47 protein-coding genes and 1 pseudogene (1 of these 48 only partly in view) are annotated in these 57,671 nt (G+C 67.8%); 16 read left to right on the top strand and 32 right to left on the bottom strand.

From position 1 onward, the window contains the following. A protein-coding gene (locus ACFXN1_RS16925; RefSeq protein ID WP_379437628.1) for an MFS transporter crosses the window boundary here: on the bottom strand, positions 1–764 show its 5' portion. 742 nt of this gene lie to the left of the window's left edge; the window shows 764 of its 1,506 coding nt (coding positions 1–764); the start codon lies at positions 762–764; its stop codon lies beyond the left edge, outside the window. 182 nt (positions 765–946) lie between these two features. Here ACFXN1_RS16925 and ACFXN1_RS16920 point away from each other — a divergent pair, with 182 nt between their 5' ends. After that, on the top strand, positions 947–4,654 hold the full coding sequence (locus ACFXN1_RS16920) for an arabinosyltransferase domain-containing protein (RefSeq protein WP_379463625.1): 3,708 nt from the start codon (positions 947–949) through the stop codon (positions 4,652–4,654). 258 nt (positions 4,655–4,912) lie between these two features. On the opposite strand, the gene ACFXN1_RS16915 is transcribed toward ACFXN1_RS16920, so the two are convergent. After that, positions 4,913–6,043 carry an alpha/beta hydrolase gene (locus ACFXN1_RS16915; protein ID WP_379399372.1) on the bottom strand — a complete coding sequence of 377 codons (1,131 nt, stop codon included), beginning with the start codon at positions 6,041–6,043 and terminating at the stop codon, positions 4,913–4,915. A 342-nt stretch (positions 6,044–6,385) separates the two neighbouring features. On the opposite strand from ACFXN1_RS16915, the gene ACFXN1_RS16910 reads away from it, so the two are divergent. Continuing rightward, positions 6,386–7,324 carry a hypothetical protein gene (locus ACFXN1_RS16910; protein WP_379437630.1) on the top strand — a complete coding sequence of 313 codons (939 nt, stop codon included), beginning with the start codon at positions 6,386–6,388 and terminating at the stop codon, positions 7,322–7,324. Between the two features lie 244 nt (positions 7,325–7,568). Here ACFXN1_RS16910 and ACFXN1_RS16905 read toward each other — a convergent pair whose 3' ends face one another. The 4 genes from ACFXN1_RS16905 to ACFXN1_RS16890 form a co-directional block, all read right to left on the bottom strand. After that, the gene (locus ACFXN1_RS16905) at positions 7,569–8,108 is read right to left on the bottom strand and encodes a TIGR00730 family Rossman fold protein (protein ID WP_379437631.1); all 540 of its coding nucleotides are present in this window, start codon (positions 8,106–8,108) and stop codon (positions 7,569–7,571) included. A 48-nt stretch (positions 8,109–8,156) separates the two neighbouring features. After that, a complete protein-coding gene (locus ACFXN1_RS16900) occupies positions 8,157–8,507 on the bottom strand; it encodes a nitroreductase/quinone reductase family protein (protein WP_379437633.1) in 351 nt (116 codons plus the stop codon). A 475-nt stretch (positions 8,508–8,982) separates the two neighbouring features. Then, positions 8,983–10,179 carry a glycosyltransferase 87 family protein gene (locus ACFXN1_RS16895; protein WP_379437635.1) on the bottom strand — a complete coding sequence of 399 codons (1,197 nt, stop codon included), beginning with the start codon at positions 10,177–10,179 and terminating at the stop codon, positions 8,983–8,985. A gap of 83 nt (positions 10,180–10,262) precedes the next feature. Continuing rightward, positions 10,263–10,898 (bottom strand): TetR/AcrR family transcriptional regulator, encoded by a 636-nt coding sequence (locus ACFXN1_RS16890; protein WP_379437636.1) that lies wholly within the window; start codon positions 10,896–10,898, stop codon positions 10,263–10,265. Between the two features lie 174 nt (positions 10,899–11,072). Here ACFXN1_RS16890 and ACFXN1_RS16885 point away from each other — a divergent pair, with 174 nt between their 5' ends. Further along, positions 11,073–12,008, top strand: a complete 936-nt coding sequence (locus tag ACFXN1_RS16885) for a metal-dependent hydrolase (RefSeq protein WP_379437638.1) — start codon at positions 11,073–11,075, stop codon at positions 12,006–12,008. After that, positions 12,008–13,147 carry a hypothetical protein gene (locus tag ACFXN1_RS16880; protein WP_379437639.1) on the top strand — a complete coding sequence of 380 codons (1,140 nt, stop codon included), beginning with the start codon at positions 12,008–12,010 and terminating at the stop codon, positions 13,145–13,147. Before ACFXN1_RS16885 ends, ACFXN1_RS16880 begins: the two co-directional genes overlap by 1 nt. 34 nt (positions 13,148–13,181) lie before the next feature. Here the strand turns inward: ACFXN1_RS16880 and ACFXN1_RS16875 are convergent, their stop codons facing one another. The 3 genes from ACFXN1_RS16875 to ACFXN1_RS16865 form a co-directional block, all read right to left on the bottom strand. Continuing rightward, a complete protein-coding gene (locus ACFXN1_RS16875; protein ID WP_379437641.1) occupies positions 13,182–14,897 on the bottom strand; it encodes a BTAD domain-containing putative transcriptional regulator in 1,716 nt (571 codons plus the stop codon). Between the two features lie 161 nt (positions 14,898–15,058). After that, entirely contained in the window at positions 15,059–16,081 is a 1,023-nt protein-coding gene (locus ACFXN1_RS16870; protein WP_379437643.1) for an AraC family transcriptional regulator ligand-binding domain-containing protein, read from the bottom strand. A 49-nt stretch (positions 16,082–16,130) separates the two neighbouring features. Then, positions 16,131–16,280: a hypothetical protein gene (locus ACFXN1_RS16865; RefSeq protein WP_379437644.1), complete on the bottom strand. Its 150-nt coding sequence runs from the start codon at positions 16,278–16,280 to the stop codon at positions 16,131–16,133. 197 nt (positions 16,281–16,477) lie between these two features. On the opposite strand from ACFXN1_RS16865, the gene ACFXN1_RS16860 reads away from it, so the two are divergent. From ACFXN1_RS16860 to ACFXN1_RS16850, 3 genes are all read left to right on the top strand, one after another. Next, positions 16,478–17,329: an SDR family oxidoreductase gene (locus ACFXN1_RS16860; RefSeq protein WP_379437646.1), complete on the top strand. Its 852-nt coding sequence runs from the start codon at positions 16,478–16,480 to the stop codon at positions 17,327–17,329. A gap of 12 nt (positions 17,330–17,341) precedes the next feature. Beyond that, positions 17,342–18,610: an MFS transporter gene (locus ACFXN1_RS16855; protein ID WP_379437647.1), complete on the top strand. Its 1,269-nt coding sequence runs from the start codon at positions 17,342–17,344 to the stop codon at positions 18,608–18,610. Positions 18,611–18,702: 92 nt separating this feature from the next. Next, positions 18,703–20,241, top strand: coding sequence for an MFS transporter (locus tag ACFXN1_RS16850; protein WP_379437649.1), 1,539 nt, complete (start codon positions 18,703–18,705; stop codon positions 20,239–20,241). A 66-nt stretch (positions 20,242–20,307) separates the two neighbouring features. Here the strand turns inward: ACFXN1_RS16850 and ACFXN1_RS16845 are convergent, their stop codons facing one another. Together ACFXN1_RS16845 and ACFXN1_RS16840 are read right to left on the bottom strand one after the other, a co-directional pair. Beyond that, complete coding sequence (locus ACFXN1_RS16845; RefSeq protein ID WP_379437650.1) at positions 20,308–20,595, bottom strand: hypothetical protein; 288 nt, start codon at positions 20,593–20,595, stop codon at positions 20,308–20,310. Further along, the gene (locus ACFXN1_RS16840) at positions 20,589–21,806 is read right to left on the bottom strand and encodes a glycoside hydrolase family 1 protein (protein WP_379437651.1); all 1,218 of its coding nucleotides are present in this window, start codon (positions 21,804–21,806) and stop codon (positions 20,589–20,591) included. The genes ACFXN1_RS16845 and ACFXN1_RS16840 overlap by 7 nt, the downstream gene beginning before the upstream one ends. 149 nt (positions 21,807–21,955) lie before the next feature. Between ACFXN1_RS16840 and ACFXN1_RS16835 the strand changes: the two genes are divergently transcribed. The 3 genes from ACFXN1_RS16835 to ACFXN1_RS16825 all read left to right on the top strand — a co-directional run bounded on the left by ACFXN1_RS16835 (position 21,956) and on the right by ACFXN1_RS16825 (position 24,769). Then, entirely contained in the window at positions 21,956–22,690 is a 735-nt protein-coding gene (locus ACFXN1_RS16835) for a hypothetical protein (protein WP_379437652.1), read from the top strand. A gap of 26 nt (positions 22,691–22,716) precedes the next feature. Next, a complete protein-coding gene (locus tag ACFXN1_RS16830) occupies positions 22,717–23,466 on the top strand; it encodes a hypothetical protein (protein ID WP_379437654.1) in 750 nt (249 codons plus the stop codon). A gap of 85 nt (positions 23,467–23,551) precedes the next feature. After that, positions 23,552–24,769, top strand: a complete 1,218-nt coding sequence (locus ACFXN1_RS16825) for a lipase family protein (protein WP_379437656.1) — start codon at positions 23,552–23,554, stop codon at positions 24,767–24,769. A gap of 5 nt (positions 24,770–24,774) precedes the next feature. Here the strand turns inward: ACFXN1_RS16825 and ACFXN1_RS16820 are convergent, their stop codons facing one another. Beyond that, positions 24,775–25,392 carry a TetR family transcriptional regulator gene (locus tag ACFXN1_RS16820; RefSeq protein WP_379437658.1) on the bottom strand — a complete coding sequence of 206 codons (618 nt, stop codon included), beginning with the start codon at positions 25,390–25,392 and terminating at the stop codon, positions 24,775–24,777. 730 nt (positions 25,393–26,122) lie between these two features. Next, positions 26,123–26,932 carry an SAM-dependent methyltransferase gene (locus ACFXN1_RS16815; RefSeq protein ID WP_379437659.1) on the bottom strand — a complete coding sequence of 270 codons (810 nt, stop codon included), beginning with the start codon at positions 26,930–26,932 and terminating at the stop codon, positions 26,123–26,125. Positions 26,933–27,104: 172 nt separating this feature from the next. Here ACFXN1_RS16815 and ACFXN1_RS16810 point away from each other — a divergent pair, with 172 nt between their 5' ends. Next, positions 27,105–27,671: a hypothetical protein gene (locus tag ACFXN1_RS16810; RefSeq protein WP_379437661.1), complete on the top strand. Its 567-nt coding sequence runs from the start codon at positions 27,105–27,107 to the stop codon at positions 27,669–27,671. A gap of 322 nt (positions 27,672–27,993) precedes the next feature. On the opposite strand, the gene ACFXN1_RS16805 is transcribed toward ACFXN1_RS16810, so the two are convergent. Further along, positions 27,994–28,749 carry a Mut7-C RNAse domain-containing protein gene (locus tag ACFXN1_RS16805; protein ID WP_379437663.1) on the bottom strand — a complete coding sequence of 252 codons (756 nt, stop codon included), beginning with the start codon at positions 28,747–28,749 and terminating at the stop codon, positions 27,994–27,996. A gap of 158 nt (positions 28,750–28,907) precedes the next feature. Between ACFXN1_RS16805 and ACFXN1_RS16800 the strand changes: the two genes are divergently transcribed. Both ACFXN1_RS16800 and bfr read left to right on the top strand, forming a co-directional pair. Next, the gene (locus tag ACFXN1_RS16800) at positions 28,908–29,099 is read left to right on the top strand and encodes a bacterioferritin-associated ferredoxin (RefSeq protein WP_379437664.1); all 192 of its coding nucleotides are present in this window, start codon (positions 28,908–28,910) and stop codon (positions 29,097–29,099) included. 57 nt (positions 29,100–29,156) lie between these two features. Beyond that, a complete protein-coding gene (gene bfr, locus ACFXN1_RS16795) occupies positions 29,157–29,636 on the top strand; it encodes a bacterioferritin (protein WP_379399429.1) in 480 nt (159 codons plus the stop codon). 29 nt (positions 29,637–29,665) lie between these two features. On the opposite strand, the pseudogene ACFXN1_RS16790 reads toward bfr, so the two are convergent. Next, positions 29,666–32,407 (bottom strand): annotated as a pseudogene (locus ACFXN1_RS16790) (aminotransferase class I/II-fold pyridoxal phosphate-dependent enzyme); the annotation flags it as partial. A gap of 291 nt (positions 32,408–32,698) precedes the next feature. Here ACFXN1_RS16790 and ACFXN1_RS16785 point away from each other — a divergent pair. Beyond that, positions 32,699–33,181, top strand: a complete 483-nt coding sequence (locus tag ACFXN1_RS16785) for a hypothetical protein (RefSeq protein WP_379437666.1) — start codon at positions 32,699–32,701, stop codon at positions 33,179–33,181. Positions 33,182–33,231: 50 nt separating this feature from the next. Here ACFXN1_RS16785 and ACFXN1_RS16780 read toward each other — a convergent pair whose 3' ends face one another. The 17 genes from ACFXN1_RS16780 to ACFXN1_RS16700 all read right to left on the bottom strand — a co-directional run bounded on the left by ACFXN1_RS16780 (position 33,232) and on the right by ACFXN1_RS16700 (position 54,658). Further along, entirely contained in the window at positions 33,232–34,083 is an 852-nt protein-coding gene (locus ACFXN1_RS16780; protein ID WP_379437667.1) for a class I SAM-dependent methyltransferase, read from the bottom strand. Positions 34,084–34,093: 10 nt separating this feature from the next. Next, a complete protein-coding gene (locus tag ACFXN1_RS16775; RefSeq protein WP_379437669.1) occupies positions 34,094–39,574 on the bottom strand; it encodes a biotin carboxylase N-terminal domain-containing protein in 5,481 nt (1,826 codons plus the stop codon). A 46-nt stretch (positions 39,575–39,620) separates the two neighbouring features. After that, positions 39,621–39,977, bottom strand: a complete 357-nt coding sequence (locus tag ACFXN1_RS16770) for a hypothetical protein (protein ID WP_379399433.1) — start codon at positions 39,975–39,977, stop codon at positions 39,621–39,623. Positions 39,978–40,334: 357 nt separating this feature from the next. Continuing rightward, positions 40,335–40,826: a TetR/AcrR family transcriptional regulator gene (locus tag ACFXN1_RS16765; protein WP_379437670.1), complete on the bottom strand. Its 492-nt coding sequence runs from the start codon at positions 40,824–40,826 to the stop codon at positions 40,335–40,337. 57 nt (positions 40,827–40,883) lie between these two features. Next, the gene (locus tag ACFXN1_RS16760; protein WP_379437672.1) at positions 40,884–41,627 is read right to left on the bottom strand and encodes a thioesterase II family protein; all 744 of its coding nucleotides are present in this window, start codon (positions 41,625–41,627) and stop codon (positions 40,884–40,886) included. Continuing rightward, entirely contained in the window at positions 41,617–42,135 is a 519-nt protein-coding gene (locus tag ACFXN1_RS16755; protein WP_379399436.1) for a DUF2505 domain-containing protein, read from the bottom strand. The genes ACFXN1_RS16760 and ACFXN1_RS16755 overlap by 11 nt, the downstream gene beginning before the upstream one ends. A 31-nt stretch (positions 42,136–42,166) precedes the next feature. Beyond that, positions 42,167–42,562: a hypothetical protein gene (locus tag ACFXN1_RS16750; protein WP_379399437.1), complete on the bottom strand. Its 396-nt coding sequence runs from the start codon at positions 42,560–42,562 to the stop codon at positions 42,167–42,169. A gap of 34 nt (positions 42,563–42,596) precedes the next feature. After that, entirely contained in the window at positions 42,597–44,789 is a 2,193-nt protein-coding gene (locus tag ACFXN1_RS16745; protein WP_379437674.1) for an MMPL family transporter, read from the bottom strand. 27 nt (positions 44,790–44,816) lie between these two features. Then, entirely contained in the window at positions 44,817–46,283 is a 1,467-nt protein-coding gene (locus ACFXN1_RS16740; protein WP_379437675.1) for a DHA2 family efflux MFS transporter permease subunit, read from the bottom strand. A 73-nt stretch (positions 46,284–46,356) separates the two neighbouring features. Further along, complete coding sequence (locus ACFXN1_RS16735; RefSeq protein ID WP_379463624.1) at positions 46,357–46,893, bottom strand: TetR/AcrR family transcriptional regulator; 537 nt, start codon at positions 46,891–46,893, stop codon at positions 46,357–46,359. 41 nt (positions 46,894–46,934) lie between these two features. Then, positions 46,935–48,821: an anthranilate synthase family protein gene (locus tag ACFXN1_RS16730; protein WP_379437678.1), complete on the bottom strand. Its 1,887-nt coding sequence runs from the start codon at positions 48,819–48,821 to the stop codon at positions 46,935–46,937. Continuing rightward, positions 48,818–49,444 (bottom strand): isochorismatase family protein, encoded by a 627-nt coding sequence (locus ACFXN1_RS16725; protein WP_379437694.1) that lies wholly within the window; start codon positions 49,442–49,444, stop codon positions 48,818–48,820. The genes ACFXN1_RS16730 and ACFXN1_RS16725 overlap by 4 nt, the downstream gene beginning before the upstream one ends. A 48-nt stretch (positions 49,445–49,492) precedes the next feature. Next, positions 49,493–50,257 carry a 2,3-dihydro-2,3-dihydroxybenzoate dehydrogenase gene (locus ACFXN1_RS16720; protein WP_379437680.1) on the bottom strand — a complete coding sequence of 255 codons (765 nt, stop codon included), beginning with the start codon at positions 50,255–50,257 and terminating at the stop codon, positions 49,493–49,495. Beyond that, positions 50,254–51,744, bottom strand: a complete 1,491-nt coding sequence (locus ACFXN1_RS16715) for an amidohydrolase family protein (protein ID WP_379437682.1) — start codon at positions 51,742–51,744, stop codon at positions 50,254–50,256. The genes ACFXN1_RS16720 and ACFXN1_RS16715 overlap by 4 nt, the downstream gene beginning before the upstream one ends. Further along, on the bottom strand, positions 51,741–52,010 hold the full coding sequence (locus ACFXN1_RS16710; RefSeq protein WP_379437683.1) for a phosphopantetheine-binding protein: 270 nt from the start codon (positions 52,008–52,010) through the stop codon (positions 51,741–51,743). Before ACFXN1_RS16710 ends, ACFXN1_RS16715 begins: the two co-directional genes overlap by 4 nt. Next, complete coding sequence (locus ACFXN1_RS16705) at positions 52,007–53,614, bottom strand: (2,3-dihydroxybenzoyl)adenylate synthase (RefSeq protein ID WP_379437685.1); 1,608 nt, start codon at positions 53,612–53,614, stop codon at positions 52,007–52,009. Before ACFXN1_RS16705 ends, ACFXN1_RS16710 begins: the two co-directional genes overlap by 4 nt. Positions 53,615–53,623: 9 nt before the next feature. Beyond that, the gene (locus ACFXN1_RS16700; RefSeq protein ID WP_379437686.1) at positions 53,624–54,658 is read right to left on the bottom strand and encodes a ketoacyl-ACP synthase III family protein; all 1,035 of its coding nucleotides are present in this window, start codon (positions 54,656–54,658) and stop codon (positions 53,624–53,626) included. A 178-nt stretch (positions 54,659–54,836) separates the two neighbouring features. On the opposite strand from ACFXN1_RS16700, the gene ACFXN1_RS16695 reads away from it, so the two are divergent. Both ACFXN1_RS16695 and ACFXN1_RS16690 read left to right on the top strand, forming a co-directional pair. Beyond that, positions 54,837–56,171: a phenylacetate--CoA ligase family protein gene (locus ACFXN1_RS16695; protein ID WP_379437688.1), complete on the top strand. Its 1,335-nt coding sequence runs from the start codon at positions 54,837–54,839 to the stop codon at positions 56,169–56,171. Positions 56,172–56,217: 46 nt separating this feature from the next. After that, positions 56,218–57,543 (top strand): salicylate synthase, encoded by a 1,326-nt coding sequence (locus ACFXN1_RS16690; RefSeq protein ID WP_379437689.1) that lies wholly within the window; start codon positions 56,218–56,220, stop codon positions 57,541–57,543. Positions 57,544–57,671: the final 128 nt, after the last annotated feature.

Raw genomic sequence — 57,671 nt, 5'->3', positions numbered from 1 at the left:
GATTCGTCGACCGGCGGCAGCGACACCCCCGTCGCCTCCACCTCGCGCTCGATCTCCGCGATCGACTGCTCAGCGTCGCGGGCGTGGCCGTGCATGATCTGCCAGCGCGGGCTCTCCGGGAGATGGCGGCGCACGAACAGGATCACCAGGCCCAGCACCGGGCCGATGAGGAAGCCCAGCCGCCAGCCCAGCGACAGGCTCAGGTGATTGAGCAGAATGTAGGTGCCCAGGGTGCCGATAATCGCTCCGGCCCAATAGGTTCCGTTCACCGCGATGTCGACACGGCCGCGATAGCGGGCCGGAATCAGCTCGTCGATGGCGGAATTGATGGCCGCGTACTCGCCGCCGATACCGGTGCCCGCGATGAAACGGGTGACGTACAGGAAGACCACCCAGCCCGCGCGATTGCCGAGAGTCGCTGCGGTGAGCCCGCTTCCGAGCAGATAGATGCCCAGGGTGATCAGGAACAGCTTGCGCCGGCCCAGACGATCGGAGAGGTTGCCGAACACCAGCGCGCCGACCACCTCACCCGCCAGGTACACCGTCGCGATCAGGCCGACCGCGGTCGAGGACCGGTGCAGGGTCTCGGGTTTGGTGAGGGTGTCGGCGACCGCGCTGGCCACCGTGATCTCCAGGCCGTCGAGAATCCACGCCACTCCCAGCGCGACCACCAGCCGGGTGTGGAATCTCGACCACGGCAATCGATCGATCCGGGCGGGCACCAGGGTCCGCACCACGCCGCCGCTGTCGAGCGCCTCCGCCATCACGACTCCTGAGTCCGGTTACCGCGTCCTCTTCCACCATCGAATGCCCCGACAAACGATAGGCCAATCCTCGAAGATCACCGCTCGAACTGCGAAGATGCGGGTCGATCGGCGCCGGAGAACGTGCCGGTCCGAATATTCCGCGATGAGTTTCGCGGAAGCTATGGCTAGCATCGGCGTTCGTGCGTTCAGTTTCCGGGGGAGTTTTTCCAATTCGACTGATCGCCCTCGTAGCGGGGGTGCTCGGTGTTCTGCTGGCGGTGCTCACACCGCTACTGCCGGTCCGGCAGGATCGGGCCGGCCTCGATTGGCCACAGGCACAGGCGGTTCAGATGACTGCGCCGCTGGTGGATTACGTGCCGCTGTCGGTGGATATGAGCGTGCCATGCGCCGTGCTGCGGGACATGCCCAGCGGGACAGTGCTATCCACAGTGCCCACACAGGCCCCCGGCGCAGCCGCCAAAGGTCTGATCGCCCGGGTCGAGGACCGACCGGGCACCGGCCGCACTCTGTCGGTGACACTGCGCAACATCCCGCTGCTCACCGCCTCGATCTTCGAAATGACCGGTGTTGGAACAGCTTCCGACCCGGTCATCACCTCGCCCTCCAGCGTCGCCCCGCAATCCGGCACCACACCGACGCCGACACCCGGAGCCACGCCGCCTGCCAACGCGAACCCCACGCCCGGCGCCACACCGCCGCCCGGTGCGAATCCCGCACCCGGAGTGGCACAACCGTCCGGCGCGAACCCTGCACCCGGCGCTGCACCACCCTCGGGCGCGAATCCGGCCCCGGGAGCGACACCGCCCCCAGGCGCGAATCCGCCTGCCGGAGCGACACCGCCGCCGGGTTCGACACCGCCGCCGGGAGCCACCATGCCGGCGGATGCGCCGCTGCCGCCGGCCGGTAGCACCGATCCCGGTACGGCTGCCGGGCCCGGGGCCGGGAGCGGGTCGAATCCGAATCTCGTGCCGCACGCCGGTTGCGGTGCGCTGGTTGTGCATTCGAGTGCGGAGGTCACCACCGCTGAGTTGACCGGGTTGACCAAGTCGGACGGTTCGCCGTTCCGGACCACGGTCACGCGGGATGTGCGGCCCCAGATCGTCGGGGTGTACACCGATCTGGATCGGACCCGGCTGAGTGATGCCAAGTTGCACGCCGAGGTGGATTCGCGGTTCTCGTCGAGTCCGAGCGTGCTGAAGCTGGCGGCTATGGCGGGCGCGGTGCTGTGTACCCTCGTCGCGCTGGTCTGCCTGTATTTCATGGATGCGGCGGACGGCAGGCGCAGGCGGAGGTTCCTGCCGGCGCGCTGGTGGCGGTTCACGCTCACCGACGCGGTCGTGCTTGCGACGCTGGGTGTCTGGCATGTTATCGGGGCCAATACCTCCGACGACGGCTACATCCTCACCATGGCGCGGGTATCCGAGTACGCGGGATACACCGCCAACTACTACCGGTGGTACGGGGTGGCGGAAGCGCCCTTCGGGTGGCCGTACGAACTGCTGGCGCAGATGACCCGGGTCACCGATGCCGGTGTCTGGATGCGGTTGCCGGCGCTGCTGGCCGCGGTGCTGTGCTGGTGGGTGATCAGCCGGGAGGTGTTGCCGCGCCTGGGTTCCCGGGTGCGCGCCGCATCGGGTCCGCGCTGGGCGGCCGCGCTGGTGTTCCTGGCGCTGTGGCTGCCGTTCGACAACGGTCTGCGGCCGGAACCCCTGATCGCGCTGGGCGCGCTGCTGACCTGGTGCTCCATCGAACGCGCGATCGCCACCAGGCGCTTGCTGCCCGCCGCGGTCGCGGTGCTGCTCGCCGCGTTCTCGTTGGCGGCGGGACCGTCCGGATTGATCTGCCTGGCAGCACTTTTCGCCGGTTCGCGACGGGTGCTGCGGATTCTCCTCACCCAGGTGCGCGCGGAAGCCGGCGGGCTCCCAGGCCTGCTCGCGCGCATCGCTCCGGTGCTGACGGCGGGCACCCTGGTCCTGACGGTGGTCTTCGCGGATCAGACCCTGGCGTCGGTCGCCGAGGCCACCCGGGTGCGAAAGCTGGTGGGCCCCAACCTGTCCTGGTCGGACGAACCCACCCGCTGGATCTCGCTGCTCTCCCTGACCCCGGACGGCTCGCTGTCGCGGCGTTTCGGCGTGCTCGCCATGCTGCTGTGCCTGGCCGTCTGCGTCGCGGTGGCGCTGCGCAAGGGCGGCCGGATTCCGGAGACCGCCCGCGGGCCGGTGGCGCGGGTGCTCGGCATCGCCGTCATGTCACCGCTGCTCATGGCCTTCACGCCGACCAAGTGGACGCATCACTTCGGTGTCTATGCCGGACTGGCGGGCGCGCTGGCCGCGGTGACGGCGGTCGCGGTGGGCGGCAAGGGAATCCGGCTGCCGTACCTGCGCTCGCTGTTCGCGGCGGCGGTGCTGATCCTGGTGGCGTTCTGCTTCACCGGCTCCAACGGCTGGTGGTACGTGTCCGGCTACGGCGTGCGCTGGCCGGATCGCGCACCCGTGGTGGGCGGTACCAGCGTCGCCTCGCTGATCCTCGGGCTGGGCGCGTTGTGCCTGCTGGTGGCGGCCTGGCAGTACTTCCGCGAGCCCTATCGACCGGCCGGAAATGCTGCGGCGGCGCGGGTTTTCGATCGAATCGCCATCCGGCCGCTCACGGTCGCCGCCGCCCTGGTGGTGCTGTTCGAGGTGGCGACCACGGCCTCGGCGGCGTGGACGCAGTACCCCGCGTACTCGGTCGCGCTGTCGAATCTGCGGGCCCTGCAGGGGAAACCGTGCTCCATGGCCGATGACGTGCTCGTGGAGACCAAGCCCGAGGAATCCCTGCTCGCGCCCTACACCGGCACCGCAGCCGACGGACTCGCCGCGGACAACAGCGGATTCACCGCCAATGGTGTCGGAGACCTCGCGCCCGAAGGCGGCGGCCCCGGCGGTGGCAGTGGTCCGGGCGGTGGCAGCGGCGGCGGGAGCGGCGGTCCCGGCGGTGGCGGCCAGCAACAGGGCACTCCCCCGCCCGGCGGAGGCCCCGCGGACAAACCCAAGGCCGACCCCGGCATCAACGGCAGCACCATCGCCCTGCCCTACGGCCTCGACCCCAAGCTCACGCCCATTCTGGGCAGCTACACCACCGGCCAACCGCAGCCCGCGCATCTCACCACCCAGTGGTACCGCATGGATCTTGCTGCGGCACAGCGGGATTCCAGCTACCACATCCTGGCGCTGACCGTGGCCGGCCGCATCGCCGGTGAGGAACAGGGCCGCCGGATCGACGGCGCTCAACTGCACCTCGAGTTCGCCCACCGAGCCGACGACGGCACCATCGAACCCCTCGGCGCCCTGGCGCCGCCGACGGTCGGCGGCGCCCCGGGCTGGCGCAACCTGCCCATTCCCCTGGACCGAATCCCCGCCCGGACCACCGCGATTCGCCTGGTGGCCACCACCGACGACCCGACCGGCAAGCAATGGCTCGCCCTCACCCCACCCCGCCTGCCCCACCTGGCCACCCTCGACACCGTCGTCGGCCACGACACCCCGGTCCTGACCGATTTCCATGTCGGCCTGGCCTTCCCGTGCCAGCACCCCTTCGACCACCGCGACGGCATCGCCCAGCTCCCGTCCTGGCGCATCCTCCCCGACAAGCTGAACGCCCAGGTCTCCGAAACCTGGCAGGGCGACACCGGCGGCGGCCCCCTCGGCTGGTCCAGCCTCCTACTCCGCTCCCAGCCCGTCCCCGCCTACCTCAACCACGACTGGACCCGAGACTGGGGCGAAATCCAGAAACTCACCCCGTACATCGACGCGCCCCCCGCCACCGCCACCGTCCACCTCGAAACCCGCTGGGGCTGGACCGACGACACCCCCATCAAGGCCGCCCCCGACCCCACCCAAACCCACTAGAACTCGACCGAGCCGGGCCTTCGGGCCCGGACTCGGCCGTGTATCAACGAAATTCGTGAACGACTTCGATCGGGCCCACCAGGTGCGCATTGAACTCTTCCAGTTCTTCGGCCGGAACCCACAGTTCGAGAATGGTCGGCCCACCATCGCCGCGCAATTCGCGCGTGGCCGAGCTGACAAGAAGAGACCCGCCGCGGCCCGAATGCTCGGACGGCGGCGGGTCTTTCGGTTCGGCGTTGTCGATTCGGTTGGGCCCGGTCAGTTTTGCGGGGCCGGGGCTCCGGCGGGCGGGGCGCCGTTCGGGGGCTGGCCGCCGCCCGGGGCGTCGGCCGGGGGTTGGGCGGGCTGGGCGCCCGGGGGGAGGGGCTTGCCGATGTGCTGGGCAATGTCGGGGAGCATGCGGTTGGCGACCTGCTCCCAGTTGCCCCAGTTGTGGACGCCGATGCTCGGGAAGTCGTAGCTGACGTTGTCGTAGCCGAGGGACTGCAGGCGGGACTGGAAGGCCTTGGTGTTGGCCAGGGCGATGCCTTCCAGGGGCATGCCCTGGATGACCGCGTCCGCGGAGGACAGGTCCTGCTGAGCGGGGACGGCGCTGCCCGCGGCGATATAGAGGCGGGTGTTGTTGTCGATCAGCTGCTGGACGAAGCCGTACGGGTCCATCCGCTGCCACTTGGCGCTGCCCGCGGCGGCCATGGAATCGATGTTGTAGCCGCCGGCCGCGAGCAGGGCCAGGCGCAGGGCGTCACGCATGCCGGGCGCCGACATGTACAGGTAGCCCGACAGCGAACCGGCGTAGTTGAACTGGCCGGGGTGATAGGCGGCCATCAGCAGGGCCGCGCTGCCGCCACTGGACAGTCCGAAGATGCCATTGCGAGAGTCGCTGAACCCCAGTCGATCTCGCAGCGCATTACGCAGGTTCTGGGAGAGGAAGGTCTCCCACTGGTAGGTGTAGGACTTGCCGGAGGTCTCGTCCCAGCCCGCGACCGCCGAACCGGAATCCCGGCTCGGGAACAGCGACGCGTCGGGATTGGCGCCGCCGAAGCTGCTCGGGGCATCCCAGTCCTGATAGAAGCTGGATTCGCCGCCGACCGGCATCACCACATTGATATTGAATTTGGCCAGTGCCGCCGGGATGCTGGTGTGAATCTCCCAGCCGTTGTAGTCGTTCTGCGCACGCTCGCCATCGAGCAGGTACACCACCCGGTCGGTATTTCCGTCGGCCGCGCGCACGATCCGGGACTTGATCGAACCCATGCTGGAGTCGACATAGAAGTCGAACGCATCCGGATTCGTGTCTGCCGCAGCCGGTCCGGCCGTCAACGCCCCGAACGGCAGCAATACGGCCACCGCGGCTCCCGCCAGGCCCCGCTTGGCCCATCCACCCCGCATATCCTGTTATGCCTTTCACTCCACGGCCGAACCCGGCCGCTCCCCTCGATCTTCCCCCGCTCCTCTGTTCCCGGCGCGGCGGTTCGCCGAGCAGCATAGCCGCTGCCGATGGATCGGGTCCCCCCGAATCATATTGCGGCACTGGGCCGGATCGGAATGCGCGCTAGGCCAGTTCGACGCACACGAGTCATATTCAACAAGATGTTGAAGATTTCTTCAACAAGATGTTGATATCCCTGCGGCGCAATGATCTGTTAAGCGAACCGGAAGGTTGCACACGAAGGCTGGCACCGCGAACAGTTCGAGTCCTACGGGACCGAACACCGGTGGAAGGGGACGGGGATGGAGGCGGCGGTGCTTGTCTCCGGTGTGTTGTTCGGGATCCCGCTGGTGCTGCTGATGGTGTTGCTGCCCATCGCGATTCTGGCCGAACGGGATCGGAAGGCGCGACTGCGGGATTGGGCCGCGGCCAATGGCTGGACCTTCCGGGAACGATCGTTCGCGCCGTGGACCGCGCGGCTCCCGGGACGCAATCGCCGGGGGCTCGGCGTCACCCTGACCGGACGGGTAGGCGGGCGCTGGGTGACGGTCGCCGAGTACTCGTACGAAACCTCGTCGAGCACAGGCGAATCCACGACCACCACCACGCACCGCTACCTGGTGGCGCTGGTGCTGCTGGACCGGCCGCATCCCGCCCTCGCGGTGCGGCAGCGCGGGCTGATGTCGCAGTTCGGCCGCGCCCTGTTCGGCGACAAGCCGACCGCCACCGGCAATGTGCTGTTCGACGCACGCTTCCGGATCGATGCGATGGCCCCGGCCTACGCCAAGGCCATGGTCGGACCGGCACTGGTCGCCGCGCACATCGCGGGCGCGGTGCCGCAGTGGAGCCTGGTCGGCAACGAGCTGCTCACCTTCGCGCCCGGCGGAAAGCTGAAGGACCCGAACCTGATTCCCTGGTTCGCGGGGCAACTGTGCCAGGTGGCCGATCTGCTCGGTCCGGGCGACTTCGCCGCCCTCCCCGGGCCGCGCGATGCAACCGCGCTAATCGGCGTCGGCGGATTCGGCCGCCTCGGGCTCGACGGTGAAGACCGGGCTGCGCCCGCGGGCGTCCAGCCGGCCGTCGCCCCAGCTGGCACTGCCGTAGGCGTCGATATCGATGGCGTACGCCCCGGCGGGGAGCGCCTCGGGCAGCTGGATCGAGGTCCGATCCTGCCCGTCGACCAGCCCCAGATAGGTTCGGCAGGGCCGGGAACCGAGCGCCACCAGGAAGATTCGCGCTGATTCGAACCGCCGGTAGGCCGCCGCGTCCACCGACCAGCCCACCCCCAGCGACCGATGGGCCGCGTCGGTGAAATCGACGGTGACGCGCAGCGCCGAGCGCTCCCCGAGTCCTGCCCGGTCCTTCACGGCTGCCTCCTCGAGCACCCGGCCGGACGCACATCGATATGCCCGGGCAGATGTCCCACTGCAACCAGGCTGGCACGGACCCCGCGGCGCAGCAACGCGAATCCGCCCGGGGAGACGCTCAGCCGCGTCGTACCGCGTTCTCGAGATAGGCCATGGCGTGCGCACCGTCGGCGGCGAAGTACACGAGGTCGGCCAGCGGCAGCGGCAGGAAGCCCTCCGCCTCCATGCGCTCGAACTGCTGCATCAGCCCGTCGTAGAACCCGGCGGTGTTCAGCAGGACCACCGGCTTCCGGTGCATCCTATGCTTTTTCATCTCGAGGATCTCGGTGGCCTCGTCGAGGGTCCCGGTGCCGCCGACCATGACGACCACGCAGTCGGCGAGCTCGAGCAGCTTCGCCTTCCGCGCGGCCAGATCGGGGGCGATGATCATCTCGTCGGCGTTGGCGCGCGCCTTGCCGCGCAGGAACTCCGCCGACACCCCGACCAGCCTGCCGCCGCTGTTCTGCACCCCGTCGGCAACGACCTTCATCAACCCGGCTTCGGACCCGCCCCACACCAGCGTGTGCCCGCCCTTTCCGATCAACTCCGCGAACTCGCGGGCGGGCCCGGTGTAGCGCTCGTCGAGGTCGGCGGCCGACAGAAACACGCAGATGTTCATGCAGCCACTGTATTGCCGAAATGGGCCGCGGCCCGGTCGCGGTGGCGCTCAGGCCTTGTCGTCGAGGGTGACCCGCACCGAGACCCGGCCGTCCTCGCGCTGGGTCACCGCGTGGCCCGTGCGGTCGACGCCGTTCAGGTGCAACGAGATCGGCCCGCCCTCGCCCTGGAAGTTGCGCCACCAGCTCTTCTTGTCCGGCATGCCGACGCCGATGACGAGTTCGTCGCCCGAACGCCAGTAGTTGACCGGCGTGGAGAAAGTCTTGCCCGAGCGGCGGCCGGTGTAGGTGATGACGACGAATCCGCGGCCCATGAGCGGGCCGATCACCGGGAGCTTGGTCAGCGCCACGATACCGGCATTGACCCCGCCCACAACCTGTGCCACAACATTTTTCACCATGTGCGCCCTCCTGTTCCGGGGCACGGTAGCACGGGTGAGATCGGGGGCCCGGGGCGGCGGACCGCCCCGGGTCGGCGGCTCTACGGGAGGAACCACTTCGCGATGAGGGTGTTCACAGCGTCGATGAAGTCGCCGATGAAGTGCGGAATCATGGGCCTTTCCTCCTTTGTGGAAAATTCTGAACAAATAACCGTTACGAGTCGGTTCGTACCTGAACCGACAACGGTGCTGATCACCTATTCGTTGCCGGAGACTGGACGGATGGCAATCAAATCCATTCCTGCCGGAATAGTCCGGGAAATGCCTTGGAAAGGAACAAAATTCGCCGCCGGACCGCACCTTTCACCCCGGCAGCGTGTTTGCTATGAATTTCCTAGGCTATCCCCTCCCCGGTGCCGCATCGTCACGGCAAATCACGATGAATAAATCGGAGTATTCGATCATCGACCATGGCCCGCCGCGAATCTCGTGTATGTCAGCCGACGCGGATCGGATCCGCGACCGATGCCCGGGGCCGCTCGACCTCGGCGCGGCGCGCCACCGACAGGCCGTACAGCAGGGCGAACCCGTACACGATCACGTGGGCGTTCTCCAGAATCGGCTCGGTGTGCCAGGGTTTGGGCAGGACGAAGACCCCGACCGAGGCGAAATCCGGAGTCCACTGGTACGTCCATGCCCCGGTGGCCACGAACAGCAGCGCCGCCGCGAGCCACCACGGCGGCCGGGTCTGCGCCCGGTGCACGAGATGGACCAGCAGCGGGACGAACCACACCCAGTGGTGTCCCCACGAGAACGGCGACACCGCACAGGCCGTCATCCCGCCCAGCGTGACCGCGAGCAACCGCTCGCCGCAGCGGTCCAGCACGGCGACGAGCGCCAGGCCCACACCCGCCACCACACCCCCGAGGATCAGCCACAACCAGACGGGCGCGCCGCCCCCGGTCAGGTGCGCGAGCACTCCCCGGACCGACTGGTTGGCCGGCTCGGTGTCGGGCGCGATGCGCTCGGAGTGGAAGAAGGTCGAGAACCAGTACTCGCGGGATTCACCGGGCGAGACGAGCCAGGCCAGGGCGACCGTCGCCGCCAGCGTCACCGACGCCGTCGCGGCCGAACGCCATTGGCGCAGCACCAGATACTGCACGATGAAGAAGGCCGGCACCAGCTTGATCCCGGCGGCCACCCCGACGCCGAGGCCACGCAGCCGCCCGCCCTCGGGCCGTGCGAAGTCCCACAGCACCAGCAGCATGAGCACCAGATTGATCTGCCCGTAGAACAGCGTGGTGCGCACCGGTTCGAGGAAGACGCACGTAATCGCCAGCAGCGCACCGATACTCGCCACGCGTGCGTTCATCCGGTAGCCGAGCATCCGCCAGCACAGCAGGACACAGGTATACAGCACACCGAGATTCACCAGCAGGAACGCATCGGTGATCCAGGCCGCGGGCACGGCGAGCCCCGGGATGAACACCATGGCCGAGAACGGCGTGTAGGTGTAGAGCAGCCCGCCGACGGTCTCGTCCCGATACAGCGAATGCCCGTGCAGCAAACGCCAGGCGCCCTCGCGGTAGATGTGCACATCGAGCCCGCCCGCGAGGATTCCCGCCTTCTCGAGCCAGGGATCGACCGTCGTGAACACCAGCACCAACGCCAGCAACGCACTCAGTGCGAGCACGAAAAGCGTTGTACCGGAGCGGGAAACCTCCATCGAGCGTGAATCCGACACAACCAATTAGCCTAGTGAATGACCTGGCGTGATCACGACCGCCCGTTCGGCGCACCCGACACGCTGCTCGCCTGGGCGATGATCGCCGACCCCATCCAGCGGCGCAGATACCGCCGCAACTCCGCGTCTTCGCGCGGCGGATTGCCCGGCGAGATGAAGAACGACTGCATGGTGCGCAGCAGGAATTCCACCAGCTCGCGCAGGGATTCGTCGTCGTAGCCGTAGTGCCGCCAGTCCACGTCGAAGCGTTTGATCATGGTCATGCCGAAGGCCTGCGCCTCCGCGGAGGTGATGTCGGCGGGGTCGGCATTGGAGTAGGTGGCGGCCAGCAGGATGCCCAGGTGCGGCGTCCGGCGCACCTCGGCGAGGGTGTAGACGACGCCCTCGGTCATGGCTTCGACCGGATCGGTCATGCCGCTGACCTGTGCGGCCAGCCGGTCCAGGAAGTCGTCCACCGAGGCGATGGCCGAGGCCCGCATGAGCGCGTCCGCGCTGGGGAAGTACCGGTACACGGTCTGGCGGATCACCCCGAGCGATTCCGCGACGTCCGCGATGCTGATCTCCGCACCGGTGCGCGCGATCAATTCGACTGCGGCGGCGACGATTCGACGGGATGCCTCCTCGTCGTTCTCCGGCGGACTCCCGCCCCACCCGCGCCTTCGTGCCACGGCCCGACCGTAACACGCGGGATCGTCCCGTCCAGTACGGCATACGGTCTGAGCTGGGTTTTCCAATCATACACTTGTACGCGTCTGTGTATGTTTGTATGTTCACAGCGGCATCGGAGCGCTCGACCGGGCCACCGGACCCATCCACCGCCAGAAGACGAGGTATCGCCCGACATGACGGATTTGATTGTGCGGAAGCTGACGTTCGCGTTCGAGGAACACGATGTGCCGTTCCTCTGGAATCCCGAGAACCCGGCCTTCTCCAGCATGGCCAACGCGGTGTCGTTCCTGGCCATCGGTTTCGAGAAGATGATCGTGCAGATGATCACGCAGGCCAAGCCGCGATTCACCGACGCCGCCGTCGCCGAGGAGGCCGACGCCTTCATGCGGCAAGAGGGGCAGCATTCGACCGCGCACCGGCAGCATGTGCGCGGATTGATCCGCGCCTATCCGGGATTGCAGGAGACCCTCGACGAGGTGGTCGCCGAATTCGACCGGCTCACCGCCGAGACCCCTCTCGAGTACCGGCTGGCCTACACCGCCGATCTGGAAGCCACCTTCACCTCGGTCTTCAAGCTCATGCTGGACAACGAGGCGACGCTGTTCCGGCCCGGGGACGACCGGGTCGCGTCGCTGTTCATCTGGCATTTCGTCGAGGAGGTCGAGCACCGCAGTTCCGCGCTCATCATCTTCGATTCGCTGGTGGGCAGCGATCTCTACCGCATGCGGGTGGCGCCGTCCATCTTCCGGCATGTGCTGCGGGTCGTGCGCATCGCCTGCGCGGGATTCAACAAGCATGTGCCACTGGAGGATCGGAAGATCGACGCCATGTCGATGTTCGCGACCTACCGCTACCAGCAGTTGCTGGGCAAGCTGATACCGCGCTTCGCGCTGCCCTACGCGGGCCCGGGGCCGCGCGCCTTCGACGACCTGCCGCTGGGCGAGCAGCTCACCGCGCTGCGCGGCATCATCCGCAGCCAGCTGCCCAACCATGATCCGGCACACGAGAACACACCGGCGCTGGCCGATGTGTGGTTCGAGCGCTACCGCAACGGGTATGACGTCACGCGCTGGTACACCGCGGAGGCGACCGGGGCGGAGGCGAACTGATGGCCGGCCACTGCGCACCCACCTTCGACCAGCTCGCCCGATCGCTCGGCTTCTCCTGCGATACGGCGGGCGGGCTGGTCGAGGTGAGAAACCCGCTGGCACTGGAGAACTGGACGCTGCCCGTTCTCGAGCTGACCGTGATCCTCGGCTCGGTGCTCGCGCTGGTGTGGGCCATCGTGCGACTGCGCCGCCACGGCGATCCCACCAACGTGGTGCTGTGGTTCGGCGCGACCGCGTACCTGTTCATCATCGAGCCACCGTTGTATTTCCCCGCGGCGTTCGGTATTTCGGGGCATGTGGACACGATGTTCGCGCACAACGTCTTCACGGTGGATTTCCTGTGGGGGCGGTTGCCGCTCTACATCGTGGCGATCTATCCGTTCATGGCGACGCTCGCGTACGAGATCGTGCGCATGCTGGGGGTCTTCCGGACCTACGGTGCGATCGCCGGGGCGGCCTGCGTCGGATTCGTGCACCACGCGTTCTACGAGATCTTCGATCAGATCGGGCCGCAGCTGCGCTGGTGGGAGTGGTCGACCTCGAACCCGCTCAACCAGCCCATGTTCGATTCGGTACCGCTGCCGAGCGTGGTGGTCTTCGCCGCGCTGTGGCCGATGTCGCTGGCGTTCTGCGTGTACTGGTTCGTCGGGCGCCGCGTCGACGGCGGCGAGCGCTTCACCGGCCTCCAACTGGTCTGGCGCACCATCGTGATCGGCCTGCTGGCCTCACTCGGAACCTTCATCCTCCCGCTGCCCGCCACCGCGCTCGGAGCCGGCAGCACGACCGTCCGCGGCATCATCTACGCGCTCGAACTGATCGTTCTCACCCTGGCGGCGATCGTGCTGATGTACCGCCAATGGACGCGCCGACGACAGCCTGGATCGGCCGACCCCGGCTACGACAACCGATTCGTCCGCGCCTACAGCGTGGTCTACCTGCTCGTCATGGCCGTCCTGTGGGCCACCGCCCTCCCCGACTTCCTCGACGCCACCGGCGGAGTCACCCGCAACGGCGACCCCATCGGCAACCTCTGGTACACCCTCGCCTGCTTCGCCATCGGCATCCTCTGCGTCGCAGCCGTTTTCACCCTGCCCACCACCGCCGTTTCGGAGAAGGAGGATTCACCCGCGACTGCTTGATCGAATGCGGTACCGGCGCACCCGATCCCGGTGACTACGCGACGCTCTGCTCGGAGCAGACGGTGGAACCGACGAAAGCCCGGATGGTTTCCAGCATCCGGTAGCGACGGCCGTCGAACTCGACCAGGGATTTGTTCACCAGGCGGCTCAGCGGGGCCAGGATGTCGCCGGGGCCGACCTCCTGGAGGGTTTCGAGGGTCGCGCCGTCCGGGAACAGCCAGAGGCGTTGGGCCAGGCGACGTTCCGGGGCGGCAAGGGTGTCCCAGCTCCATTCGATGGCGGTGTAGAGGGAGCGGTGCCGTTCCACGGCGGAGCGTGTGCCGGCCAGCAGGCGGAAACGGTCGTCGAGGCGGCGCAGGATCTGGGCGGGGGTCATGGTGTGGACGCGGGCGGCGGCCAGTTCCAGGGCCAGCGGGATGCCGTCCAGGCGGCGGCAGATGGCGGCGATCGTATCGTAGTTCTCGTCGGTCAGGGTGAAGCCGGATCGGACCGCGCGGGCCCGGTCGAGGAACAGGTGTACCGCGGCGGAGCCGAGGGCCTGCGCGGGGGCCGATCCGGGTGGCGGCGACGCCAAAGGCCGTACCGGGAACAGGGTTTCGCCATTGATGCCGAGGGGCTCGCGGCTGGTGGCCAGCACCGTCAGGTCGGGGCAGCGGCTGAGCGCGTCCGCGACCAGCTCCGCGATATCGAGCACGTGCTCGCAGTTGTCGAGGACGAGCAGCAGCTTCGCGCCGACGGCCGGGCGGTGAATCGGGCAGGCGTGCAACGAATTCGGCTCGGCGCGCAGCCCGAGCCCGGCCAGCAGGTGCTCGCCCGCGGTGGCGGCGTCGCCGATCGCGGCCAGCTCGACCAGGCGGCAGCCGTCCGGCCAGCGGGGGGCCAGGCGGGTGGCGGCCTCCAGGGCGAGGCTGGTCTTGCCGATCCCGCCGGGACCGGTCAGGGTCAGCAGCCGGGTCGAGGGCAGCAAGGCCGCAAGGCGGTTCAGGTCGGGTTCGCGGCCGATCAGGCTGGTCAGGCGGACCGGCAGGGCAGGCGCGGGAGCGGCTGCGGGGCCCTCGCCGCGGTCGAGGGCGAGGACCAGCTCGCGGGACGGCGGCACGCCGAGCTCGCGGCGCAGCTGCGTACGGGTGGCGTCGAAGACCTCCCGGGCCCGGCCGGACCGGCCGGCGGCGGTCAGCGCATGAATCACCCGCACCGCCAAGGACTCTCGCAACGGCTCGTCGCGGAGTTCCGCCTCGAGGGAGGCGACCAGCTCCCGTGCCCGTCCCAGTGCGATGTAGGCGTCGGCACGGGCCTCGACCGCGTGCAGGCGCAGCTGGTTCAGCCGGTCCGCGTGCCAGTACAGGTCCGGATGGTCGGCCAGGTCCGCGAAGGCCGCACCGCGCCACAGGCCGAACGCGACATCGAGGGTCCGGGCGGCGGCGGCGACCTCACCGGCCGCCAACCGGCCGATGCCCTCCTCCGCCAGGCGCGCGAAGCGGTGCATGTCGATGTCGTCGGCCGCGACGCGCAGCCGATACGCGCCGCCGTCCGATTCCACCGCCGCGTGCTCCGGCAGCGCCGCGCGCAGCCGTTTCACCAGTGTCTGCAGGGCATTCGCCGGATCGGCCGGCAGGCTGTCACCCCAGATGGCGCCGATCAGCGCGTCACAGGTCGTGGCCCGGCCGGGCTGCAGGGCGAGCAGTGCCAGCAGCGTGCGCACCCGCGGACCACCGACCCGTTTCACCTGCCCGTCGGCCGAAATGCCCACTCCACCAAGGAGCGTTATCTGTCCCACACGTCCCTCGCTCGACATCAACCCACTCGATTCGGCTCCCCCGCATCGTCAGTTTCATGGGACGACCGGTCCGTCGACGAGGGTTGATTGCGCCAATCACAAGGCAAAAACGTGCCAATCCGGACGAGAGTGCGTCAGTCCTGCCACCGTTCCACCGCGCGGCGGGCCGACCGAAGATCCTTGTAACCGAGTAGTTCCGCCTGTTCCGACCGGGTCAGCGGGCCGTCCACCGCGGCCTGCTCGTACCGTCGGCGCCGGGCACGCTCGAGCTCGGTGCGCCAGGTCGTGCCGCGCTCGGCCAGGCGCCGCTGCAACGAGCGGCGGCTCAGGAACAGGCGGGCGGCGACCTGGTCGATGGTGACCGAATCCTGCTCCAGAGCAGCCGAAATGACCAGGCCCAGATGGTCGGTCCAGGTGGTGGCGCGCGGCGGCGCCACGGGCTGGGTGGTGGCCGCGTACCGCTGGAGGATCTCGGCCAGCCGCGGGTCCGCGGTGCGCAGCGGGCGGGCCAGATCCGCAGTGCTGACCGTGATGCTGTCCGCGGGTGCGCCGAAATCGATGGCGTCGGTGCCGAACAACTCGACCAGCCGGTCGTGGTTGCGCGGCGCCCGCTGGTGGAACGCGATACGGACCGGGCTCACCGGCCCGTCCATGACCAGCCTGCTGCGTGTGAAGATCGCGGCCAGGCCCCACTGCGCGGCCAGCTCCCGGCCCCGGCCCTCGCCATTGATCATGCCGATCTCGAAGGTGACCTCCTCCTCGGTCTCGAGGCCCGGCTCCATGCGGAAGTTCGTGGTGATGGCCCCCAGGTACGTTCCGCACAGTTCCAGCCCGGCCCCCAGCGTCGGCGCGGTGCTGAAAAGGTAGTCGTACAAACCCACTTGGCCCAGGACGTACCGCTCGGCGATATCGAGCGCCGCGTCCGGGTTGCCGAGCCCGTGCTCGACCACCTCCCAGGTGCGCAGGTATCCGGCGCTGGGGACGCGATACTCCTCGCCGTCGCTCAGCGACCAGGTGGGTACCCCCGAGTCCCGGGTGAGCTGTCGCGGTTCCAGTCCCGCGGAAACCGCGTGCCGCAGTATCGATTGCGGCAGCCGGACATTGTCGGTCGCCTCGACCTGCACGCGGAGCTCCTCCGCCGCCGAAACCGCAACCATCGGCCTACCTCCCTACCTCGCGCACACACCAGGTTCAGCGCGTTCGCCCTCACATAGCTTGTGGCGCGACGGGATCCGGAACAAGAGCGATCGTCGAGAAGAGCGGTTCAGCCCACCTGACGGTGATCTCGGGGACCTCCTCGCGCAGGTCCCGAGGCTCGGCGATGCAGCCGTCGGCGATGCGGAAGGTGTCGACCACGGCGGTGCAGCGGTCGCCGTCAGGCCCCGCAGTTTGCGGGACCATCCTGGCAAAGCGCTGTCAGCGCGCTGGCACCGTCGGGCGGCCTACCCTTGCGCTCTCGACGTGATCGGTGCAACAGGCTAGGCTGACTGACTTATGAGTCAGTCTGCTTGCTTCGGATGGCGGAGACGAGCGAAAACCCAGGAAGGAACCTCATGTCTGAATCAGATCTGTTCAGCGGCCGGACCGCCGTGGTCACCGGCGCGGCCGGCGGGATAGGAGCCGCGCTCGCGGCGGAGCTCGGCGCGCGCGGAATGTCGGTCGTGCTGGCCGACATCGACGAGATCGGTGTCCGGCGGGCCGCGGCGGAGCTGCGCGAGAGTGGGGTACGGGCGCTCGGCTACGGGGTCGATGTGGCGGATCCGGGGTCGGTGGCGGAGCTGGCCGCGGCGAGCTATGAGGAGTTCGGATCGGTCGAATTGCTGTGCAACAACGCGGGGGTGCTGCTGTTCGGGCCGGTCGCCGACGCGACGATCGGCGACTGGCGGTGGCTGTCGTCGGTGAATGTGGAGGGGATGCTGAACTGCCTGCACGCCTTTCTCCCCCGCATGAGCCGGGCAAGCGGGTGGCGGCACGTCATGAATACCGCGTCCACGCATGCGTTCCTGCCGGATACCGCCACCAGCGCGCTGTACAGCGCCACCAAGCACGCGGTCGTCGGCGTCACCCTCGGACTGCGGAGCGAGCTGGCCGATGACGGCATCGGCGTCACCCTGCTGTGCCCGGGACAGGCGGCGACCCGCATTCTCGACGCACAGCGCAATCGGCCCGACAGTTTCGGGCGGCGGGCGCGGGAACCGTTCGGCACCGGAGTGATTCCGCTGGCGATCGAACCGCACGACGTCGCCCGGGCGGCAGTCGACGGGATCCTGCGTAACGAACCCCTGGTCTTCGCGCTGCCAGAGTTCACCCGCGACACCTTCCGCAGTCAAGTCGAGGAGATGTGGCGGCTGGCCGATGACGCGCTCGCCGCTCGGGTCGAAACACCATGCCCTTCCAGCGATTAGCGCGAGCACCAGATGGACGAAAGGCTCGCTCCCGCCGCCGCGATCCGCACCCCCGACGGCGATCCCCCGGCCGACCGCGCACTGAAACGACTGCTGGCCTCGGTGCCCTTCGCCAGCGCGAGCTCCGCATTGGGCTTCGCGGTGTCGGGATACTATCTGGCACTTCAGGTTCAGGCCGTCGACGCCGATGCCAAGGTCGGCAATCTGGCACTGGTGCAGGCGGCCGGCGCGGTGGCCGCCATGGTCGCCCAGCCGCTGATCGGGGTGCTGTCCGATCGCACCCGCACCCGGGCGGGGGCCCGCTCTCCGTGGATTCTGCTCGGCGCGCTGATCGGTGCGGCCGGGCTGATCACCGCGGGACTGTCGACCACCATCGCCTGGCTGGTGGTGGCCGCCATGACCATCCAATTCGGTTTCAACGCCCTGGCGGGACCACTGTCGGCCATCCTTCCCGACCGGATTCCGATCCCGTTGCGCGGCCGGTATTCCACGCTGTCCGGATTGGGATCGATCGCCTCGGCCATTGTCGGACCGGTCCTCGCCTCGCTGTTCGCCGATCGCATTCCGCTGGGGTACTTCAGCGCGACCGGCGTGATCCTGGTGATCGTCGTGGCCTTTCTCGCGGTGAATCCGGAGGCTGACAATCGCGGCGTCCCGCGACCCGGATTCTCGGTGCGGGACTTCCTCACCGCCCTGTGGGTCGATCCTCGCGAACATCCCGATTTCGGCTGGGCCTTCCTCGGACGCCTGTTCATTTTCGGCGGCTATTTCATGGTGCTCACTTATCAGCTATATCTCGCGCAGGGCTACATCGGGCTCAGCACCGGCGAAGCCGCCAAGGTGGTGCCGCTGGTCGGCGTGGTGGGCCTGCCCGGATTCCTGGTGGCCATCGTGGTGGCGGGGCCGTACTCCGATCGCATCGGCCGCCGCAAACCCCTGGTGCTGGCGGGCGGGCTGATCGTCGCGGTCTCGACGCTCATCCCGCTGGCCGCCCCGACGGTGGCCGGACTGTTCGCCTCCGGCGCGGTGACGACCATCGGCTTCGGCATTTTCACCGCGGTCGATATCGCGCTGGTCTCCGAGGTGCTGCCCGCCAAGGACGACTTCGCCAAGGACCTGGGCATTCTCAATATCGCCACCACCCTGCCCAGCGTGCTGGCCCCGGCCATCGCGGCCGCGATCGTGCACCTGTCCGGCAGCTACGGCGCGGTCTATCCGACCGCGGCCATCGTCTCCGCCCTCGGCGCGTTCGCGGTGCTGCCGATCAAGAGCGTCCGCTGACGACGCGGGGAACCCCTCCGAACACCGAAAACCCTTTCAGGGCAACGGCTTCACCCTTCTCCACTCACAATCCCTCGAAAGGACTCCCTGTCGTGACCTCCTCTGCCTCCTTCGACGGCACCGAACCCGCCCAGCAGGTCGAACCACCGGGGATACCGCAACCCGGCTGGAATTGGCGCGCGGTCTGCTCGCTGGCCGCGCTGGTCGCCGTCGTCGAGACGCTCGCCCTCAGTTACCCGCTGGTGCCGATGGCGGAACCCGCCATCACGGCGCACTTCCATACCACCCAGGCCGGCTGGGTGATGACGTCGTTCCTGCTGGTCGGCGCCGCCACGGCGCCCCTGCTGGGCAAGCTGGCCGATCTGCACGGCAAGCGCCGAATCCTGCTGAGCTGTCTGGCATTGTCGGCGGCCGGTGCGTTGATGTCCGCGCTGGCACCCAGCTTCGCGATCCTCCTGGCCGGGCGCTGTCTGTTCGGACTGCTGGTGCCCTGCCTGTTCCTGAGCTACTCGCTGGTCCGGGATGTGTTCCCGCCCAAGATTATTGCGCTGGCGGTGTCGATCGTGACCTCGGCGGTGGGACTGGCCGCCATTCCCGCGCCGTATCTGACCGAACGACTGCTCGACGATCACGGGTATCGCACCGTCTTCGGGTTCTTCTTCCTGGTCACCGCGTTCGCGGGGGTGGCGGTGGCGGTCACCACGCGGGAATCGACTGTGCGGCTGCCGGTCCGGGTGGGCGTGCGCGGCGCTGCGCTGCTCGGTCTCGGACTGGTGATCGTGCTCATCGGGGTGTCGCAGGGACCGGCGTGGGGTTGGGTCACGCCGTCCACGCTCGCCTGCCTCGGCGTCGGCACCGTGCTGATCGTCGCCTGGCTCGCCACCGCGGCCCAGACCGGGGACGCCATGATCGACATCCGGCTGTGGCGTCGCCGCCCGGTGCTGCTCACCGCCCTCGCCGCCGGATGCGTCTATGCCGCAACGGGTTTGTACGCCATGGTGCTGCCGATGCTGATCCGGACCCCGGCCATGCTCGGGCTGGGCTACGGCTTCGGCGTGACCCCGAAGGGCGTCGCCGAATATCTGGTGCCGATCGGACTGCTGAGCGTGGTCGGCGGTATCGCGGTCGGTGTTCTCGCCGGCCGCCGGCTGATCCGGCCCGGTCTGCTGCTGGCGCTCGGAATGCTGTCGACCGCAATGGGTTCCGCCCTCACGGCGTATTCCCACGACAGTAAGGACCTGCTGCTGCTCTTCGCCGGGCTCGTCGGCCTCGGCACCGGCCTGGCGTACGCGGCGACGCCGAATCTGCTGATCGCGGCGGTGCCGCCCGGTGTCCAGGCGTCGACGGCAGCGCTGGTCAGCGTGTGCCAGACCGTGATTCCGGCGATCGCGCCGATCATCGCGTTCTCCATGATGAACGGTTCCCATGTCGCCAAGCTGCCGCCGATGATCACGCGGATGCTCAATGGCGCGGTCGTCTACACCGAAGCGGGACTGAAGATCGGATTCCTGATCGCGGCCGCGATCGCCCTCGCCGGGCTGCTGTTCGCACTGCTGCTGCCTCGCGCCATCGAGCAGGTGAGCATCGGGGCGATCGCGCCCGAACCCGCCTCGCCCGAACAGGCAGGCTGACCTCCCTCGAAACGCCGCTGGCCGGAACGGATTCCGTTCCGGCCAGCGGCCTGTTGCGGGAGGGGCTCAGTGTTCGAGACGCAGAGCGGCGATATGCGGCCGGAGCACCTCGATCCAGGCGGCATACCCGGCACCCGACAGATGCAGCCCGTCACGCGTGAATTCCTGCCGTAGCGCGCCATTGGCGTCGGCGAGGGCGGGCCACAGATCGATGTACACCGCATCGGCCTGCGCGGCGCTGTCGCCGAAGAACACCACCCGGCCGGTGGGCGCCGGCAGCTCGGCGAACTGCGAGGCGCGCATGGCGATGAAGGTCCGGAGCATGTAGCGACGGCCCAGTTTGTAGATCAGCACGGTTGCTTCTCCTGACAGGCGGCGACAGGCAGTACGTTCTCGCGGGCGACCGAGCCCAGCCAGGCCAGGCTGGGTTTGGGTGTGCGGGCGAAGGTCTTGCGGTCCACCGCGATGAGCCCGAAAGTCGGCCGCCAGTGCCCCCATTCGTAATTGTCCAGCGCCGACCAGTGCAGGTAACCGCGCACCGCGACGCCGTCGGCCATGGCCAGCCGCAGGTGGTCGAGTGCCTCGGTGGTGTAGGCGATGCGCCGGGTGTCGTCGGCGGTGGCAATGCCATTCTCGGTGACCAGCACCGGAGTGCCGCCGGTGACCCGCCAGGCATGACGCACCGCGATACCCAGTGCGTCCGGCCGATAGGCCCAGCCGGTGAGGGTGTTGCCGGGATCCTCGGCGTGCGGGATGGGACCGCCGGGTCCCACCACCCGGCTGGTGTACGCCTGGGTGCCGATGAAATCGTCGTCGCGGGCGGCCTCCAGGTACGGGTCCTCCCACCGCCGATTCGCCTGTGCCAGTTGCTCTTCGCAGCCCGGAGCGGCGACGAACGCCTGCTGCGCGACACTCCACCCGACCGCGGCGTCGGTCTCGGCCTTCACGATCTCGGTGGCGATGTGGTGGGCCTCGATCAGGATGCGGGCGGCGCCCGGGTCCGGGTCGGGCAGCGCACCGGAAGCGAAGGCCCGCACGGCTTCCGCGTCCGGAACCGCGCGCTGCACGCCCGCCATGGTGGCGACCATGTTCGGCTCGTTGATCGTGCACACCCAGGGCACATCGCCCAGGATCGGCGCCACGGTGCTCACGAACCGCGCGAAGTGTCCGACCGCGTGCGGGTTCGTCCAGCCGCCCAGTTCGGCGAACCAGCGCGGGCCGGTGAAGTGGTGCAGCGTGACGACCGGTGTGAGACCGCAGTCGAGCGCGGTGTCGATCATGCGGCGGTAGTGGGCGAGCGCCGCGAGCGAGACCTGTCCCCGCTCGGGTTCGATACGCGCCCACTCGACGCCGAACCGGTAGGCGTTCAAGCCCGCTCCCGCGAGCAGGGCCATGTCCGCGGGGTAGCGGTGATAGCTGTCGACGGCGTCCCCGCTGCGCTCAGGAATGACCGGGTGTTCGGCGTTTTCGAGGGCCCACCAATCGCTGCCGATGTTGTTTCCCTCGGTTTGATGCGGTGAGGTGGCCGCGCCCCACAGGAATTCGGCGGGCAGCTTCGGGGTCATGCGCCGGGTACCTCATAGCGTCGATGCATTGTCGGAATCCTTTCCACACGGAATGTGCCTGATTTTCGTTTGGCGATTTTATAGCAGACTGACTCATCAGTCGGTACGCTCACCGGCGATAAGGCAGTACGAACAATTGAGGTATTCCCATGCAGAATCGTCGCGCGGGCCTGATCGCCGCCTGTGCAGTCGCCGGTGTGGCCGTGACCGCGGCCACCGCGAACGCGGCTCCCGAACAATCCGTTTCACCGGTCGGCTACCACGCCGGCCTGACCGACGGCACCGTGGTGGTCAGCCTGGACCACGGCACCTTCACCCCGGCCGCCGCGGACGCCATCGGCATTCGCGACGACGCGGGCACCGTGCTGGACTCGCTGCCGCTGGCCTACACCATCGACGGGCAGCGGCTCTCGATTCGCCAGCAGGTGTCCGACGACGGCCGCACGCTGCGCCTGACGCCCGACGCGGCGGCCGTCGACCGCCCGATCGCGGCGCCGCTGACCCCGGTCGCCTCGCCGCTGGAGAACCAGCTGGCCATGAACGACATGATCAACTCCGTCAGCATCGGCACCTCGGTGGGCAGCCTGATCGGCACCGCCATCGGCGCAGCCATCGGCCTGGGCGTCGGATTCACCGTGGCGGGCGCGTCCTGCCTGGTCCTGAGCCTGGGCTGCGTCATCGCGGTGCTGCCGATCATGAGTCTGGTCGGCGGCATCGGCGGCCTGGCCGGATTGGTCATCGGCGGCGGACCCGCGGCCGCCTACGCCGTCTACCAGTACGTCACCGCGCTCAATGCGGCTCCGGGACAGAGCATTTACGCCAAGGACCTCCAGGGCAGGCCGGGCGTTCCGGCCGTGCCGGCCGTGCCGGCCGAGAGCAACTGAACCGGGAAGCACCGAGGAACTCCGAGATGAACCTTCGCGCAACGCTTTCCGTCGCGTCCCTGACCGTGTGCGCGGTCGCCGCCGGGACCGGCACCGCCCTCGCCGAACCCGCCGCCGAGCCCACCGTCGCCGCCCGGGTGGTCGGCGACTCCGTGCTGGCCGTGCTCGATCACGCACTGTTCACCGCCACCCCCGACGGGCAGGGAGTCGAAATCCACACCCTGGACGGGCAATCCGTCCTCAGTCTGCCGACCGGATTTCTGCTCGACGGCGTGCTGCACCCGATGCGATACCAAGTCATGGACTCCGGGCGCGCCATCACCCTGACACCCGACACCGGGCTGAAACCGGTCGCCTCCCCCATGGAGGAACAGCTGGCGGTCAACGACTTCGCCGCCAATATGGCCAAGGTGCCGCTGGGATCGATCGCGGGCGCGCTCCTGGGCGCGGCGGTCGGGGCGGTCATCGGTCTGGGCTCGTGCCTGGTGGTCGGGCCCGCGTGCCTGGCAACCGCACCCGCCGCCATCGGCACCTTCGCGGGCGCGGGCGGGCTGCTGGGGACGCTCGTCGCCGGTGGCGCCGCGCTGGCCGACGGCGTGTGGCGTTACATCTCGACGGTGAATGCCGCACCCGGCGAGAGCATGTACGCCCACCAGGGCGGCGTGCTCGATCCGAACGGCACCGGCGTCCCCGACGCCGTGCTCCGCATGCCGCCGTCGATCGGGTCGGGCAGCAGCAGCGGCGGGTCCGGCAGCAGCAGCGGATCCGGTAGCTGAAACCCGGGACGGCCGGTGGGGCGGCGGGCCGACGACGATTCGACAATCAACCGAGAGAGTGCATTTCATGTTTTCGCGTCTTACGGTGGCTGCCACACTGACCGTCACTGCGGCGGCCGCCACCGTGCCGATGTCCGCCGCCGTGCCGGTATCCGCCGAGGAGCCCCCCGCCGCCACCGTTTCCGTTGTGCCGGAACAGGATCCGTTCTACACCCCGCCACCCGATATCGGCTCCCTGCGCGACGGCCAGGTGGTGGCGGGGCGGGAGATCGGCACCAAGCTGCCGGTCTCGGTGCGCGCCTGGCAGGTGTCGTATCGCACCAATGATTCGCTGGGAAACCCGGAGCTGGGCCTCACCACGCTGCTGGTGCCGACCGCGCCCTGGACCGGTCCGGGGTCCCGGCCCGCCGTGTCCGAACAGATTCCGGAGGACTCCACCGGCACCCGGTGCGCGCCCTCGTACGGAATAGCCACGGGCACTTTGCAATCCGGGGATCAGATCGCCGCCATGCTGTCCGAGGGCTGGGCGGTGGCGGTACCCGATTTCGAGGGGCCGAAGTCGGCCTTCCTCACCGGCCCGCAGTCCGGGCACGCCATCCTGGACGGGGTCCGGGCCGCCGGGGCATTCACGCCCGCCGGGCTCGGACCGGATACCCGCTGGGCGCTGGACGGTTACTCCGGCGGAGCGGCGGCCACCGGCTGGGCGGCGGAACTACAGCCCGCCTACGCACCCGAGCTGACCTTCACCGGAGCCGCCCTCGGCGGGGTGCCCGCGAATCTGCCGGCGGTCATGAAAAACGTTGACGGCGGGGTGTTCTCGGGCTTTCTGGTCGGCGTGCTGGTGTCGTATCAGCGCGAGTTCCCCGACACTCGCATCGACGAGCTGCTCAACGAGCGGGGGCGGGCGGACACCGCGGCCGCCGCCGACGTGTGCGTCATCGAACTGCTGATTCGCTACCCGTTCTGGCGGTTGGCCGCGGCCACCGCCGACGGGTACCACGACGACACTCGGCTGACCGAAGCGCTGCAACGGAATTCGCTCGGCGGCGGCGCACCGACGATGCCCATCCTCGACTACCAATCGGACTCGGACGAAGTCGTGCCGGTCGCCCAGGCCGACGATCTGGTTGCGGCCTGGCGGCGCGGCGGCACGACCGTCGTCACCGTGCGCGACCCGATCGGCGAGCACGGCTTGGAGGCGGCGAAGCGGCAGGCCACGGCGCAGCAGTTCCTGCGGGAACGGTTCGCCGGTGGCCCGGTCGCCAATGCCGACCTGGATCGCCCGGTGGGACCTGGGCAGTGAGAAGATCAGTCCTGGTCCGGCGCCAGATCCCGGCGCAGCAGGCCGGTGAGCATCCGGACCGCGCCCACCATGTCCAGCGAGTCGTCGCGCAGCCAGAGTTCGGTCAGGCCGGTGAGTGCGCCCACCAGCAGCAGCGCGGCGGCCTGGGCATCGACGTCGGCGCGGATATCGCCGGCGGCGGCGCTCTGCTCGATCACCCGGGCCAGGTTGTCGCGGTAGGTCCGGATGCGCTGATTCGACCACTCGTGCGCCACATCCGGGGCGTCGGCGGAGCCGAAGAGGGCCAGATGGCTCAACCGGGTGAGCTCCGGATCGGCCCGATTGCGCTCGGCCAGATCATCCACGATCTCGAAAGCGCGCAGCACCGCCGGACCCTGGTACTCGCGATCGACCTCGACCGCGTCGAACGCCTGCTGATCGCGTTCGGCCAGCACCGCCGACAGCAGCGCCTCCTTACTGGAGAAATGGTGCAACACCCCGGACCGCGTGATGCCCGCCGCGGCGGCGACCGCCGCCAGCGAGGTGCCGCGGTACCCGTTCTCGGCGAACAGCGTCATCGCAGCGGCCAGGATCTGGCCACGCCGCGCCGCACCCGACTGTTCGGCGTCGCGTGTTCGCGCCATGCGTCCGACCTCCCACCCGCCGAACGGGTTTCGTTTGCACCGATATTGCCCTCGCCAGCCTACTGTCCAGTCATGCGGCCGGATCACAGGGGCAAGCGCCACCGACTTCCCAGGAGAAGGAGCATCACATGATCACCTCGGGTGCGCGCCGCGCCGACTACTACCCGACCCGTCCCCCACTCCCCTGCTCCATCGTCGACCCACCCACCAGCTGCACCGAACCGGTGCGCTGATCGCGGCCCGACGCGGCCGATATTCCCATATCAGTTGCGGCGCAAGCCAATTAGAGCGCGAAATACAAAGAGCGAATGACCCCCGGGTCTGCGACCGGGTGTCATTCGCGTTATACCAGCGCACGAACCGTGCGGTGCCGACCCGGGTCAGATTTCGTGGTTACCAGGATTCACAACGGTCATCGCGGCGACCCCACTGATCATTGTCATTGTCGTGCCAGTAACCATTCCGATCACAATGCCGGTCACGATCTCGCGGACCGTCATCACCGCGCCAATCGCGACCTTCGTTGGGCCACATCCCTGCCGACCCGGGCGGCGGCGGTTGCTGATGCGACGGGACCGCGGCGCTCGCCACCCCCGCAAGCGGAGCCGACATCAATACACCCACCGCGATCGCGGCGAATACCCGGCCGACCTTCTCTTGTGCCACAGTGAGCCCCTTCCAGTCGTTCGACCTCGAAGAAGAACCGCAGACAGCAAAATACGGGGACAGCCTAGATCTTCTTGCCCACGCCGCCGTAAAGCGACACGACCTTGTCGTGGCCGGGTGGGTGGTCGATGCCCTCGCTGCGCCAGCGGTGGATCACCTCTACGCCGGGGGGCACCAGTTCCAGGCCGTCGAACAGGCGCTCGACCTCGGCGCGGGTGCGGGGGCGGACGGGAATTCCGCGGTCGATGTAGACCTGTAGCAGGCGGGCCATGCCGTCGGGGTCCGAGTCGCCGTCGTCGAAGTCCGTTGTCACATGCGAGATCGCGAGGTAGGAACCCGGAGCCAGGGGCTCCATGAGAGTCTTGACGATCTCGTGGACGTCGCCGGGCACGAAATGGAGCAGGGCCATCAGGGAGACGGCCACCGGCTGCGAAAGATCCAGTGTTTCCCGCAGTTCCGGGGCTGCGAGGATATCCAGCGGGCGCGCGGCGTCGGCCTGGACGTAGGCGATGCGGCCCTCCGGCGAACTCACCAGCAGTGCTCGTGCGTGTGCGAATACGAGCGGATCGTTGTCGACATAGACGACCCGGGCGTCCGGCGCCAGTTCCTGCGCAACCTGATGCAGATTCGGCTCCGTCGGGATACCCGTGCCGATGTCGAGGAACTGCGTAATCCCCTGCCCCGCGAGATAGCGCGTGGCATGCCGCATGAACTCACGATTCGTGCGCGCGGTCACCCGAACCGCGGGAAACTCCTGCAACGCCTTTTCGGCGGCATCACGATCCGCCTCGTAATTGTCCTTGCCACCGAGGAAGTAGTCGTACATACGAGCCGAATGCGGCACGTCGGTGTGCAGATCGATCTGACCGGGCATCGGCAAGCCCCCTGTACGCTGAGATCTGAAAACCCGTATACCGCAGGTATACCCCACCTCGACATTCCATACGACACGATCACGAACAAGTGGCGGAATGGGCACGCCGCCTCGAGGGGCAGTCGGACATCCGCCACCGCCGACGCTGTTTCGAGGCTTCTAGAATCCCGGCGTGGCTCTCACTCTTGCCGACCTCGCCGGCTACACCGACCGTGATCTCGACGGCGATCTGGACCGCTGGTTCTCCGACGCCCCGACGGTTCAGGTGCCGGAGGAAACCCGTACGGTGGCACCGTTTCTCGCGCGTCTCGCGCCGGGTGATGCCGCTGCGCTGGAGGCGTTCGATCGTCGAGTGCGGTCTGGCCGGATGCCGCAGTTCTTGGACATCTTCTTCTGGTCGTACGGCTTCGACTTCGCCGGAAACGATTGCGGTATCCGCGATTCGGACTACACCACCGAGCTCACCGACGACGATGTGTACTCGATCGGCGCGGACGGTGGCGGAAACCTGTACGTCGTGCTGGCCAATGGCCAGGTGGCCGTGTGGTTCCACGAGGAGGAGGTGCTCGAGGCCAACACCCGCTTCGACAACCTCGATGTCTTCCTCTGGTCGTTCGTGCGCTACCGCGCAGTGCGCGCGGGGAAGCTCCCGCTCTCGGCGGTCGAGGCGGACTTCCTCGCACTCGGCCAGCACGGCGCGCTCGTCCCCGACCTCGGCCTGCTGAGTCTCATGAGGTAAATCGGGGCGCGGCTTGCACTGGAGAAACGACGGCGCGGCGACCCTGGTTGGTCGCCGCTCCGTCGTACGTTTGCCCCCGAACAGATCAGTCCCCGGTAGTCTCTATCGAAATCTCGAGTCTCAGTCGTCGCTGACCACTCGATTTTCCAATCGACTTGCCGGGGGCCTGGCCGAATCCTGTGGGCTCCACCGCTCATTTTGACGGACGTCTCCATCGCCATTGCGGCGTTCTCCGGTGTTTCGGTGTATACACAAGTCTCCTCCACCTTTGCCCGTAGTCAATACATGCGGGCACATCGGTGGCAATTTTTTTCTCGGCCCGTTACGCCGACCCGATCGCGGCGCGGATTCGGGCGACGAGGTTGTTCAGGCGGGGCTGATGCGAACCCTCCCAATAGATCCGGCCGCACTCCGGGCACTGGCGAAAGGTGTCGTAATAGCGGCGGGTGAGGGGTTGGAGCCGATCGATGATGTCCTGCTTGGGCACGTCGGTGAGCAGGCCACCGCAGCGCAGGCAACGGGTGAAGGGGGCCAGCCGATCGGCCAGGTCGAGGCGGCGGATCACCTCCACCAGCTGTTCGAATGGGCGGTTCGAGCGGACGAAGACGCCGTGGGTCACGTTGCGCCGCTTCAGAAGTCCGCGGTCGCGGGTGAGCAGGATGCGATTCTCCGCGGCGGCCGTCGCGGCGAGAGTGGCATCGTCGGCGTCCCACTCACAGCGAGCGTCGAGTCCCATCAGCCGCAGCAGCGGTCCGAGCCCGCCGAGATTGACGTCGACGACGAAACGCGGATCACGCAGCGGATGGGGACGTACCCGCGTCAGCGGGCCGATATCCAGCGTCTCGAACATCGGGTAGGCGACGAGCCGATCGCCCGGCTGCGGGTGGTGGCCGAAGCCGACGGATTCGCCGTTCACCAGGATCAGATCGACCTCGGTGTGCGGGATACCGGCAGCCTCGACGACGTCTTTCACGGTCTGATGGGGACGGATCGGCCGAGGCTGCGCCGTGTACCGGACGTCCTGGTGCAGGAAGTCGTTCAGCTCGGCGTACACGCGCAGTTGGACACTGCCGGTCATACGACCATTGTCGGCCCGGGCAGCGGCACCCAGGTGCCGAGCGGCGAGCCGCGCGAGCGCGGCCTTCCCGATTCCCTCATACGGTGCTATAAATTAGGGGAGGCTTACCTCTATGGACGGTCTCTTCGAAAAATCACTCCCGCCAGCGAGGCCCGCCCGTGTATGTCTGCATCTGCAACGCCGTCTCCGAAGACGATGTGCACGACTGCGTTTCGCGCGGCGCCCACTCCGTCCGAGAGGTGAAACGCGCTTGCGGCTGGCGGCCGGGCTGCGGTAATTGCACGAGGCGATTGGCGGAGGTTTTCAGCCAGGCTCAGGCGTCGTCCGGCGCCGAGTCCTCAGCGGCCTGATCCGACACGCACGCTCGCACCTCGCCACTGCGTGTGATCTGTGCCACGATCACGCCCATGAAGGGCGACAAGGACATCATTGCACTGCTCAATGACCAGCTGACGGCCGAACTCACCGCGATCAACCAGTACTTTCTGCATGCCAAGATGCAGGAGCACTGGGGCTTCCCGAAACTGGCCCAGCACACCCGTCACGAGTCGATCGACGAGATGCGGCACGCGGAAATCCTCACCGATCGCATCCTGTTTCTCGATGGGCTTCCCAACTATCAGAAACTCGGCCTGCTACGTATCGGACAGACCGTCGCCGAACAGCTACAGGCCGATCTGCAGATCGAAATCGACGCCGTCGACCGGCTGCGCCCGGGCATCGAGCTGATGCGCTCGCGAGGCGACGCCACCTCGGCTCGCCTCTTCGAGCAGATCCTCGAGGACGAAGAGCAGCATGTCGACTACCTGCAGACCGAACTCGACCTCCTCGAGAAGCTCGGCGAAGCGCTCTACCTCCAGCGCTATACCGACGCCCCGGAGGACTGATCCTGCCTCGTCACAGTCGGCACACCGTTGACCGTGGCGACACCCAGGCGCCGGGCCGTGAGCCGCGCGAGCGCGGCATCGGTGAAGACCGACAACCCGAGGTCGGGGTTGTAGCCGTGGATTTCCTTGACGTCGAGCTCGGCCAGGAAATAGAGGATCTCCCGCGAGATCACCTGACCCGGGACGAGCACCGGGAAGCCGGGCGGGTAGGGGACGACGAAAGTCGTCGACACCAGGGTCTTTCCCTGGGCGATCCGGCGCCCGGCCTCGCCGAGCAGGACGTGTTCGCGGTCGGACTCCTCGTATCCCGCGTAGAAGGCCGATCGCATGTCGCCGAACGAGCTGGCGCCGTCGGGACGGAAGGCGGTGTCGAACTCGCTGAAGTCGGGTAGCGCGGGCAGATCCTCGGTGATCGCCTCGACCCGGCGCAGGTGCAGGGCGCGATCGGCCTTGCCGGCCGCGCTCTCGCTGCGCTCGAAGTCGGTGGCGATCCGCCGCAGCACGTCGAGCAGGTACTGCACGCTCGACCAGGTGACGCCGATCGTGAAGATCAACAGCACACTGTTGATCGAGGTCTTGTTGATCTGGATGCCGAACCGGTCCATCAGGACCTTCCCGCGGAACTCGTATCCGTTCATGCCGGTCTTGCCGATGAACAGGGTGACCCGCGTCGCGTCGAGCACGAACTGATCGGACCGCCACGCCTCGTTCCATTCCGCCAGCCCACCCTGCCTGACCTGCCGGTACGAGCTGACCTCGGAGGCCCGGAACTCCTCGGGCACCAGGTCGGCCTCGTCCAGGATGCGGAACCACTTGCCGATCAGCCGGTCCTTGCGGACCCGGTGCCGGAAGACCAGCGCCATGTCGTAGACGTTCCGGACCAGCTGAAAGCCCTCGATGTCGACCTGCCGGCGCGCCAGATCCAACGACGCCAGGAGTTGCTGGTTCGGCGACGTCGAGGTGTGGGTCAGAAACGCCTCGGTGAACGTCTCGCGGACGAGAGCTGCGAAATCCTGGTCGCGGATATGGATCATCGACGCCTGCCGAAGCGCCGACAGCGACTTGTGGGTGGAATGCGTCGCGTATACGCGCACCCGCGCGCGCCCGGGGTCGGGAAGCAGCCGGCGGTCGGCCCACTCGGCACGGTCCACGCCCTCCATCGACGCCTTCCACCGGCGGTACTCCTGGGCGTAACCGGGTGAGGACAATGTCGATTCGAGTTGCTCGGCGGCGACCATCGCGGTCCGCTGCCGGGCCCACGGCACCGCGGTCGCGAACGCGTACCACGCTTCGTCCCACAGGAAGCAGATGTCCGGCTTGATCGCCAGGACCTCCTCCATCACCCGCCGGGGGTTGTAGACGATGCCATCGAAGGTGCAGTTGGTGAGCAGCAGCATGCGCACTCGGTCCAGCTGCCCGGCAGCCTCGAGGTCCAGCAACGCCTTCTTGATGGTGTGCAGGGACACCGCTCCGTAGATCGCGAACGGCGCGAGCGGGTAGGCGTCCAGGTACATCGGGTATGCGCCGGCGAGCACCAGGCCGTAATGGTGCGACTTGTGGCAATTGCGGTCGATCAGAACGATGTCACCCGGCCGGGTCAGGGCCTGCACGACGATCTTGTTCGCGGTGGATGTTCCGTTGGTGACGAAGTACGTCTGATCGGCACACCACGTCGCGGCGGCTTTGTCCATGGCCGCCCGGATCGTGCCGTGCGGGTCGAGCAGCGAGTCCAGCCCGCCGGAGGTGGACGACGTCTCCGCCATGAAGATGTTGCGGCCGTAGAACTCGCCCATGTCCTGCAGCGACTTGGAGTTGAAGATGCTGGCGCCGCGCGCAACGGGAAGGGCGTGGAACTGGCCGACCGGTGCGGCCGCATAGGCCCGCAACGCATCGAAAAACGGTGTGGCGAACCGGTTCCGGATGCCGGCGAGCACTGTGCTGTACAGGTCGGTGACATCGTTGAGCCGATAGAACGTGCGGTCGTAGACGTCCAGCTCACCCTCGGTCTCCGCGGCGATCGACTCGTCGGTCAGCAGGTACAGGTCGATATGAGGCCGCAGCTTCCTGATCCACTCACCACATTCGACCCAGTCGTGGGTGCGGTCGGTCACGACCACGTCCTCGTTGGCGCCGAGCAGTGTGTTCATCAACGGCACCCGGTCGCGGGAACGCAGCGGCAGGTCATGCCGGATGATCGCCGCCTGAATCTCGCCGTTCAACGCGACAGCGGTGATGGCGTCCTCGATGCTCGTGACGACGAGCAGCTCGAACTGCACATCGTCGGACGGGTCGCGAAGCGCCCGCAGGCTCTCCGCCAGGCTCTCGGGAGCCTCGGGCGGGGAATCGTCGCCGAGCACGACGGTATAGAACTGCTGCTGTTTGGTCCGAGCCACGAGTTCCTGATCGGCCAGTGGCGCCGCGGTGTCGAACAGAGCTGTGCGGTCGCCGTACTCGGAGAGCAGGCGCACGGCCAGCGACACCTCCTCGGTGAGCCGCGCCGTGGCAAGGTCGGCGACATATCTGTGGAACGCCGCCAGTCGCTCCGCTCCCGGATACAGCCAGTACCGCTCGTAGGCGCCGAGACGATCGAGGAGACGTCGCACCACGGCGACTTCGTGTGTGGTGTCCTGACCGGCACGGTCGACATCGGCCAGCTGACGGCACGCGTCGTCGAGCAGATTCCACGTATCGATGCGCGAGTACGACGGATTGGCTACCGCCGCCAGCGCGGAAACACTGAGCCGTCTGGGTCGCTCACCGTCTCGGTGCATGTCGGTTCCGCCCCAATCAGTGCAGACGAGGTGGGTCTGTCGAAAACGACAGATCGCTCTGGAACAGTCATCCCTGCAAGTATTGTGTCCCGTTGTCGAGCAAATTCCTAGCTCGCGTTCGGGCGGCAGTGTGCCGCCACCGGGTTGCCCCGCGGCGACGCGCGGGGCGATGCCGTGAATATCGGATCTCGGGTTGTTTTACTGGCAGGGTGCTCGTTCAGGGCAGTCGTCAGCACGTCGCCGATCTCGATGCACGCAGGAATCAGCAGGAATCAACTGTGAGGAGGGCTAGTGACGAAGAACGTGATTCGCGGGGTTGCCAGCGTGGTCGGCAGGCTGGGTTTCGCGGGTGCAATCGCAAGCGCGCTGGTTCTGGGGCAGCACGCCGTCGCTCACGCCGCGGAGACGACCATGTTCCAGCTCCCATTGATGGAAGTATCCCAATCAATGGGAGGTCCGAAGCAATTCACGATCGCCTTGACGGCGACCGTCGGCGAGCAACGCGGAGTCACCACGTTCGGTGTCGCCACCCCACCACAGTTCGACGGTGGCAGCATGCTCGACTCGCCCGTCCAGATCCACTGGGCGAACCTGACGACCGGAAAAACGGGTGTGACCGGCCTGCCAATTCGAGCAATTGCGCAGCAGCCCTGCGACTGCGCCCCGGTATCGGTGTCGGTGTTCACCGGAGCAGGCCGGATCGCCGCTGCCGCCACCGCCGACGGCCTAGCCATCAACGTGTTCTCGGGGCTCGGTACGTTCATGGCTTCTTGAGCCCCGCGATCTCCGCGAAACGCCTGAAACTCGGCCAGCGGCTCAGCGGCTCAGTGGGTCAGCCGGAGCACGGCGCTCCACGGGATGACCGTGCCCGGCTTGCGTGGATTCGGTTGCGGCAGACGGGAAAAGAAGCGGTACATCGGTGAGAGCCGCCGAAATCGGCTCGCTGCCTGCAGGATCGACTCGATATCGAGCACTTCCCATCCTTCGTCCTCGAAGAACGCGACCCCATTCGCCGGTGTGAAGGTGAAGGGCGCGTTCTTCAGCAGGCCGTCACCACTACGCTCCAAACGCTCGGCAATCACGACCGACACGATGTCGACCGCCCACCAGGCGATCTCCTCGCGCCGGAAGTCCACTGCCAGTTGCCGGACCTCGTCGGGCCGCAGGTACATGACCAGTCCCTCGGTGATCACGAATGCGCGGGCGGCCCCGGCGAGGGCGTTGTTCAGAAACGCCCGCCGCGCCACCGAATCGGAGAGGTCGACAGCGCGCCTGATCAGCCGGCAACGCGGCGTGTACCGGTCGAGCAGCCGCTTCTTCTCCTCCAGCAGCGCCGGCAGATCGGCTTCGATCCACGTCAGGTCTGCGGGCAGATCGAGCCGGTAGGGCCTGGTGTCCAGGCCTGCCGCCAGGTTGATCACCCGGTCGCAACCGCCGTTGATCGCCGAGCCGATCATGTCGTCGATCAGCTTGGTACGGGCGACGATCGGCCACCCGTGATCGCCCATCACACGGGTCGTCTCGGCCGCGATGACGGGCCCGACGTCACCTGCGAGCATGCCCGCCAGCGGATCACGGAACAGTGCGTCCGGGCGCGCCGACTCGATCGCCCGGTACACCGCGACCCACCGTGCGGTGTCGGACACGCTGGAGATGATCGGTTTCATTTCTGTCATGGGAAGACGCTCACCAGACGGCGGCTATGGCGGCCGCGATACGTGCGCGGAGTTCGGGAACGGAGACGACCGCGTCGACCGAGCCGACCTCGACCGCCCGCTGGATGCTGTGCACGCCATCGAATTCGGTCCCGAGGGCGGACAGGTGCTCGGCCCGTACGGTGACACGTTCGTCCGCCAACTCGGTGACCAGCTCGGCCCGCTTGCCGGGGTCTTCCGTCATGGCTATTTCCTCCTGGAGACGGCGGATACGCGGATCGGCTGCGGTCCGAGCGTCGACGGTGCGGGCGAACACCACCGCCGCGGCAGGGGCACCGCCGATCACGGATGCGAAGGAGCCCTCGACGGCCAGCACCGTCATGTTCGGATTGAGCGCCTTGGAGAACACCACGAAGGCTCCGCCGTGATAGCGCGAAATCACGCAGAAGACGATCCGTCCATCGAAATTGACTATGGCGCGGCCTATTTCAGCGCCGTACTCCAATTGGAGCCGCCGCATCGACTCGGGCGATCCGTCGAAGCCCGACAGGTTCGCCAGCACCACTACCGGGCGGTTGCCGCTGGCGGCGTTGATCGCCCGCGCCACCTTTTTCGACGACAGCGGGAAAAGAGTTCCGGCGGTGAAGGATTCGGGGCCATCGGCGGGCGGGAAGCCGTGCCGGGCAACCGGAGCTGATTCGATTCCGATCAGGCACACGGACCACCCGTCGATGCGGGCATCGGTGACAACCGCGGTCTCGGCCTCGGCCATTTCCGCCCAGCGCTCCGAGAGCGGGTAGTCCTGGTCCGAAACCGCCCGGAGCACGGCCCGGATCGAGAACGGCTTTTTGCGGTCGGGATTGGTGTCCGACGCGAATATCTGTCCGACGGTGGTGAATTCGCTGTCGAGATGGTGGTGCGGGAACTCCGTGATATCGCGATTCACCGGGTCGATGCTCGCTGCCCGGCGCGGACCGGGATCCCCGGGGGCGACGTAGGTGTGTTCGTAGTGGCTCATCAGAATCTCGTGCGCGGCACCGAGATCCGGAGCGAAGTACTGCGCCTGGCCGTTGGCGCCCATGACCCGGGCGTACCCGCCGATGCCGAAGTTGTCCTCCGCCGAGACCCCGCCGGAGAAGTCCAGCGACTGCTTGCCGGTGAGCACCATGGCACTGGCCGGAGTCATCACCAGGATGCCGCGGGTGTGCATCAGCATCGTGGCCTCGGCGTTCCAGTACGGCTGGGCACCGACATTGATCCCCGCGACCACGATGTTGATCTCGCCGCCGTGCTGGGTGAACTGCACGATGCGGCGCAGTACCCGAGCCACCCAGTCCATGTTCTCGGTGCCGGAGTCCATCGAGATTCGCGCACCCGAGGACAGCGAATACCACTCGAGCGGAATCCGTTCGCGCTCTGCCAGCACGAGCGCGGCATCGATACGAGTGCATTCGGGCTCACCGAGCGCACCCAGTTCGCGGTACGGGTCACCGAACAGCACGATCCGGCGCACCCCGTCCGGATGCAGCGGGGTCGGCGTGCTGACGGTACCGACGACGATTCCGGCCTCATTGAGGCCACGCGGACGGTCGACCTCGATCAGGTCGCCGCCCTGTGGCGGAAGATCCAGCTCGGTGAAGCTTCCGTTCGGGCCACGCACCAGGTCGATCAGCTCGTAGGGATAGACGGCACCGCGACGCCGGACCCGCAGCACCTTCTGGTCGTAATCACGCAGCGGCGCCAGTGGCTCCGCGGGCGGGGCATCGACGGTGACCTCGGTGCCGCCGGTCAGGTCGTACCGGAACCGCGTCACCTGGAAGTCGTAGGCGCCGTCGGGCTGACGGACTCGGCCGTGCACCACCACTTCCTGGATACCGGCCCGGATGATCTGCGGCGCTGTGGCGTGCAGCCAGTCGGCCAGCACGGCGGTATCGACATCGATCACCGGACGGATATCGAGCCACACGTGGTTCAGCGCCAGCCGTGTCCCGGCCGGATCCAGGTCTCGGCGGGCCCGCGCCACCACTTCGGCGCACGCATTGAGCACCGTTTCCGCACCGCGCACGGTGACGATGGCGCCGGCGCCGTCACGAACCGGCGCGAACCGGCGCACCTGAGCGAGGGCGACCAGACGTTCGTCGGACGAATTCTCCTTGGCGACCGCGTGATACACGATCATGTCCGATGGCGCGGGCAACCGGTCGAGGTGGAAGTTGCGCAACCGCCACAGATGCAGCCGGCGGCCCACCAGCGGGTGCACCCCGCGAATCACGGTATCTTCCACCAGTTCACCGGCGCGGGTGCGGAAGGTGAACTGTTCCAGCGGGCCGTCGTGTGGCGGCGCCAGCGCCACCGTGATGCGGCGCATATCCGAGGTCAGTCCGGCGTTCTGCAGCGCGTCCAGCAGTCCGCGGGCCCGTTCGTCGGCGGAACCGGGTGCGGCCGGCCAGGACAGCAGCAGATCGACCACCCGGACATGGTCGGTGGGCGCGCCTTCCAGCAAGCCGCGCAGTGCGGTCGTGAGGGCGCCCGACGGCCCGTCCCGCAGATCGCTCATCCGCCCCATGGTCGCCACGCAGGTCGTGGGCACGGTGTTGCCCGGCCGGAGCTCGAGCTCGTAGTCGCAGATCGCGAAGGCCCGCCCCGCGATGGTCACCGCGCGCACGTCGCCCAGGTTCTGCTCGGCGTAGCGGCGTCGGCACAGCACCTCGAGCAGCGGGTCGACCGGGAGGCGGATGTCTCGCTGGAGACGTGCCGCCACCAGGTGATCCAGCGACTCGGCGATGTCCGCGATGGCCATGATGCGCCGCGTGCGTTCCGGGAGGTGCGGCAGGCCGGCGAGAATGCGCAGTTCGTCGGGCACCCCGGCCAGCGCCCCGGCCTTCGCCGCCTCGGCCTCGGGGTGCAGGTACCACCGGAATTCGACACTGCGAGCAAGATCGGCGAGCACCGGCGTGCGCGCCGCCCCGACACGGATCATTCGCTCCAGTGCGGGCCGGATACTGTCGTCGTGCTGGCGGGGCTCGCTGAGCCACACCTTCAGCAGATCTTGCATCGCGTGGCTGGATTCATCGAATCGCTTGGTAGCCAGCACAATTCGGTAGACAGCCGTTTCCAGCGCCGGGGTGCGCTCCAAACCATCGACCCCGTAGCGGTGCAGTGCGCTGGTCAGAACCTGCCGGAAGCCCGCCGTCAGCCGACCGCGGTTCGCGTCCAGGCTCTGCAGATAGATGTGGAGCTGCTCACGCCGCGAGCGGTGGGTGTCGTCTTCCGGGCGCGGGTCGCACAGTTCCGCTATGTCGCAGAATGATTCGATCAGCTCGGCCTCGGCCGCCCACGGCGCTCCTGCCTCGGCAACGAGGCCGCTCCGGTCTCGCAGATATCGCGTCACCGCCGATTCGGCATCGTCGGCGTGGTCGAAACCGAGGATCACACCGGCTACTTCGCGCAGCGCCCGGGCGGCCCGTATCGCTGTGGACGGCTCGTCGAGCTCCGGCAGCATCAGATCGACGGGTTCCTGCGGTTCCTCGGTGGCGTTCTCGTCCAGCACCTCCAGCTGTGCCAGCAGCGTTCCGGTGGACACCTGGCTGCCCACCGCCACCAGCAGCTTGCGGACTCGTGCGTCGAACGGCGCCGGGAGCACCGTTTCCATCTTCATGCTCTCGAGCACGAGAACCGGTGTGCCCGCGCCGACCTCGGCGCCCTCGGCGACCGGCGTGGCGACGACCAGAGCGGGCGCGGGCGCGCGCACGGCGCCCCCTTCGTCGCGACTGACCCGGTGTGCCACGCCATCGACCTCGACGACCTGCACGGTGCCGTGTGTCGCCGTCACGACGCGGTAGGTCCGATCGCCGACACCGAGCCGGCTGGAGTACGTGTCGATCCGCGTGAGGTCGACATCGAAGCCGGTGTCGTCGCCGATACCGACGCGGAAGCTGTTCGCACCGGTCCTGGCCGCGATCACCCGATGGCCCCGGCCTGCCAGCTTCACTTCAACTGCGCGCAGCGGTTCGTCGAGCACCTGCGGGCGGCCCCCGCGGCCGGTCTCCCACAGGCGGATCCGGCGTGCTGCCTCGTCCTCCTCGTATCCGGCGATGGCGGCGGCGGCGAGTGCGATCCCGGTGCGCTGGGCCGCGTGCAGCTCACCTGCGGCACGGGCCCGGTCCACCCAGCGGGTGTCGGCGGTGGCGTTCACCACCTCGGCGGACTCCAGCAGTGACATCAGCAGACCCTTGTTGGTGGCGCCGCCTTCGATGACGACCGTCGTCTCGGCGACCGCCCGGCGCAGGCGGGCAAGGGCCTCGTCCCGATCCCGGCCGTACGCGATGATCTTCGCAATCATCGAGTCGAAATCCGAGGGGATCTCGTCGCCTTCGACAACGCCGGTGTCGATGCGGATGCCCGGCCCGACGGGCCAGCGCAGCAACTCGATCCGACCGGGCGCCGGGGCGAAATCGCGGTCGGCGTCCTCCGCGTTCAAGCGGGCCTCGATCGCATGGCCGCGCTCGACCGGCTTGTCACCGCGCAGCGGCAATCCGGCCGCCACTTCCAATTGCGCTTTCACCAGGTCGATTCCGGTCGTGACCTCGGTGACCGGATGCTCCACCTGCAGCCGCGTATTGACCTCCAGGAAGGCGAACAGCAGTTCCTGCGGCTGGTAGAGGAATTCCACGGTGGCGGCCCCGCAGTACTCGACCGCCAGGGCCAGCCGCTCGGCCGAATCCTTCACTGTCGCAATCTGTTCCGCGCTCAGCAATGGGGAGGCGGATTCCTCGATGATCTTCTGGTTGCGCCGCTGCACGGTGCAGTCGCGCACACCCAGCGCCCAGGCGGTGCCGTGCGAGTCGGCGATCACCTGTACTTCGATGTGCCGGGCACCGGAAACCAGCCGCTCCAGAAAGACGGTCCCGTTGCCGAACGAACGCGCCGCCTCTTCGCTGGTCCGCGCGTAGGCCTCACGCAACTCCTGAGGCGTCGTGACAATCCGGATGCCCCGGCCACCACCACCGGCGGTCGCCTTGAGCATCAGGGGGTATCCGATCGCTTCGGCCGCGCCCAATGCGTCGTCGAGCGACTCGACCGGCCCGCGGCTCCAGGCTGCCACCGGCACACCGACCTGTTCGGCCAGCAGCTTGGCGCCGATCTTGTCCCCCAGTGCCCGCATGGCCGTAGCGCTCGGGCCGATGAATGTGATCCCGAGGCGGTCACACAGCTCGGCGAAGGCCGGGTCCTCGGCCACGAAACCCCAACCGACCCACGCCGCGTCGGCCCCGGATTCGGTCAGCGCCCGCTCCAGCACCGCCAGGTCCAGATACGGCCGGGCCGAGGCCGGCCCCAGGCAGTACGCCTCATCCGCGTCGCGAACGAACCCCGCCTGCCGCTCACCATCGGTGTGTAGCGCGATGGTGCGCAGCGGCTCCCGATCGCGATGCTGGGCATTGAATTCCCGGACCGCGTGGATCAGGCGGCGGGCCGCCTCTCCACGGTTGACGATGGCGATGCGCGTGAACATTGACTACTCCAGGCAGGAAACGTCGAAGACGTGAAACGCGAGACGATTAGCGACGCAGCAGAGCTACGCCGAGACTTATCAATCCGGTGGTCAGGCTGATGACTCCCAGCCACAGCACGATGACCAGGGGGTTCGGCTGAGTCCGGCCGCTCCCGAGAGCCGAGAGGAAGAACCCGGCCGAAATCAGCACCGCGGCGGCCGGAATCGCCAGCCGGGTGACCCAGCCGAACCAGCCGGTCAGCCGCAGCGAATCGGCGAGCAGCAGGGAGACGAGCGACAGAATCAACAACACGGCCGCGTGTGCGTGGCCGGCGCGGTCGAAGCTCTGCTGGAATGTGGTCTGCGGCACCTTGCCGGTATCGACCAGGGTGAGGAAGTATCCGCCGAATTCCACTGATGGCATGACCAGTAACAGAATTCCGGCAATTCGACAGGTCGTCCGTGACAGGGTCGGCGCGACTGCTCCACTGGAACGCGTTTGGCTTTCAACCGACATCGGACCGGTTTCCTTTCAGTGACTACGGGGTCTGGATCGAGAACAATCGATCAGGCCACCCGGGTTTCGGCCTCCGGCGGGAGTAGTGCCCGCAACCGATTCAGCGCGCGTCCGTGCAATGGGCCGATCGATCCAATGTCCTCGGCCATGCCCAACCTTTGTCGTTCGCAACAAGACTCGCTCTCAGGCTATGGGCGCGGACGTAAGGACTGGAGTCCACTTTGGAGGTAACCGCATACCTCGAAAGAGGTAGCGAGGAGAACCTCATGGCACCCGGGCCTGCACACCAATGGTCCGTACCAACATCTCGCCCAGCAGCGCGTTCACTTTGGAGACATCGCCGCCGAGCAGATCGAGCAGCAATACGCATACCCGCGAGAAGCCATCGCTTGCCACCCGCTGTATCTCATCGTCGATGCAGGCACAGCTGTAGAGCTGGACCAGGAATCGTGAGATGGTCTCGTCCTCCAGCAGTCCGCGACAGTTCGCGAACGAACCCGGCTCAGATGGCGCGCCGGCCTGGCGCAGCAGGTCGGACAGTTGCCGTTCGATACGGTCGAACACGTACTCGGCTGCCGCCACGAAGATCCCTGTCTTGCTGGCGAACAGGCGGACCACGTACGGCTGCGAGACACCCACGCTGCGAGCGATCGCGTCTGTGGAGGTCGCGGCATATCCGTGGGCAGCGAACACGTCGACCGCCGCGATCGCGATCTGCTGCCGACGTTCGTCGGCCGTCAGTCGGGGACCGGTCACGGCACCTCCTCCGAGTCGCTACTGCCTCTCACGAATACAGAGACCCGAGAGCGGATCTCAGATACAGCCGTTGATCACATGTGCGATCTCCGCAGGCCGGGCGTCGAGGTAGAAGTGTGAACCGGGGAAGATGTGCAACTCGAACGCCCCGCTGGTGTGCATACGCCATCGTTCGAGCTGGGCGGGTGTGACGACGGGATCGTCGGCACCGGTGAGACCGACGATCGGACAACGCAGCGGTTCGCCGGGGATGTGAACGTAGCGCTCGATCGCGTGATAGTCGTTCCGGACCGAAGGAAGCACGGCAGCGGCAAGCGCGGCGTCGGTGCGCAGGACGGCCACCGACCGAGGGTCGTTCGCCAAACGCTCCATTTCGGCGATCAAGGTGGCGTCATCCGTCTCGATCGTCGTGTCCGGCGGCGGCTCGGAGGGAGCAGTCCGGCCGGAGACGAACAACCTTCTCAGGCGGCGGCCGTGCGCCTCGAGACGCAGGGCCGTCTCGAAAGCCACTGTGGCACCCATGCTGTGGCCGAAGAAGGCCAGCTCACCGTCGAGCGGTTCCAGTGCCTCGGCGACGTGATCGGCCAGCTCGGTCAATGAGGCGATCGGTGCTTCGCTGATGCGATCGCGGCGGCCCGGGTACTGGATGGCGTAGACCGCGATACCGTCGGCGATGTGGTTCGCGAGTGCGCGATAGCCACCGGCTGCCCCGCCGCCGGGTGGAAAGCACACCAGCGTGGGTTGTCCCGGCGCCCCGGCACGCATGCGCCGGGTCCAGGTCGCGAACACGTCACGCGCCACCGAAAACCTCCGCACCGCGCGATTTCAGCCAGCGCTCGGTGAACGCGTCCACCGCGCCCGAGTCCTCGATGACCCCCTTGGCGAAAGCCCCGGCGATCAGCCTCCCCGCCATCGGGATTCCGGATTCGACCGTCACCACGTATTCGCACACGCAGCCGTCCGCGCTGTCACGCAATTCGAAAACGCCGGACATCGAACCGATCGCAGAAATGGTGCCCCGGACCACCGCCCGGGCCGCCCCGTCGGCGAACGGCGACCAACGCTCGGAGTAGTCCAGGCGCATGCCGGCCGGCCACGCCTTCGACAGCCGGGGCGGGATGCGGTCCGGGGCAAGGGGTTTGGACACGGTGGCGATCATGTCGTCCGAGTCGTGCCGAATCGACAGCTCGGCGAGCGGCCCGTCCAACTCCGCCACCCGCGCCCGCCAGTATTCGGGACTGACCATCGCGTCATGGAGCAGTCCGGCCGAGAAGGGAAATTCACTGATCAAACGAATCTTTTGACCCACAACCACTCCTAGATCTACTGCTCGGCAGCCCTCAGGGCAGCAACTTCTGGATTCGAGCCCGGGCATCCGGCCAGGACAGCGGGATGTCCTGCGTGGTCGCCGTCGAATCCACGAAGCTCGGGTTGCCGATCCGGCCCTTCATATCGGCGAGCATTTTCGCGTGAGTGCCGCTGTGCGCGAAGCTGTCCATGGCCTCCTTGTCCGACCATGCGGACAGCGTCCAGAAGGTTTTGGTGATCAGCTTGGCGTCCAGCGCGAACCCGATGCAGCCGGGCGCCGACTGCAACTGGCTGCGGATCCTCATGGTCCAGTACAGAAATCGGGGCACGTCGGCGTAGCTCCGAAGCGGCAGCCGTGAGGTGAGCACGTGGAGTTGATCACCGGCAGCGGGCTTGTGAGTTCCTTTGGTCCAGGGCAGAGCGGGCATGACGGGCCTCTTCTTTCTCTTGTTTTTTCTCTGATTACGACGGGATTCCGGAGACCGCTGGTTCCGTATCGCCTGCGGGCTGCTCGATCTCGATGTCGCCGTCCGACTCGCGGATTCCGAATCGGTCGTAGAGGCGACGCAGGGGGGCCGGGGCCCACCAGCCGAGGTGGCCGAGCAGTCGCAAGATGGCCGGGACGAGCAGGATACGAACCACCGTGGCGTCCAACACGATTGCGACGACCATGCCTACGCCGAACAGGATCATGGTGAGAACCTGGCTGGAGGCCATCGCTGCCAACGGCACGCACATCAGCAACGCGGCGCTGGTGATGAGCCGGCCGGTGCGCTGCACGCCGGTGGCCACCGCGGCGGTCGGGTCGCCGAGCGTGTCGTACTGTTCGCGCACCCGCGAGAGCAGGAAGACCTCGTAGTCCATGGACAGTCCGAAGATCAAGGCGAACAACATGATCGGCATGTTCGGTTCGATATTGCCGGTGGGCTGGAAACCGAGCAGATCGGCGAAGTGCCCGTCCTGGAAGATCCAGACCAGCACGCCGAAGGTCGCCGACAGCGACAGCAGGTTCATCACGATCGCCTTCAGCGGCAACAGCACCGAGCCGAAGGCCAGGAACAGCAGCAGGTAGGTGGCGACGGCGATGTAGATCAGCATGGCGGGCAGTGCGTCGCCGAGCCGGTTCAGGGTGTCGTCGTAGGTCGCGGTCTCGCCACCGAAGTACACCGATGCGCCCGGGGGGTTCGGCTGATCACGCAGCCGGTGCAGCAGCTCGCGGCTGGGCTTGGACACCGCCACGCCGTCGTAGGCCACCGATACCCGCGCGACCGTGCCCTGGGCGCCGGTGATCTCCGCCCGGCCCGCGCCGGACACGCCGGCCAGCCGGCGTGCGTAATCCGCCAGTGCCGCTTGCTCGTTCGGTGTGTCCACGCCCGCGGGCAGCACCACGACCGCGTCGATGGTCTTCGCCGCACCGCGCGGGAAGTCCTTCTCCAGCATGCTGAACACTTGGCGGCCCTGCGCCGAGTCCGGCAGCTGCCGCGCGTCGTTCACACCGAATTCGATGCGCAGCACGGGTGACGCCAGCACCAGCAGCAGCGCGATGGCGGCCGTCGCGACGAGCACCGGCCTGCGCATGACGCCCTGGGCCAGCCGGTACCAGAATCCGGTGGCGCTCGGGATCACCGAACGCTGCTTCCACAGCGACAGCGCGTTGATGCGGTGTCCCAGCAGCGACAGGGCCGCGGGCAGCGCCACGAGCGAGAAGAACATCGACAGCAGCACGGCCGCGACACCGCCGTAGGCCATCGACTTCAGGAACACGAACGGGAAGAAGCTCATCGAGGCGAGCGCGACCGCGACGGTGATACCGGAGACGGCGACCGTGCGGCCGGCGGTGGCGAGGGTGCGAGCCAGCGCGTCGCCACCCGTATGGCCCTGTTCCATCTCTTCGCGGTAGCGGCTCACGATGAACAGGCCGTAGTCGATGGCGACGGCCAGGCCGAGGATGGTCACCAGACTCATTGCGAAGACGGAGATGTCGGTGAAGCGGGCGAACACCCGCAGGACGGCCATCGAGCCCAGGATCGAGAGACCTCCGACCGCGAGCGGCAGGCCGGCCGCGACGAATCCGCCGAACACGATCACCAGGAAGATGAACAGCACCGGGAACGACAGTCCCTCGGCCATGCCGAGATCCTTGCCGACCTGATCACCGGCTTCGTATCCCGCGGGTGTGTTACCGCCCCGGAAGGTCTGCAGGCCCGCCGCGGACAGCTTGTCCTTGATCTTCAGATAGCTGTTCTGCTTGGCATTGTCGTCGCCACCGACGAAATTCAGCAGCGTGTATGTCGCGTGCCGGTCATGACTGACGAGCTCGTCCAGACCGGTGCGCCAATAGTCGACCGATCCGGTGACCGCCGTGCTCGGCAGGCCGTCGAGCACATCCTCGACCGACTTCCGGAATGCCGGGTCGTCGACGGTGCGATCCGCGCTGCGGTAGATGATCACCGCGTCGGGACTGCGCTGTGCGAAGGACTTGTCGGCCAGTTCGGCCGCTGTGCGGCTGTCGGAGCCGCGTGCCTCGAAGCCGTTCGGCACCATGTCGCCGAACACCCCGAGCCCGTAGATTCCGGACAGTACGGCCAGCACCGCCGTGACGGCCAGCACGATCAGTCGCCGGCGGTGGATGAAGTAACCCAGTCTTTCGAACACTGCTACACCCCTTTCGAGCAGGAAAGATCAACGAGCCGTTACTGTTTCGGGCGTATCCGTGGCGCTCGCCGCCGCTGCATCCGTGGCGGTCTCCGCCGCTGCGGCCGCCCCGCTACCGGACCGCTCGGGCCGGCGCGGAAGCAGGATCGCGACGATCGCGCTCACCGTCAGGAAGGCGCAGGCCCACCAGAGCGCGGGCACATAGCCGTCGGTGAAGGTCCGCGGGTTGGCGTAGCTGCCGTGGGCGGCGAACACCGCTCCCAGCACCGCGATACCGAGCACCGTCCCGAAGTACCGGATGGCACTGGACACGCCCGAGGCGACGCCTTCGAATTGCGGCGCAACATATTCCAGCGCGAGTCGTGCGATCGGCGGGAAGAACAGGCCCATCCCCGCGCCGCTGATCACGAAGGAGGGCACGAGCACCGCGTAGGAGACGTCGGGGGTGGTGACCGCGGCCAGCCATCCCAGGCCGATGGCCTGGAGCACCAATCCCACGGCCAGCACCGGCTTTCCGCCGATCTTGTCGATCAGGATGCCTGCGATCGGGGCCGTGAAGGTCGGCATGGCCGTCCACGCCAGGGTGTGCACGCCGGCCGACAGCGCCGAATAGTGCTGGGCCGACTGCAGGAACTGCACCAGGAAGAACACAGCGCCGAACATGCCGACCGACATCCCGAGCGCCGCCAGCGCGGTCAATGTGAAACCGCGGCTGGTGAAGATCACCGGCGGCACCATCGGCTCGGAGACCCGGTTGATCCAGGCGACGAACACCGCGAGCAGCAGCGCGCCACCGATCAGCGAGCCGAGCACACCGGCACTGGTCCATCCATGATCATTGCCGCGGATCAGACCGAACACAATGCCGAGCAGGCCCAGCGCGATCAGTGCATTACCCACCAGGTCCAGCCGGCCACTCGTGCCGAAGCTCTCCCCGACCAGGGCGATGGCGAGCGGAACGAGAACCACACCGATCGGCACGTTGATCCAGAAGATCCATTGCCACGAGGCGTAATTCGTGATCGCACCGCCGACCACCGGGCCGAGGCCGACCGCCAGACCGCTCATGGCACTCCACATCCCGATGGCCGCACCGCGCTTGGCCGGTGGGACGGCCTGGGCGAGCAGCGTCAAGGTCAGCGGGATGACGATGGCCGCACCCACGCCCTGCACCGCGCGGGCGGCGATCAGCAGGCCGATCGACGAGGACAGGGCGCAGGCCGCGGACGCCGCGGTGAAGATGGCCAGGCCGACCACGAAGGTGCGCTTGCGGCCGAATCGATCACCCAGTGATGCGCCGGCCAGCAGCAGCACCGCTTCGGTCAGCGTGTAGGAATTGATGATCCACTGCAGGCCGTCCAGGCCGGTGTGCAGTTCCGTGCGAATGGTCGGAAGCGCGTTGAAGACGACCAGATTGTCCAGCGAGACCATGAAAATAGCGATTCCGCTGACAATAAAGGTCCACAACACACGACGAGAGTCGGTATTCGACATGGTGGTTCCTTATGAAGAATTATGGCGTAGTTCGTAAAACGACTGCGCTAAGAAACCGCCAGCAACCCGGACGCTACTCGCCCGCGTCCGGGTTCAACAGTTCCAGTTCCAGCACACTCGTGACATTCAGCAGCATGCCCTGAGCCATGAAATTGAACGCCCCGCCGGCATCGCTGCCGGACAGCTCCCGCACCGTCTGGTAGAGCCGATGGAAGCGTTCACGCGCCAGGGTCCGGATCTCCTCGTCGAGAGCCGACGCCGCGTATATCTGCAGTTGAAAGGTCAGTGACTGGCGATCGCCCAGCAGATCGATGTAGGCGTCCGCCATCGCGTCCATACGATCGGCTTCATCGGTTGCGACGCTCCGGCCGGCCGCCGCACGAAAAGCGTTCTCCACCGTGTCGAATGCTTGATTCGCCGCGGCGAGGAAGACCGCTTTCTTGGTCGGGAACAATCGGAAAAGGTAGGCCTGCGAAATTCCGGCGCGCTGGGCGATCGACTCCGTTGACGTCGCCGCATAGCCACCGGTAGCGAATTCGGCTATGGCGGCAGCCAATACCTGTTCGCGTCGCGCGCTCTTCGACATGCGCGCCCTTACCGGTGAGCTCATGGTCCTTAGTTTAGTGAGCACTCACCCAACTAAGCAACGCCCTAGGCGGACAGTTCAGCAGTCGTTAACAGTTCGGACACCAGCCTCGACACGATCCGGCTCCCGTTGCGGGACATCACCGACGCCGGATGGAACTGCAGCGAGGCGAAACCGTCGCCACGCAGCCCGTGCACCTCGCCGGTGTGCGGGTCGCGCGCCACCAGCACGCGGCCGCCGTTACCTCGAGCCTCGAAAACCGCACTGTCGCTGTGCGCTTCGAAGGCGTTGTAGAAGTACACCGGCTCGGCGACGCCGAACAGGTCGATCACCCTCAGGACACCTTGATTCGACACCGCTCTGCGCCGAATCGGCAGCCCCAGCACCGTACTCAGTACCTGATGGCCCAGGCACACCGAGAAGAACGGTCTCCGGGCGGCGAGCAGTTCCTCGGTGAGCTCGCGCAGCCTCGCGATCTTCGGATCCCGCACGTCGCGAGGATCTCCGGGCCCGGGGCCGACGACGGCCAGGTCGAATCGCGAAACATCGAGCGGCGCATCGAATCTGCGCACGGTGATGGTGAATCCGAGCGCGCGCAGCATCCGCGCTCCCATCGCGGTGAAGGCATCCTCGCCATCGATGATCACCGCGGTGCGACCGCCATACTCGGGTGCGGGGGGCAACGGATCCAGCCACAGCGGTGCGAGCGGGCTGTTTCGCGCACGCAATGCCTCACGAACGGCGACATGGTCGCCGATGCCCGCATACGGCGGAGGCGCGGTGTCGCGACGCAGGGCGTTCAGCAACCCAGCGGCCTTGGCCCGCGTCTCCAGCGCCTCCGCCGCGGGATTCGAATCACGAACGATCGTGGCGCCCACGCCGATTCGCATGGCTCCCGCGGAGTCGATGTCGGCGGTCCGGATCAGAATCGCCGAATCCATTCGCCGCGTGCCGCTGTCGTCGCGGCCGACAAGTGCCACCACCCCGGCGTAATAGCCGCGGCCGTCCGGTTCGAAGCGCGCGATCACCCGGCACGCGTTCTCCAGCGGGCTGCCGGTGACCGTGGGCGCGAGCAGGGTCTCCCGCAGCACCTCTCGATAGTCTCGATCGCTGCGCCCGGTGATGAGGTAGCGGGTGTGGGCGAGGTGAGCCATCTCCTGCAGTTCCGGGCCCTCCACGTAGGGCTCGTCGCAGATTCGGCACATCATCTTCAACTCTTCGTCGAGCACCATGTACAGCTCATTGGCTTCCTTGCCGTCGGCAAGGAAATCCAGGACCCCCGCGGGGGTCGGCCCGCCGGCCGGATAGCGGTACGTGCCGCTGATGGGTGTCATGGCGACGGTGCCGCGATCGAGGCTGACATGGCGTTCCGGGCTGGCGCCGATGAGCATCCGCTCGCCGGTGTAGACGAGGAACGTCCAATACGCACTGCGCTCGCCGGTGAGCAGGCGCGCGAACAATGCCAATCCGGACGCGACGTCCCAGTTGTCGACCTCGGCCCGCCAGGTTCGCCGCAGCACGAAGTTGGCTCCCGCGCCGTGGCCGATCTCCTCGGCGACGACGCGTGCGACCAGGGCGGCATATTCGTCGTCGCTGATGTCGAATTCGCCCTCGCCCACATCGATACGGTGATCGGCGAGACCCCTCCGGAACGCGTCCGGCTCGAGCTCGAAACTCTCGGTGACCTTCAGGTACGACACCGGCTCCGCGTCCGGCGGGTGAGCGAAGCCACGTTCGCCGACCACTCGATACGGCAACAGCGCCAGCAGCTGGTGGCAGTCCGGGCTGCCCATGTCGGCATCGGGCAGCTGAGCGGTACCCGCTACCTCGTGCATATCGCCCAGCAGCACCTCTATACGATTCCCGGGTCCGGTCTCCGGGCGATACAGCAGCGCGAAAGGCTTTCCACCGCAGCCCAACTCGGCGATCCGCTGCTGGTTCCGAGCGGTCAAGGCACTCTCGTCTCGTACGCTGCGAGTTCCGCGGCCACCTGCGAGGTCAGCACCACGCGGCCACAGCGGGTGGCCACGTATTCCGTCGCCATCCTGTGGTGTTCGGGGGTGAAGTCGGCGACCGCGTCGGCGATCACGAAGGCCTGCACATTGTTCGCGAAGGCGTCGGCGGCGGTCAGCAGCACGCCGACGTGGGCGTAGACACCGCAGATCAACAGTTGGTCGCGTTCCAGGTAGTGCATCCGCTCGAGCAGATTCGTGCTGTGGAACGCGCTGGCCCGCCACTTCGTGAGGACGGGATCGCCGAGGGCGGGGGCGATCTCCGATGGAATGCCTCGATCCTCGGGCCGTGCGGACATGCCCGGACCCCAGAAGTCCAGCAGCAGACCCCGCTGCTCAGGGGTCATGCTGCCCGGTTGCGCCGTATAGATGATCGGAATGTCCAGCTGCTCACAGTGTTCCCGCAGCCGTCGCGCGTTTCGCATGAGTGCGCTCCGCGGCTCGCAGCCGTCCGCGAACGGCTGCAGGAAGTAGTGCTGCATGTCGTGGACGAGCAGGACGGCCCGGTGCGGCTCGATCGCCCAGTCGACGAGGTTGCCTGGCAGCTCCGACTCGGTCGGCATGGGATAGGGGGCAATAGGCGAAATCGCCACGGAGACAGTCCTCCTCGGTCAGACACCCAGGGTCGCGCCGCCGTCGACGACGAGCTCCTGCAGGGTGATGTGGGCGGCGGCGTCGGACAGCAGGAAGCGGACGGCCGCGGCGATGTCATCGGGCTGTGCGATGCGGCCCAGGGGAATCCCGATTCGGAAGGCCTCCGGGACGCCGTCCACCGCAACCCGCGAAGCCTGCTCGTGGTTCCACAACGCGGTCAGCATCGGGGTGTCGGTGGATCCGGGAGCCACTACGTTGCAGCGGATCCCGTGCTTCGCGAGCTCCAGCCCGAGACAGCGGGTGAACATGGTCGCGGCGGCTTTCGAGGCCGCATAGGCGGCCATGCCCATGCGTGGGGTCGACCCGGCATTGGACGACACGGTGACGATCGCGCCACTCGACCGGCCCACCATCTGCCGCGCGACGGCGCGGCTCATATGAAAGACACCGCCGACGTTCACCGCCATGGTGTAGTGCCAGTCCTCGTCGGACATTTCGGCAATCCAGCCCGACTGGAGGACCCCGGCCGCATTGACGAGATAGTCGATACCTCCGAGCGCAGTGCAGGCCTGGAGCACCGCGCCCTCGGCCTGCTCGGCACAGCTGACGTCCGCGACCAGCGACAGCGTCCGGCAATCCTCGAGTCCCGGCCCGGATGCCACCCGTTCCAACGCGTCTCGATCCCGGTCGACCATGGCGACCGCGATTCCGGCGAAGGCCAGTTCGCGGACGATCGCCGCGCCGATTCCGCCGGCCGCTCCCGTCACCAGCGCTACCTTCATCGCGCGACCCCGCTCAGGATGCCGTCGACCACGTCGCCGGGGACGCGCAGGCAACGGGTCGTGAAGGAGCCCAGCGCGTCGAGGTAGCGGTCGCGCAACTCGGCGAAGGAGATGCCGACCGGCTCCCCGCCCGCGATCAAGGTCCGCCCGGCAACCATCACCGTGTCCACGTCGGCAGAACCACCGAGCCACAGGAAGCTTTCCAACGGCCGGGGATTGAGCAGATAGCGCCAGTCGTCCGCGCGCACGAGCACCAGGTCCGCCTGTTTGCCCGGCTCCAGACTGCCGATCTCACCGGACCACTGCAGGCCCTTCGCGGCAATGCGGGTCGCCATGGCCAGCGCGTCCGTGGGCAGTACCTCGATCTGGCTCGCGGCCATCTCGTTGTAGGTGAGCCAGGCCGCGCGCATCGTCTCGGCCATGCCGGCGTTCGGAAGCGAGGCTCCATCGGTGGACAGTGAGACGTCCAGACCCGCACGCCGCAGCGCGGGCACCACACCCGTCTCGGTGATCGTGGATTCGCCTGCAGGACCGTACTTTCCGGGCGAGTGGCTGATATGGACGCCCGCCTCGAGCAGCAGGCGCTGCTCTTCCTCGTCGACGAAGGCGCAGTGCGCCGCCATCAGCTTGTCGGTCAGCAGGCCGAGGTCGTGCAGCCGCCGCACACCGGTCGTGCCGTAGAACGTGCGGAGCACCTCGGGCTCGTTGCGTACCGCACCGACGTGGGTTGCGAAGCCCACGTTGTGGCCCTTGACGAGATCGGCGAAGCCGAAACCGAGCTCGTCGGTCATATTGGTCACGTACGCGATGCTCGGACGGCATCTGATGCGGCCCGTCGTATCGGAGTCGCACTGCCGCAGCAGGTCCTCGACCGCGGACAGCACCGTCTCGGTGTCCCGCGTGCGCTCGTACCGGTCGCCGCCGGGCGGGCAGACGGCGTCGCCCGCCCAGGTGGTCGCGCTGAAGCGGATGCCGAGATCCAGTGCGGCCCTGACCATGTCGTGCGGTCGATTGAGCGAACCGACGTCGCCGATCGTGGTGACGCCGCCGCGCAGCTGCGTCCACATGGAGTACTGGGCGATGGCGTAGGCCTCGTCGGGTGTCAGCCCGGCGATGAGTCCGTCGAAGGAGTCGAAGGTGCGCGAGATGGTGTGCATGTCACCGCCACCGCCGAAGAAGCCGACCTCATCGGCTCGATCGGCGGCGGGGCGCAGGGCGCCGCGCAGCGGGAATCCCATCGCGAACATGTCGTGCCAGTGCCCGTTGACCAGGCCGGGCAGCACCATCATCGCGCCGGCGTCGACGACTTCCAGCGCGTCACGGACAGCCGCGTCGAGGGTGGCGACAGCGCCGCGGACTTCCTCGACGGAGCCGACGGCGGTGATCCGCTCCCCCACCACGAGGACCGAGCCCCGCGGGATGACGGTGTCGCCGGAGTCGGCCGGGTAGACGCAGCCGCCTTCGATCAGGACCGCGCGCTCGCTCATCGGCTCGTCTCCAGCCCGGTAAAGTACGTCACCCAGGCCCGCAGCGTCGGGACGTCGATCAGCACCTCGAAGTCCGCGGGAATGCCGGCCTTGTTCCAGCGCCCCACCATTCGCATGATCTCGAGTGAACTCAGCCCCAGCAGCACGAGATTCGCGTCCGCGTCGAGTTCGGCGGGGTCCGCCAACTCCAGGGGGACGGCCAGCAGCGCGCGAAGTTCGCTCTCGCCGGGGCTCGCCGAAACACCTTGAACCGCACCGTTCGTCACGACGGCACTCCTTCCACTGTGCGCGCCAGCGCCTTCTTGTCGACCTTGCCCAGCGGGGTCAGCGGCAGTTCCCCGACCACCCGCACTTCGTCGGGCAGCTTGTAGTCGGCGACCCCGCGCGCGTGCATCGCCTGCCGCAGCTCCGCGGTCGTCGGCGCGGGCCCGGAGGGCACGATGAACGCGCAGATGCGTTCGCCGAACAGCTCGTCGGGCAGGCCGACGACGGCGGCCGCCGCGACCGCCGCGTGCGTGAGCAGATGCTCCTCGACCTCGACGGCGTTGATCTTGTCGCCGCCTCGGATGACCACGTCCTTGATCCGGCCCTCGATCACCAGATCACCGCGCGGCGTCAGCCGGGCGAGATCGCCGGTGCGGTAGAAACCGTCCGTGGTGAACGCTCGTTCGTTGTGCTCGGGCGCGGAGTAGTAGCCGCGAATCGTGTACGGGCCGCGCGTGATCAGCTCACCGACGCTACCCAGCGGTACCGGCTCGACTCCGTCGACGATCCGGATCTCGTCCGCATAGGAAACCGGCCGCCCCTGCGTGGTCAGCTTCACCTCGAGCGGGTCGTCGGCGCGCGTGAAGCACAGCAGGCCCTCCGCCATGCCGAACACCTGCTGCAGATCGCAGTCCAGTGCGGGCATCACCCGCGCGGCCAGTTCCCGGGACAGCTTCGCGCCGCCGACCTGCACCAGGCGCAGGCTGCTCAGATTCGCGGTCGTCCACTCGGCGACCTCGATCCACAGCGCCAGCACGGACGGCACCAGCGAGGTGAAGGTCACCCCTTCGCGCTCGACGAGTGGCATGCAGGCCATGGGATTCGGGGTGTCCGACAGGACCACGGTGCCGCCCGTCGCCAGCGTGCCGACGACGCCGGGGCACCCCCAGGCGAAATTGAATTCGATGGGCAGCGCCGCCAGATACGTGTCGTGGCTGGTGATTCCGCACAGCGCGGTCGTCTGCGCCAGCTGGTACGCGTAATCGTCGTGGGTCCGTGGCACCAGTTTCGGCAGGGCCGTGGTGCCTCCGGAGAGCAGGAAGAAGGCGATGTCCGAGGGGTCGGCCGGCGGCGGCGTCCAGTTCTCGTCGACGCCGAGCGCGTCCACCGCCACCAGACCGTCGACGGCCTCGCCGGCCACGAAGAGCCCTCGCAGCGCGGGGTTCTCGCTCCGGATGCGGAGGGCGAGCTCACGATGGTCGAAGGTGCGGTGCACATCCGGGAACACGTAGTGGGTCGCGCCGGACAGCCGCACGAGGTGGGTGATCTCCGTATGCCGGTGGGCGATCAGCGAGAAGACCGGCTTGGCGCCCATTTTCATCAGCGCGAAGACGATCGCCACGAACTCCGGCGCATTCGGGAGTTGCACGAGCACCCGGTCGCCGGCGGCCACGCCCTGCCGGGCGAAACCGGACGCCAGCCGGAAGATCCACTCCTCCAGTTCGCCGTAGGTGTATCGGCGATCGCCGTATACCAGTGCGACAGCGTCGGTTTCGCGATGGGCGGCGTGCGTCATCAGCGCGTCGAGCGGCTCACCGCGCCAGATTCCCAGTCGTCGGTATCGCTCGGCGGTGTCCGCCGGCCACGAGGTGCATCCGGTCAGCATCACGGTCCCCTACGCGGCCGGCGCCGAAGTCAGGATCTCGACGACCGCCGCGCCGGCTTCCATGCCGACCGCCGTCGCGATCATGAGCACATGGTCGCCGGGTCCGACCTGGCCGGTCCGCCACACGTGCTCGAGCCCCAGGAACAGGTCGGCGGTACCGGTGTGGCCGATGGTCCGGACGAAGTCCCAGACCTCCTGCCGCTCATCGATTTCCAGCGGCAGCAGGAACATCGCCTCGAGCGAGTCGCGGGCGAAGCCGAGATGGCAGACCTTCGTGATCTTGTCCATGCCGATCCCGGCCTCGTCCAGCGTGCGCTGGGCGATCTCGGCGACCCGCAGCCCGAAGTTGCGGATCGGCGGGGCCTGGCCCGCGGCCCACTGCTCGCGCACCTTCAGGGCACGGTCGTCGAAGTTCAAGCCGACACCGCGGGTGACGCCGGGCGGGAAGAGCTCCTCACCGGCGCGGTGCAGCACCTCCATCGAGGAGTCCGAGAGCGAGCCGACCGCGAGCACCTTCGCGAAACCACCGCGGCGCGAGACCACCGCGGCCGAGCCGGCGTCCGCCAGCACGAACAGCTTCGAGGCCCGCCAGCGGTCGACCAGCGGCGTGGAGAAGTTGTCGCCGGTGGTGATCAGCACGGCGTCGTGAGAGGGGTTGGCCACCAGGCGATTCGCGGCGGCCTCCAGGCCGGCGAGCATGCCGAGGCAGCCCTGCTTGATCTCCAGGGCCGGGACGGGGCGATCGACGGTGTTGTTCAGGACGTAGTGCGCCGCCGACCAGCCGTCGGGGCCCTGGTGGTGGGTGTAGGTGTGCATCAGCGCACCGACGTCGGCGGGCTCGTGCCCACTGGCCGAGAGCGCCTTCCGGGCTGCCGCGATGGCGAGTTCGGGCGCCGGAGTGCTCGCGCTGACCGCGATCGACTCGAGGCCGGAGGCCGCCAGCGCCGACTCGTCGTACCAGCCCGCCGCGACCGCCGACGACGTCGGAATCAGTTCCGGCACTTCGCTTCCGATGCCCGCCAGATAGAGGTCTTGGGTCCGCATGGCGACTATACGACCATTTCGCGGCCCCGATCTCATGAGTAGTCGGTACTCAATTTGCTTGCGATGGACAACTTCTCGCAAATTTGAGTAGCCCCGGCCGAAGTTTGAGTAGCCTTGCCTCTGGCAAGGCCCGCCGAGCCCGGGATAGTCATGAATACGTTCCGCTGAAGGAGTACTCATGACACACGTGTCGGCCGTGCCCGCGCCAACCCGCCGCCCGGAGCCGGGCGACTGGTCGAGCTTCGAAGAACTCGTGGAGCTACAGCGCGCCAGACTGCCCCGGCTGTTCGAACGCGCAGTTCGATCCCCGTTCTACGGCAACCGATACGCGGGCGGTGGCGCGCCGGTCGAGGCCGCGGACTTCGAATCCCTCGCCCTGACCACCAAGCAGGATCTGCGGGACTGCTATCCGTTCGGGCTCCTCGCGGTGGACCGCCGGGAGCTGGCCACCTATCACGAATCCAGCGGCACCTCGGGCCATCCCACCGCGTCCTACTACACCGACGAGGACTGGATCGATCTCGCCGAGCGATACGCCCGCAAATGGGTGGGAATCACCCCGGAGGACACCTTTCTGGTCCGGACGCCGTACGCGCTCGTGATCACCGGGCACCTCGCGCAGGCCGCCGGCCGGCTGCGCGGCGCGACGGTCGTCCCCGGGGACGCGCGCTCGCTGGCGCTGCCGCTGGCGCGGATCGTGCGGCTGCTCGCCGCCCTGGACGTCACCCTGACGTGGTGCAACCCCACCGAGGCCGTGATGATCGCGGCGGCGGCCCGGGCGGCCGGCCTGCGCCCGGACACCGACTTCCCTGCCCTGCGTGCCATGTTCGTCGCCGCCGAGCCGATGACCGCCGCGCGCAAGCGCCGGCTGAGCGAGATCTGGGGCGGGGTGAAGATCGTCGAGGAGTACGGCTCGACCGAGACCGGCACCGTCGCCGGTGAATGCCAGGACGGCCGCCTGCATCTCTGGGCCGACCGGGCGATCTTCGAGGTGTACTCCCCCGATACGGGCCGGATTTCGGCCGCGGGCCGCGGCCAGCTGGTCGTGACGCCGCTCTATCGCGAGGCCATGCCGCTGCTCCGCTACAACCTCGCCGACGACGTGGAGGTGAGCTACGACCCCTGTACCTGCGGGCTGGTGCTGCCGACCGTGCGCGTCCTGGGGCGCGCGGGCTTCGGTTACCCGGTGGCCGGTCGGACGGTGACGCAGAACCAGCTGGAGGAGCTGGTCTTCGCCCTGCCCCGCGAATTCGAGGTGATGTTCTGGCGCGCCCGGGCGACACCGGACGCGCTGCTGCTGGAATTCGAGGCGGCCGACGACGTCCGCGACTGCGCCGCACGCGAATTGGGCACCGCGATCGATGCGACCCTCGGCATCCCGCACCGGATCACACCGCTGCGGCCGGGCACGCTCGTCCCGGCCGACGCACTGACCACGGAGCGCGACATCCTCAAGGCCCGCTACCTGTTCGGGCCGGACGAATCCTGGGACAAAGCCCTGATGTACCAGTGACCCGCCACGAATCGGCGGGGACAATAGAGAACGACGGAGAAGGCACGTGACCACAACAGAGTTTGCCGCCACCGACACTGTCGCCGACCCGGTGGCCGCTGTCAGCCGGCTGGCGAGATCGGGACTCTTCGGCGACTACGTCGTCTACGAGCGCCCCGGCGCTTGGGTTTTCGCCGCGGACCCCCTGGCAACGATCGAGCTGAACACCGACCGGGTGCGGATCACCACGCGCGGGACCACCAGCGAAGAGTCCTGGACGGGCCGCCCGGTGACCGCCCTCGAGCAGGCGCTCGACCGCGTCCGCCTCGATGATCCCACCGCCGCCACCAGCTCCGCCTACGGCTGGATCGGATTCGAGTTCTGTGCCCATGCCCTCGACGCGCGGCATCACCTCGCTCCCGGAATCACGCTGGCGCACCTGATCATTCCGCGCGTCGAGGTCACCATCACCGCGTCGGCGGTCACGGTCTGGGGCGCCGGCGCCGGGGAGGCCGATCACATCGACGAGATCCTCGCCGCGCCGGTCGATCCCCTGCCGGAGGCCGCGGCGGTGGATGTCGCGGCCGACCCGACCGGCTATCGCCGCCGGGTCGCGACCGCGATCAAGGAGATCCGATCGGGCTACTACGACAAGGTCATTCTCTCGCGCCGGGTCGATCTGCCCTTCCGGATCGACATCGCGGAGACGTACCGCCTCGGACGTGCGCACAACACCCCGGCACGATCGTTCCTCCTGCAACTTGGCGACCTCGAGGCGGCGGGCTTCAGCCCCGAGCTGGTGCTGTCCGTCGATACCGACGGCACCGTGACCACCGAACCGCTCGCCGGGACCCGCGCCTTCGGCCGGGGCCTCTCGGCCGACCGCGCCGCTCGCGACGACCTGCAGAGCGACCCGAAAGAGATTGTCGAACACGCGGTCTCGGTGCGTGCCTCCTGCGCCGAGGTCGCCAGGGTCGCCGACCCGGGCACCCTGGCGGTCACCGACTTCATGTCGGTGCGCGAACGCGGCAGCGTCCAGCACCTCGCCTCGACCGTCCAGGGCCGGCTCGCCTCCCACCACACCCCCTGGGACGCCCTCGAGGTCCTCTTCCCGTCGGTCACCGCCTCCGGCATCCCGAAGCGCCCCTGTGTCGATGCCATCTTCCGCATCGACGGCTCCGCACGCGGCCTGTATTCCGGCGCGGTGGTGACCCTCTCACCCGATGGCGCCCTCGAGGCGACCCTCGTCCTGCGCGCGGTCTACCAGTCCGCGGGCGTCGCCTGGCTCCGAGCCGGCGCGGGCATCATCGCGCAGTCGAGCCCCGAACGTGAATTCGAGGAGACCTGCGAAAAGCTCGGTAGCGTCGCTCCCTACCTGGTTCGACGTAGCTGACCCGAACTCGCCGCTCACGCGAGACGGCCGGATTGTCTCCCAAGAGAACAAAGGGTCTCTCTGGGGGAAACCCCGGATCGGAAACCAACCCGCCCACACGAAACTACAAGTCCCAACAAAAAGTAGGG

The sequence above is a fragment of the Nocardia sp. NPDC059154 genome, assembly GCF_042755705.1.
Lineage (GTDB): Bacteria > Actinomycetota > Actinomycetes > Mycobacteriales > Mycobacteriaceae > Nocardia.
Note: the sequence above shows the minus strand (reverse complement) of the source record. Positions and strands in the feature narration are given on the sequence as shown.

Excerpts from the sequence above, each read along its gene's own strand:
- bfr (WP_379399429.1), top strand. The coding sequence starts at position 29,157 with ATGAAGGGCGACAAGGACATCATTGCACTGCTCAATGACCAGCTGACG.
- ACFXN1_RS16720 (WP_379437680.1), bottom strand. The coding sequence starts at position 50,257 with ATGAAGGTAGCGCTGGTGACGGGAGCGGCCGGCGGAATCGGCGCGGCG.
- ACFXN1_RS16740 (WP_379437675.1), bottom strand. The coding sequence starts at position 46,283 with ATGTCGAATACCGACTCTCGTCGTGTGTTGTGGACCTTTATTGTCAGC.
- ACFXN1_RS16915 (WP_379399372.1), bottom strand. The coding sequence starts at position 6,043 with ATGCGGGGTGGATGGGCCAAGCGGGGCCTGGCGGGAGCCGCGGTGGCC.
- ACFXN1_RS16820 (WP_379437658.1), bottom strand. The coding sequence starts at position 25,392 with ATGGCGCGAACACGCGACGCCGAACAGTCGGGTGCGGCGCGGCGTGGC.
- ACFXN1_RS16815 (WP_379437659.1), bottom strand. The coding sequence starts at position 26,932 with ATGCCCGGTCAGATCGATCTGCACACCGACGTGCCGCATTCGGCTCGT.
- ACFXN1_RS16900 (WP_379437633.1), bottom strand. The coding sequence starts at position 8,507 with ATGGTGAAAAATGTTGTGGCACAGGTTGTGGGCGGGGTCAATGCCGGT.
- ACFXN1_RS16835 (WP_379437652.1), top strand. The coding sequence starts at position 21,956 with ATGCAGAATCGTCGCGCGGGCCTGATCGCCGCCTGTGCAGTCGCCGGT.
- ACFXN1_RS16830 (WP_379437654.1), top strand. The coding sequence starts at position 22,717 with ATGAACCTTCGCGCAACGCTTTCCGTCGCGTCCCTGACCGTGTGCGCG.
- ACFXN1_RS16700 (WP_379437686.1), bottom strand. The coding sequence starts at position 54,658 with ATGCGGACCCAAGACCTCTATCTGGCGGGCATCGGAAGCGAAGTGCCG.
- ACFXN1_RS16880 (WP_379437639.1), top strand. The coding sequence starts at position 12,008 with ATGGCCGGCCACTGCGCACCCACCTTCGACCAGCTCGCCCGATCGCTC.
- ACFXN1_RS16715 (WP_379437682.1), bottom strand. The coding sequence starts at position 51,744 with ATGAGCGAGCGCGCGGTCCTGATCGAAGGCGGCTGCGTCTACCCGGCC.
- ACFXN1_RS16775 (WP_379437669.1), bottom strand. The coding sequence starts at position 39,574 with ATGTTCACGCGCATCGCCATCGTCAACCGTGGAGAGGCGGCCCGCCGC.
- ACFXN1_RS16860 (WP_379437646.1), top strand. The coding sequence starts at position 16,478 with ATGTCTGAATCAGATCTGTTCAGCGGCCGGACCGCCGTGGTCACCGGC.
- ACFXN1_RS16885 (WP_379437638.1), top strand. The coding sequence starts at position 11,073 with ATGACGGATTTGATTGTGCGGAAGCTGACGTTCGCGTTCGAGGAACAC.
- ACFXN1_RS16910 (WP_379437630.1), top strand. The coding sequence starts at position 6,386 with ATGGAGGCGGCGGTGCTTGTCTCCGGTGTGTTGTTCGGGATCCCGCTG.
- ACFXN1_RS16855 (WP_379437647.1), top strand. The coding sequence starts at position 17,342 with ATGGACGAAAGGCTCGCTCCCGCCGCCGCGATCCGCACCCCCGACGGC.
- ACFXN1_RS16725 (WP_379437694.1), bottom strand. The coding sequence starts at position 49,444 with ATGCCGACCGAGTCGGAGCTGCCAGGCAACCTCGTCGACTGGGCGATC.
- ACFXN1_RS16905 (WP_379437631.1), bottom strand. The coding sequence starts at position 8,108 with ATGAACATCTGCGTGTTTCTGTCGGCCGCCGACCTCGACGAGCGCTAC.
- ACFXN1_RS16805 (WP_379437663.1), bottom strand. The coding sequence starts at position 28,749 with ATGACCGGCAGTGTCCAACTGCGCGTGTACGCCGAGCTGAACGACTTC.
- ACFXN1_RS16705 (WP_379437685.1), bottom strand. The coding sequence starts at position 53,614 with ATGCTGACCGGATGCACCTCGTGGCCGGCGGACACCGCCGAGCGATAC.
- ACFXN1_RS16770 (WP_379399433.1), bottom strand. The coding sequence starts at position 39,977 with ATGCCATCAGTGGAATTCGGCGGATACTTCCTCACCCTGGTCGATACC.
- ACFXN1_RS16870 (WP_379437643.1), bottom strand. The coding sequence starts at position 16,081 with ATGGTTGCGGTTTCGGCGGCGGAGGAGCTCCGCGTGCAGGTCGAGGCG.
- ACFXN1_RS16840 (WP_379437651.1), bottom strand. The coding sequence starts at position 21,806 with ATGACCCCGAAGCTGCCCGCCGAATTCCTGTGGGGCGCGGCCACCTCA.
- ACFXN1_RS16735 (WP_379463624.1), bottom strand. The coding sequence starts at position 46,893 with ATGAGCTCACCGGTAAGGGCGCGCATGTCGAAGAGCGCGCGACGCGAA.
- ACFXN1_RS16695 (WP_379437688.1), top strand. The coding sequence starts at position 54,837 with ATGACACACGTGTCGGCCGTGCCCGCGCCAACCCGCCGCCCGGAGCCG.
- ACFXN1_RS16750 (WP_379399437.1), bottom strand. The coding sequence starts at position 42,562 with ATGCCCGCTCTGCCCTGGACCAAAGGAACTCACAAGCCCGCTGCCGGT.
- ACFXN1_RS16780 (WP_379437667.1), bottom strand. The coding sequence starts at position 34,083 with ATGACAGAAATGAAACCGATCATCTCCAGCGTGTCCGACACCGCACGG.